The sequence below is a fragment of the Pseudescherichia sp. genome, from assembly GCF_031998825.1.
GTDB lineage: Bacteria > Pseudomonadota > Gammaproteobacteria > Enterobacterales > Enterobacteriaceae > Pseudescherichia.
Genome location: NZ_DAMACX010000001.1, coordinates 38,361 through 96,031, shown reverse-complemented (window position 1 = coordinate 96,031; position 57,671 = coordinate 38,361). Strand labels below are relative to the sequence as shown.

The 57,671-nt window shown below is 53.1% G+C and carries 48 protein-coding genes and 4 pseudogenes (1 of these 52 only partly in view); 17 read left to right on the top strand and 35 right to left on the bottom strand.

Annotated elements, in window-relative coordinates; genetic code table 11:
* Both RTP97_RS00490 and RTP97_RS00480 read right to left on the bottom strand, forming a co-directional pair.
* On the bottom strand, window positions 1-163 hold the 5' end (the start) of the coding sequence (locus RTP97_RS00490; protein WP_312409860.1) for an alpha/beta hydrolase. It extends 749 nt beyond the left edge of the window; the window shows 163 of its 912 coding nt (coding positions 1-163); its start codon is at window positions 161-163; its stop codon lies beyond the left edge, outside the window.
* A 479-nt stretch (window positions 164-642) separates the two neighbouring features.
* Entirely contained in the window at window positions 643-1,464 is an 822-nt protein-coding gene (locus RTP97_RS00480) for a helix-turn-helix domain-containing protein (RefSeq protein WP_312409858.1), read from the bottom strand.
* 210 nt (window positions 1,465-1,674) lie between these two features.
* Between RTP97_RS00480 and RTP97_RS00475 the strand changes: the two genes are divergently transcribed.
* Window positions 1,675-3,021: a glycoside-pentoside-hexuronide (GPH):cation symporter gene (locus RTP97_RS00475; protein WP_312409857.1), complete on the top strand. Its 1,347-nt coding sequence runs from the start codon at window positions 1,675-1,677 to the stop codon at window positions 3,019-3,021.
* Window positions 3,018-5,663, top strand: a complete 2,646-nt coding sequence (locus RTP97_RS00470; protein WP_312409856.1) for a family 78 glycoside hydrolase catalytic domain — start codon at window positions 3,018-3,020, stop codon at window positions 5,661-5,663. Before RTP97_RS00475 ends, RTP97_RS00470 begins: the two co-directional genes overlap by 4 nt.
* Window positions 5,664-6,134: 471 nt before the next feature.
* On the opposite strand, the gene RTP97_RS00465 is transcribed toward RTP97_RS00470, so the two are convergent.
* Both RTP97_RS00465 and mdlC read right to left on the bottom strand, forming a co-directional pair.
* Window positions 6,135-6,914, bottom strand: coding sequence for a cyclase family protein (locus RTP97_RS00465; RefSeq protein WP_312409854.1), 780 nt, complete (start codon window positions 6,912-6,914; stop codon window positions 6,135-6,137).
* 89 nt (window positions 6,915-7,003) lie between these two features.
* Window positions 7,004-8,602, bottom strand: coding sequence for a benzoylformate decarboxylase (gene mdlC, locus RTP97_RS00460; RefSeq protein WP_312409852.1), 1,599 nt, complete (start codon window positions 8,600-8,602; stop codon window positions 7,004-7,006).
* A 95-nt stretch (window positions 8,603-8,697) separates the two neighbouring features.
* Here mdlC and RTP97_RS00455 point away from each other — a divergent pair, with 95 nt between their 5' ends.
* On the top strand, window positions 8,698-9,594 hold the full coding sequence (locus RTP97_RS00455) for a LysR family transcriptional regulator (RefSeq protein ID WP_312409851.1): 897 nt from the start codon (window positions 8,698-8,700) through the stop codon (window positions 9,592-9,594).
* A gap of 215 nt (window positions 9,595-9,809) precedes the next feature.
* Here RTP97_RS00455 and RTP97_RS00450 read toward each other — a convergent pair whose 3' ends face one another.
* The 4 genes from RTP97_RS00450 to RTP97_RS00435 all read right to left on the bottom strand — a co-directional run bounded on the left by RTP97_RS00450 (window position 9,810) and on the right by RTP97_RS00435 (window position 14,398).
* Window positions 9,810-11,252: a family 1 glycosylhydrolase gene (locus tag RTP97_RS00450; protein WP_312409850.1), complete on the bottom strand. Its 1,443-nt coding sequence runs from the start codon at window positions 11,250-11,252 to the stop codon at window positions 9,810-9,812.
* Window positions 11,253-11,266: 14 nt separating this feature from the next.
* A complete protein-coding gene (locus RTP97_RS00445) occupies window positions 11,267-12,604 on the bottom strand; it encodes a PTS transporter subunit EIIC (protein ID WP_312409849.1) in 1,338 nt (445 codons plus the stop codon).
* A gap of 101 nt (window positions 12,605-12,705) precedes the next feature.
* Window positions 12,706-13,452, bottom strand: coding sequence for a transcriptional regulator, RpiR family protein (locus RTP97_RS00440; protein ID WP_312409848.1), 747 nt, complete (start codon window positions 13,450-13,452; stop codon window positions 12,706-12,708).
* The gene (locus RTP97_RS00435) at window positions 13,436-14,398 is read right to left on the bottom strand and encodes a C4-dicarboxylate transporter (protein WP_312409847.1); all 963 of its coding nucleotides are present in this window, start codon (window positions 14,396-14,398) and stop codon (window positions 13,436-13,438) included. Before RTP97_RS00435 ends, RTP97_RS00440 begins: the two co-directional genes overlap by 17 nt.
* A gap of 139 nt (window positions 14,399-14,537) precedes the next feature.
* Between RTP97_RS00435 and RTP97_RS00430 the strand changes: the two genes are divergently transcribed.
* Window positions 14,538-15,935 carry a PLP-dependent aminotransferase family protein gene (locus RTP97_RS00430; protein WP_312409846.1) on the top strand — a complete coding sequence of 466 codons (1,398 nt, stop codon included), beginning with the start codon at window positions 14,538-14,540 and terminating at the stop codon, window positions 15,933-15,935.
* 21 nt (window positions 15,936-15,956) lie between these two features.
* Here RTP97_RS00430 and RTP97_RS00425 read toward each other — a convergent pair whose 3' ends face one another.
* The 3 genes from RTP97_RS00425 to RTP97_RS00415 form a co-directional block, all read right to left on the bottom strand.
* Window positions 15,957-16,418 carry a GNAT family N-acetyltransferase gene (locus RTP97_RS00425; protein ID WP_312409844.1) on the bottom strand — a complete coding sequence of 154 codons (462 nt, stop codon included), beginning with the start codon at window positions 16,416-16,418 and terminating at the stop codon, window positions 15,957-15,959.
* Between the two features lie 153 nt (window positions 16,419-16,571).
* A complete protein-coding gene (locus RTP97_RS00420) occupies window positions 16,572-17,816 on the bottom strand; it encodes an MFS transporter (RefSeq protein WP_312409841.1) in 1,245 nt (414 codons plus the stop codon).
* 5 nt (window positions 17,817-17,821) lie between these two features.
* Window positions 17,822-18,715: a dihydrodipicolinate synthase family protein gene (locus RTP97_RS00415; RefSeq protein ID WP_312409839.1), complete on the bottom strand. Its 894-nt coding sequence runs from the start codon at window positions 18,713-18,715 to the stop codon at window positions 17,822-17,824.
* A gap of 26 nt (window positions 18,716-18,741) precedes the next feature.
* On the opposite strand from RTP97_RS00415, the pseudogene RTP97_RS21395 reads away from it, so the two are divergent.
* The 4 genes and pseudogenes from RTP97_RS21395 to RTP97_RS00400 all read left to right on the top strand — a co-directional run.
* A pseudogene (locus RTP97_RS21395) lies at window positions 18,742-19,116 on the top strand (GntR family transcriptional regulator); the annotation flags it as partial.
* A gap of 99 nt (window positions 19,117-19,215) precedes the next feature.
* On the top strand, window positions 19,216-20,241 hold the full coding sequence (locus RTP97_RS00410) for an aminotransferase class I/II-fold pyridoxal phosphate-dependent enzyme (protein WP_312409837.1): 1,026 nt from the start codon (window positions 19,216-19,218) through the stop codon (window positions 20,239-20,241).
* Window positions 20,242-20,303: 62 nt separating this feature from the next.
* Window positions 20,304-20,942: a leucine efflux protein LeuE gene (leuE, locus tag RTP97_RS00405; RefSeq protein ID WP_312409835.1), complete on the top strand. Its 639-nt coding sequence runs from the start codon at window positions 20,304-20,306 to the stop codon at window positions 20,940-20,942.
* Between the two features lie 96 nt (window positions 20,943-21,038).
* The gene (locus RTP97_RS00400; protein WP_312409833.1) at window positions 21,039-21,353 is read left to right on the top strand and encodes a multidrug efflux SMR transporter; all 315 of its coding nucleotides are present in this window, start codon (window positions 21,039-21,041) and stop codon (window positions 21,351-21,353) included.
* A gap of 188 nt (window positions 21,354-21,541) precedes the next feature.
* Here the strand turns inward: RTP97_RS00400 and RTP97_RS00395 are convergent.
* Together RTP97_RS00395 and RTP97_RS00390 are read right to left on the bottom strand one after the other, a co-directional pair.
* A pseudogene (locus RTP97_RS00395) lies at window positions 21,542-21,661 on the bottom strand (transposase); the annotation flags it as partial.
* Between the two features lie 603 nt (window positions 21,662-22,264).
* Window positions 22,265-22,714, bottom strand: a complete 450-nt coding sequence (locus tag RTP97_RS00390) for a hypothetical protein (protein ID WP_312409831.1) — start codon at window positions 22,712-22,714, stop codon at window positions 22,265-22,267.
* A gap of 416 nt (window positions 22,715-23,130) precedes the next feature.
* Between RTP97_RS00390 and RTP97_RS21390 the strand changes: the two are divergent.
* From RTP97_RS21390 to RTP97_RS00370, 5 genes and pseudogenes are all read left to right on the top strand, one after another.
* A pseudogene (locus tag RTP97_RS21390) lies at window positions 23,131-23,332 on the top strand (VapC toxin family PIN domain ribonuclease); the annotation flags it as partial.
* A 554-nt stretch (window positions 23,333-23,886) separates the two neighbouring features.
* A complete protein-coding gene (locus RTP97_RS00385; protein WP_312409829.1) occupies window positions 23,887-24,876 on the top strand; it encodes a lysozyme inhibitor LprI family protein in 990 nt (329 codons plus the stop codon).
* A gap of 704 nt (window positions 24,877-25,580) precedes the next feature.
* Window positions 25,581-26,978, top strand: coding sequence for a TauD/TfdA family dioxygenase (locus tag RTP97_RS00380; RefSeq protein WP_312409827.1), 1,398 nt, complete (start codon window positions 25,581-25,583; stop codon window positions 26,976-26,978).
* Window positions 26,975-27,577, top strand: a complete 603-nt coding sequence (locus RTP97_RS00375; RefSeq protein WP_312409825.1) for a TauD/TfdA family dioxygenase — start codon at window positions 26,975-26,977, stop codon at window positions 27,575-27,577. The genes RTP97_RS00380 and RTP97_RS00375 overlap by 4 nt, the downstream gene beginning before the upstream one ends.
* Complete coding sequence (locus tag RTP97_RS00370) at window positions 27,570-28,871, top strand: glycosyltransferase family A protein (protein WP_312409822.1); 1,302 nt, start codon at window positions 27,570-27,572, stop codon at window positions 28,869-28,871. The genes RTP97_RS00375 and RTP97_RS00370 overlap by 8 nt, the downstream gene beginning before the upstream one ends.
* A gap of 166 nt (window positions 28,872-29,037) precedes the next feature.
* On the opposite strand, the pseudogene RTP97_RS00365 reads toward RTP97_RS00370, so the two are convergent.
* Window positions 29,038-30,377, bottom strand: a pseudogene (locus RTP97_RS00365) (ISNCY family transposase).
* Between the two features lie 494 nt (window positions 30,378-30,871).
* Here RTP97_RS00365 and RTP97_RS00360 point away from each other — a divergent pair.
* Window positions 30,872-31,948, top strand: coding sequence for a mechanosensitive ion channel domain-containing protein (locus RTP97_RS00360; RefSeq protein WP_312409817.1), 1,077 nt, complete (start codon window positions 30,872-30,874; stop codon window positions 31,946-31,948).
* A gap of 234 nt (window positions 31,949-32,182) precedes the next feature.
* Here the strand turns inward: RTP97_RS00360 and RTP97_RS00355 are convergent, their stop codons facing one another.
* The 15 genes from RTP97_RS00355 to yceD form a co-directional block, all read right to left on the bottom strand.
* Window positions 32,183-33,286 carry an NADH:flavin oxidoreductase/NADH oxidase gene (locus tag RTP97_RS00355; protein ID WP_312409814.1) on the bottom strand — a complete coding sequence of 368 codons (1,104 nt, stop codon included), beginning with the start codon at window positions 33,284-33,286 and terminating at the stop codon, window positions 32,183-32,185.
* Between the two features lie 156 nt (window positions 33,287-33,442).
* Entirely contained in the window at window positions 33,443-34,876 is a 1,434-nt protein-coding gene (ptsG, locus tag RTP97_RS00350) for a PTS glucose transporter subunit IIBC (protein ID WP_312210807.1), read from the bottom strand.
* A 295-nt stretch (window positions 34,877-35,171) separates the two neighbouring features.
* Window positions 35,172-35,969, bottom strand: coding sequence for a metal-dependent hydrolase (locus RTP97_RS00345; protein ID WP_312409812.1), 798 nt, complete (start codon window positions 35,967-35,969; stop codon window positions 35,172-35,174).
* Window positions 35,970-35,979: 10 nt separating this feature from the next.
* A complete protein-coding gene (holB, locus tag RTP97_RS00340) occupies window positions 35,980-36,984 on the bottom strand; it encodes a DNA polymerase III subunit delta' (RefSeq protein WP_312409810.1) in 1,005 nt (334 codons plus the stop codon).
* The gene (gene tmk, locus RTP97_RS00335) at window positions 36,981-37,622 is read right to left on the bottom strand and encodes a dTMP kinase (RefSeq protein WP_312409808.1); all 642 of its coding nucleotides are present in this window, start codon (window positions 37,620-37,622) and stop codon (window positions 36,981-36,983) included. Before tmk ends, holB begins: the two co-directional genes overlap by 4 nt.
* A complete protein-coding gene (gene yceG, locus RTP97_RS00330) occupies window positions 37,612-38,634 on the bottom strand; it encodes a cell division protein YceG (protein ID WP_312409806.1) in 1,023 nt (340 codons plus the stop codon). Before yceG ends, tmk begins: the two co-directional genes overlap by 11 nt.
* Window positions 38,631-39,446, bottom strand: coding sequence for an aminodeoxychorismate lyase (gene pabC, locus RTP97_RS00325; RefSeq protein WP_312409804.1), 816 nt, complete (start codon window positions 39,444-39,446; stop codon window positions 38,631-38,633). Before pabC ends, yceG begins: the two co-directional genes overlap by 4 nt.
* Window positions 39,447-39,576: 130 nt before the next feature.
* Window positions 39,577-40,818: a beta-ketoacyl-ACP synthase II gene (gene fabF / locus RTP97_RS00320; RefSeq protein ID WP_312409801.1), complete on the bottom strand. Its 1,242-nt coding sequence runs from the start codon at window positions 40,816-40,818 to the stop codon at window positions 39,577-39,579.
* Between the two features lie 88 nt (window positions 40,819-40,906).
* Complete coding sequence (gene acpP, locus RTP97_RS00315) at window positions 40,907-41,146, bottom strand: acyl carrier protein (RefSeq protein WP_042392766.1); 240 nt, start codon at window positions 41,144-41,146, stop codon at window positions 40,907-40,909.
* A 178-nt stretch (window positions 41,147-41,324) separates the two neighbouring features.
* Complete coding sequence (gene fabG / locus RTP97_RS00310; protein WP_312228555.1) at window positions 41,325-42,059, bottom strand: 3-oxoacyl-ACP reductase FabG; 735 nt, start codon at window positions 42,057-42,059, stop codon at window positions 41,325-41,327.
* 17 nt (window positions 42,060-42,076) lie between these two features.
* Complete coding sequence (gene fabD, locus RTP97_RS00305; RefSeq protein ID WP_312409798.1) at window positions 42,077-43,006, bottom strand: ACP S-malonyltransferase; 930 nt, start codon at window positions 43,004-43,006, stop codon at window positions 42,077-42,079.
* A 17-nt stretch (window positions 43,007-43,023) separates the two neighbouring features.
* Window positions 43,024-43,977 carry a beta-ketoacyl-ACP synthase III gene (locus tag RTP97_RS00300; RefSeq protein WP_312409795.1) on the bottom strand — a complete coding sequence of 318 codons (954 nt, stop codon included), beginning with the start codon at window positions 43,975-43,977 and terminating at the stop codon, window positions 43,024-43,026.
* A 6-nt stretch (window positions 43,978-43,983) separates the two neighbouring features.
* Window positions 43,984-45,018: a phosphate acyltransferase PlsX gene (gene plsX / locus RTP97_RS00295; RefSeq protein ID WP_312210790.1), complete on the bottom strand. Its 1,035-nt coding sequence runs from the start codon at window positions 45,016-45,018 to the stop codon at window positions 43,984-43,986.
* Window positions 45,019-45,093: 75 nt separating this feature from the next.
* Entirely contained in the window at window positions 45,094-45,267 is a 174-nt protein-coding gene (rpmF, locus tag RTP97_RS00290) for a 50S ribosomal protein L32 (RefSeq protein WP_042392755.1), read from the bottom strand.
* Window positions 45,268-45,315: 48 nt separating this feature from the next.
* Window positions 45,316-45,837: a 23S rRNA accumulation protein YceD gene (yceD, locus tag RTP97_RS00285; RefSeq protein WP_312210789.1), complete on the bottom strand. Its 522-nt coding sequence runs from the start codon at window positions 45,835-45,837 to the stop codon at window positions 45,316-45,318.
* A gap of 141 nt (window positions 45,838-45,978) precedes the next feature.
* Here yceD and RTP97_RS00280 point away from each other — a divergent pair, with 141 nt between their 5' ends.
* A complete protein-coding gene (locus tag RTP97_RS00280) occupies window positions 45,979-46,563 on the top strand; it encodes a nucleoside triphosphate pyrophosphatase (RefSeq protein WP_312409792.1) in 585 nt (194 codons plus the stop codon).
* A 79-nt stretch (window positions 46,564-46,642) separates the two neighbouring features.
* Here the strand turns inward: RTP97_RS00280 and rluC are convergent, their stop codons facing one another.
* Window positions 46,643-47,590, bottom strand: a complete 948-nt coding sequence (rluC, locus tag RTP97_RS00275) for a 23S rRNA pseudouridine(955/2504/2580) synthase RluC (RefSeq protein WP_312210785.1) — start codon at window positions 47,588-47,590, stop codon at window positions 46,643-46,645.
* A 567-nt stretch (window positions 47,591-48,157) separates the two neighbouring features.
* Here rluC and rne point away from each other — a divergent pair.
* Window positions 48,158-51,478 (top strand): ribonuclease E, encoded by a 3,321-nt coding sequence (rne, locus tag RTP97_RS00270; protein WP_312409790.1) that lies wholly within the window; start codon window positions 48,158-48,160, stop codon window positions 51,476-51,478.
* Between the two features lie 42 nt (window positions 51,479-51,520).
* On the opposite strand, the gene RTP97_RS00265 is transcribed toward rne, so the two are convergent.
* Window positions 51,521-52,456, bottom strand: a complete 936-nt coding sequence (locus RTP97_RS00265) for a LysR family transcriptional regulator (protein ID WP_312409789.1) — start codon at window positions 52,454-52,456, stop codon at window positions 51,521-51,523.
* A gap of 109 nt (window positions 52,457-52,565) precedes the next feature.
* Between RTP97_RS00265 and RTP97_RS00260 the strand changes: the two genes are divergently transcribed.
* The gene (locus RTP97_RS00260) at window positions 52,566-53,777 is read left to right on the top strand and encodes an MFS transporter (RefSeq protein ID WP_312409788.1); all 1,212 of its coding nucleotides are present in this window, start codon (window positions 52,566-52,568) and stop codon (window positions 53,775-53,777) included.
* 81 nt (window positions 53,778-53,858) lie between these two features.
* On the opposite strand, the gene flgL is transcribed toward RTP97_RS00260, so the two are convergent.
* From flgL to RTP97_RS00240, 4 genes are all read right to left on the bottom strand, one after another.
* Window positions 53,859-54,812 (bottom strand): flagellar hook-associated protein FlgL, encoded by a 954-nt coding sequence (gene flgL / locus RTP97_RS00255; protein ID WP_312409787.1) that lies wholly within the window; start codon window positions 54,810-54,812, stop codon window positions 53,859-53,861.
* A gap of 14 nt (window positions 54,813-54,826) precedes the next feature.
* Entirely contained in the window at window positions 54,827-56,479 is a 1,653-nt protein-coding gene (gene flgK / locus RTP97_RS00250) for a flagellar hook-associated protein FlgK (protein ID WP_312409786.1), read from the bottom strand.
* 75 nt (window positions 56,480-56,554) lie between these two features.
* A complete protein-coding gene (gene flgJ, locus RTP97_RS00245) occupies window positions 56,555-57,511 on the bottom strand; it encodes a flagellar assembly peptidoglycan hydrolase FlgJ (RefSeq protein ID WP_312409783.1) in 957 nt (318 codons plus the stop codon).
* Window positions 57,511-57,671, bottom strand: a 161-nt coding sequence (locus RTP97_RS00240; RefSeq protein WP_312410082.1) for a flagellar basal body P-ring protein FlgI, incomplete at its 5' end; no start/stop codon positions are given. The genes RTP97_RS00240 and flgJ, both read right to left, overlap by 1 nt.

Sequence of the window (57,671 nt, the reverse complement as noted above, 5' to 3'; positions counted from 1 at the left end):
TCAGTATGACATCCTTTCCTGAGCCCTGCGTCTGTACAGAGATACGCTGCGAGTCAGGATGTTCTGAAGGTTCGGACAGATGTTGATCTGCGGACGCCTGGACCAAGATTGACATCAGTAAAAAAGCCACTCCGATCGTTACACGGATATTTACAGTATGCATCAGTTCTTCCTTTTTGTGCTGAGCCGCTGAGGCTGGGGGGCACCGCACCTGGCCGCAAGTTGACCTGCTCTGCTCCCTGTTAATCCACCGCGAAATGAGTAACGCCATGCAGGCTTAGAGTGCTCGCTCATAACGTCCACTGAAGCCGCCTGATAAGTCGTCATCAGAATAACATTCCTGCCAGTGATTATGGTCTCTCAGGAAAACCGTCAGCACATCTTTCGCAGGAACATTTCCGCACTCTGAAATTAACCAGCCTACTGCTCCGCGATGGTTGATCCATGAAAACCATATGATCCACAATCTCTGTGGCTGTCATTCCTCCGTCACTACCTGTTACCAGCCTTACGCTTACCGTTGCGGCCTTGTACAGAACGATATCGTTTAATGCCCAGGAAAAGAGAAGCAGGTCCAGGCCTGATAATATGCGCGTTCGCTTAAGACAAAAATGCCGGAGTTACTAATACATCGGCGTCAACTTATGAGCGACTTCCCCTACGATAACGTTCTTCTGTGGGCGATATCCCATGAATACGTTTATAGCACTGAGAAAAATGAGAGGGGTTTATAAATCCACTCTCAAATGCAATATTTGTTATGGTTTCTTCTGTAAACAACAACATATGCCGTGCAGTTCTCAGGCGCAAGCGCAACAGGTAATTCTCTGGTGAATAGCTGGTCAGTTTACGGATGGAACGGTAAAGTGTTCTTTGAGAAACGCCATATTTCTCACAAAGATCCCCCCAGTCTATTGTGGCAGTGTGGCAACAGCGCAACTCATCAAGCAAGGATTCAATTCCACTACGATTTTTTGTGTGTGCCCCCCTGATACGATGAAAGCTAAGTAATGAAATCAACTGCAGAAGCAAACCTTCCCGGCGGACAGATAACACAGGACTTTCATCATCCAATACATCCCTGAATTGGGTTAAAAGACTGTTAAATTGTTTCCGGGACTCAAGTGGTAGATGAAAAATACTGGATGATGAAGATGTAAAAGTATTTTTGAGTATCTGTGGCAGCGTCGGTATATTATAAAACTTAACATTACTATGAATGAGGATATTTGTCAGGCAAAGCCCACCCATGTTTTCATAGTAATGATAATCCTCCTGCCGGATATAGAACACATCCCCGGTCTGAATGGAGATAGGTTCACCGTTCAGGATATGCGTTCCACTCCCCTGATCGACAATAACTAACTCTTCAAAGTCATGGTCATGTTCAATATTGTTGACCTCAGGATGAGTCTGATGGATGGCAACAGGCTGTCCCTGGCCTGAGAAATATTTTTCAAACATTATTCTGTACATCATCTTACCCAGTTATGTCGTCCACAATATCAGTACAGCACAAACACTGTTAGTGCTGGAGGTTCTTTTACTGAAATGTGAAGTGTATTGCATGGTTTTATCCCTACTGCCAGGGACGATGGAAGAACTGGCACTATGAATAATGCCATTCAGTGAGCAGTGTGTGATGCTGATACTAATTTCTCATAACAGGTGATGATGATGAAGCTCTCCCGATGGCAAAAAATGAGTTTTGGCAGCGGCGCATTCAGCAAAGACATTTTCAGCGTCGTTGTTACTTCCTATTTGATGATTTTTTACACTGATGTATTTGGTCTGACCGCATCACTGGCAGGTATTGTCTTGCTTGTGACGCGCCTTATCGATGCTTTCTCTAATCCATTCATAGGAACGGTGATGGACCGAACTCAGACGCGCTGGGGCCGGTTCCGCCCATGGTTATTTATTGTCCCCATCCCGTTTTGTATTTTCACAGGGCTTATGTTCTGGGTGCCGGACCTGTCACCGACGATGAAGTTTATCTACGCCCTGATTGTTTATAATATTGCGGGATTATGCTTCACCTGCATTGACGTTGCCATCTGGGGACTTGTGCCCAATCTGACACGCGATGCCACTGAGCGTAGTCAGCTCATTGCGTTGAGTCGTGCATTTTCTAATGTTGCAGGGATGATTGTCGCTCCTCTTGTTCTCCCACTCATTTACTTTTTTGGCGGAGAAAACAACGCAAGTGGATTTATGTGGATTGGCTTGCTGGTCGGTATTCTTAGTATTCTATTCTCATGGATGCTTTTTTTTACTACACGGGAACTACCTGTTGCGGCAACAGTAGAAAAGAAACCCTTTGTTGCAGCAATACGTCAGGCTATGTCAAGCATTCCGGTCAGATGTGTTGTACTGGCAATGATTACATTTGGTCTGAGTGTTGGTTTACAAAATAGCGTAGGGATCTATTACCTCAAATATTACATGGTTAAGCCTGATCTCATCCCCATTTATATCCTGGTGAGCTATACCTGTAAGGTCATAGGTTCATTATGCGCCCCCATAATTATTTCCAGAGCAGGAAACTCTCAGGGTGCAAAACTGACATACATGTGCATGGGAGCTATCTGTATGGTAATGATATTTGCTCCAGTAAATTTTCCTGTCATTTATTTTATCCTGGCCGGCATGTTTAGTGTAGGCATTGGGATTCTGCTGGTTGCCATCACGGGCATGATGGCAGAAACGTCAGACTCCCTTGAGAAATTCAATGGTCACCGCAGCGACGGCATGTTGTTTTCGTTGAACGCACTCTCGATGCAGATGGGGTTCGCTGTATCAGCTGCCGTGGCCGGGTTTATTTTAGATTATGCAGGTTACATGCCTAACGTAGCTGTTCAGTCAGATTCAGCGCTTCTCTGGATAAATCTTGTTCGCTGTGCTGGCCCGGCCTTTTTTTGTTGGGCGGTGGTAGTGATCTTTTACATTTACCAGCGTTCTATGACAGATAAAAAAAACCCTATTCCAACCGCTTATAATTTTAAACAGGAGAACCCATGACCGCTATCGAGCGTATTACCTGTAACGGTGAAAGCTCTCTCATTGGAGCTGATATAAACTTACTTTTATTCAGCTGGGTTATTAGCTCTGAAGTGCCTGATATTTTACAGCGCGGCTATCAACTTCAAATTTCTTCAGACCAAACCTTTACTGCTGTCGTTTATGACAGTGGTTGGGTTGAAAATAGTTGCTCGCTTCATGTTCAGGCTCCGGGTTTTTTACCGGTTGTCAGACAGCGTTACTTTTACCGCGTGCGCATAGAGGAAAGTAATAATCACGTAACCGAATGGAGCCAGCCCGGATTTTTTGAGGCAGCACCGTCGCCAACGAATGTCTGGCGGGGTTTGTGGATCACGCCTGATGACGCGACAACAGCAGAAGAGAGTGTTCATGTTTTACGACGTAATTTTCAACTACCCGCCTCAGTAACCAAAGCAACGCTTCATGCTTCTGCACTGGGTATCTACCAGATGAGCATTAACAACAAACCCGTGGGTGATGAGTTGTTCAGTCCCGGCTGGACGAGCTACCAGCATCACGTCCAGTTTCAAAGCTGGGACGTGAGTAGCCTCCTTCAGGAAGGCACTAACGAAATAAGTGCAGGTCTTGCAGAAGGCTGGTACAAGGGCGAGCTGAGCTGGCTTAAAAAACGCCATTTGTATGGCGATCGTAAAGCACTTTTTGTCCAGCTGCATATCACGATGAAGAATGGCGAGGAACGCCTGATACTGAGCGATGATGAATGGCAGCATCACCTCGCCCCGCAACAACAAAGCAGTTTTTATCATGGTGAAACGTGGGATGCGCAGGTTGAACATGCCATTACTGATGCCGGTGAATGGTCTCAAGTGAATATTCTTGATAAACCGGGACCCCACCTCATCGCACAAGTAGCAGAACCTGTACGAGTAACTCAGACGCTGAAACCTGAGAGGGTTATTTCCCGGAACGGGTCTCGCGCAATTCTGGATATCGGGCAGAACATGGTCGGTCGCATCCGGATTCGGGCAAAATTAGCCAAAGGAGAACGCATTGAGTTACGCCATGCCGAAGTGCTGGACAACCAAAATCAGTTTTATACCGGTAATTTACGCGGGGCTGCGCAACGGGTGTCACTTATCGGCAGCGGAGAAGATATTGACTATGCTGCTACTTTTTCCTTTCAGGGATTTCGTTATCTGGAGATAAACGGGCTCAGCACCTTCAGCGACCAACAGTTGTTAGATGCGATCCGCGGAGAAGTCCTGCATACAGATATGGCCAGAACGGGCTCTTTCAGTTGTTCGAATAACGATATTAATCAGCTGTACCAGAATATTTTATGGGGGCAGAGAGGGAATTTCGTTGATATTCCGACGGATTGCCCACAGCGTGATGAGCGGCTGGGATGGACCGGGGATGCGCATATCTTTATCCGTACAGCTGCCTACAATTATAATGTTCATCGGTTTTTCAAAAAATGGCTTAAGAGCCTGGCTGCGGACCAAAAACCCAACGGCACGGTCCCCATGGTGATCCCCGACATTCTGCGGGACTATATCTCTAAAATGTGGGGGGACAAAACGTATACTTCATCCGGCTGGGGGGATGCAGCAGTTATTTGTCCGTGGGTTATTTACGAAATGTATGGTGATAAACAACTGCTGGCGGAGCAGTGGCCATCAATGAAAGCCTGGGTGCATTATATCCAGAGTACAGGTGATAACCCCTGGCTCTGGGAAACTGGTTTTCACTTCGGCGACTGGCTGGCCCTTGATGCCGAACCAGACAGTTATTTTGGCGCAACGCCGGTCTATCTGGTAGCCAGCGCTTTTTATGCCCATTCAACAAACCTCCTTGCCCGTGCTGCTGCGGTTCTTGGACTTGAGAATGAAAAACGTCTCTATCAGCAATGGTTTGACAATATCAGGTCCAGTTTTAAGAGCAGATTTCTCTCTCCTGAAGGGGGCATGTGTGCTGATACCCAGACTGCACATATACTGCCGTTGGCGTTTCAGCTTCTTGATGAAAGTGATGCGAAGAAAGTTGCATCCCGCCTCAACGAACTGGTTGTGGAAAACGACTATCACCTGACGACAGGTTTCCTCGGTACGCCGTGGCTGTGTGCTGCACTCTCGGATTATGGTTACCATGACACCGCTGTCCGGCTGGTATGTCAGACCACGTTCCCGTCCTGGCTGTTTTCCGTAAACCAGGGCGCAACTACCATCTGGGAGCACTGGGACGGTATCAGGCAGGATGGGAGTTTCTGGAGCGATAACATGAACTCCTTCAACCACTATGCATATGGCGCAATTGGAGAGTGGCTGTACCGTTATCTGGCAGGGCTGGATATGGAAAAAGGCGCCGTTGCGTTCAACCGTATACTTTTCCGCCCTGATATGAACAACGCTTTCATCAACTGGGCTGAGGCAAGTCACGAATCGCCATACGGGCAGGTAAGCATTCACTGGGCGCGGGATGAGCAGACCGGCGAAATCCGGTTAACCGTCCCCTGCAACACGCAGGCCTGTTTACAGCTACCCAAAGGATGGAAACTTGCCCGAGAGGGAAATGTCACTCCGCCAGAACAGGACATTCAGGCAGGACTTCTGCGCTTTGGTTCAGGCAACCATCTTCTTAAAGTATTGAGAGACAGTTAGTGGGCGCTGTAATTCGAGCCCGTATGGAATTTAATGAATCGGCTATATCATAAAAAGGCCATAATAAATTTAAGCCCATCAGGAATGATCCTGCGGGCTTAGCTAATTTTTTCAAAGTAATTAACAGGGGGTATTGAGAGAGTGGCACCCGCGTGTAAAGTGTTATCTCGTAAGCGTAACCTACGCAGACTACTTCGCACAGAGTTCACAGGACCTGAACTAAAATACTTCCGTCCCATAAGGTTGCTGTTACGGCCGGGCATTGCACTGATGATGACTGCGGAGATAATCCCACATCCATTATATTGTTCTGGATTCAGGCAGGATATGCTTTTGCGCTGGGTGTTAAGTCCGGAGCTATTGTGATCCTTGGTTTTAACAGGGAATACAAACCCATTATTGCCCCCTTACTGACCTGTCTGATACTCATTTTTCTGCTGAATTAAAAAAACCGCCATCTGGCGGTTTTTTTCAGTAGATAGCGAGGACACGTAGCGGGCTGCCGGAGCCGTCTTCTATTTTCAGTGGGGCTGCGACGATCAGAATGTCTCTGGCAGGCAGGTCTGCCAGATTATTCAGACACTGGAGGCCAAAGCGACCAGACCCCAGCATCAGATTGTGGCAGGGATAGGCAACTGGCCAGTCATAGGACAGACCCGCATCAATATTGATCGTTTCAACACCAAATCCACGGACGTTTCTTTCTTCAATCATCCACTGCACACATGCCTGATCCGGCCCTGGAGTATGAGGCTTCCCGTCAATCAGATTTGCGAATTTTTCAGGGTCGTTGATACGCTCGGACCAGCCACTGCGAAACAGGACCCAGGCATTATCAGGGATCTGGCCATGCTCTGCCTCCCAGCTCTGAAGATACTCTTTTGTCAGCACCCAGTTGCTGTCCAGACGTACTTCCTCCACAGCATCAATAACCACGGCCTCGCCGATAAAATTGCTCACCTCGATGGTGTCTACCGTATTGTTTTCCCGATCGCGACCGCTGATCCAGTGCGCCGGTGCATCAAAATGAGTACCGGTGTGTTCACCGCAGGAAAAGTTATTCCAGTACCAGGCTGGTCCCTTTTCGTCATAGCTGGAGATGTTCTCTTTTGTGAATGCCCATGTCTGACCATATTCGGCCGGTAAGGTGAGTGTGGGGAAGGACGTGTTTAACTGATGGGTTAAATCCACTATATGGATGTCGGTTGATTTCAGGTTTTTAATGATGGACTGAATTGCGGAAAGGGACATATTCACACCTTAGATTACATTAGAGCACAGGCTCCGATACAGCAGAATTCACGAGGGAAGATTATTCTCCCCTCTGTTTGTTGCGCAGATTACTTCGCCTGCATGTCCTGCAGGGCACCCCAGGTTTCGACCTCAATCAGTGCTGGTTTACCGGACTGACGGGCGCTGGCAATGGCACGCTCCAGCTCTTCTGGTTTACCGGCAGTGTAAGCCTGCAGGCCATAACCTTCAGCGATTTTGGTAAAATCGATCGAGGGCACATCGAAGGCAGGGATGTCACCAATCTCCAGAACAGAGGCGAACCAGCGCAGGGCACCGTAGGTTCCGTTTTTCATCACGATAAAGATAACCGGAACATTATACTGCGCCGCTGTCCACAGCGCCTGAATGCTGTAGTTCGATGAGCCATCACCGATGACCACAAAGACCTGACGATCCGGGCGGGCCATCTGAATGCCCACACCTGCAGGCATTGCGAAGCCCAGGCCACCTGCGGCAGCATAATAGTAACTACCCTGACTTTCAAAGTTCAGGCGTTCCCACATGGCAGCCGTCGTGGAAGTGGACTCGTTGACGAAAATGGCATTGTCCGGTGCCGCCCAGTTCAGGGTGTCAAAGACGGTTTCAGGACGCATGGGTGACGTCAGACTGACCTGCAGCGGTGATTTTCTGAAGTCCGGCAACTCGATCGCTTTTTCTTCCACCGATCCCAGTAACTGCAGCATGGCCGGTTTGATGTCAGCAACCCAGGCATCCCCTGCCGGGGCACGGGCGGCTTCGTTGATATCGCAGGTGATATGAATGAGTTTAGCGTCAGCAGGCAGGTATTCCCCGGCCTCATACTGATGGTAGCGGAAGACCGGTGCCCCGATGACCAGAATCAAATCGTGAGCTGACAGCTGCTCTGAGATGGAGTTAATACCTGATGTCAGCAGGCCTCTGAAGCAGCGATGCCTGTTCGGGAACGGGCTGCGTGGTGTGGACGGTGCCGCCCAGACCGGGCATTTCAGTTTTTCAGCAAGCTGAACGGCAATGTCATTGGCATCGTCAGCATCCACGTCAGAACCCAGAACCATAACCGGATTTTTAGCCAGACGGATCTCTTCTGTAATACTTACCAGTGAGGTGGCATCCAGAGCACGACGGCTCGTGACTTTACGGCTGAGCAGGGACCGGCTCTGTGCTTCCGCATCCTGAGCCCAGTCATTATACGGAACGGACACATACACCGGGCCTTTTGCTTCTGACATGGCGGTGTGGATGGCACGGCTGATGGAATACGGCACCTCCTGGGCGGTGGAAGGTTCATAGCTCCATTTGACCAGCGGACGCGGAAGCTGTGTGGCATCGATGTTGGTCAGGTAAGGTTCCACAGAGACCATTGCACGGTGCTGCTGACCCGCAGTGACGATGAGCGGGGAGTGGGAATTCCAGGCGTTGGCCAGGGCCCCCATTGCGTTGCCGGTACCGGCAGCAGAGTGCAGGTTAACCAGTGCCGGTTTGCCGGATGCCTGAGCGTAACCATCGGCAATGCCGAGTACGACAGCCTCCTGCAGGCCCAGCACGTAAGTGAAGTCTTCCGGGAAGTTTTTCAGAAACGGCAGTTCATTCGAGCCCGGGTTTCCGAAGATGATATTCATATCATTACTACGAAGAATGTCGTAGGTCGCTTGCTGTACGGTTTTCATGTTAACTCCTCTTCTGATGTTGAAGCAGAGTCTAAACCTTGCTAGCCTCATAGAACCAATCAATAGTTTTTAATATCAATATAGAGAATTTCTATATGGACATGAATCTGGTTAAAGTCTTCGTGGCGATCTATGAACAGGAGAGCGTTTCCGGAGCAGCTGATCTTCTGAATATTACTCAGCCATCAGTAAGTTATGCCCTGAAAAAAATGCGTGATGAGCTGAACGATGAGTTATTTATCCGTCAGAATACCGGCATGAAACCAACACGGCAAGCTGTCGAGATATACCGCACGTTCAGTAAAGCGGTGGGCGAAATAGATGCGGTTGTCTCCTCCCGAAAGTCCTTCGATCACCGCACCTCGCGACACAAGTTCGTGATCGCGATGTCCGACCTGGGTGAGCATTATTATTTGCCGCTGATTTTCCGGGAAATCACCAGAGTCGCACCTGGAGTGGAGATAGAAATCCTGCCGCTTGAAATAGCGAAACTGCAGGAATGGCTTGATAAAGGATTTGTTGATGCTGCTATCTGTAACAGGACGTATGCCGTGCATGATGTCCACTGCGATATCCTGCTCAGGGACAGGTATGTCTGCCTGAAAGGCAACGCTCATACACGTGTGAGTGACGTCATCACGCTGACGCAGTTCCTGGAAGAGAAGCACATCGTGGCATCATCTCAGGCAGGGCATAATTTCTATCAGGAATGGTATGCCGGCACAGACAGGAAATTAATCACGGCGCTCACCGTCCCGGATCTGAATATTGTGGCGCCTCTGGTTGAGTCATCGGACTGTATCAGCGTCGTTCCGGAGACCTACAGCATGCAACGGGGCCGATATTTTGCCGTCACTGCGCTCCCGCTTCCGATAGATTTCCCCAGAATAGAAGTGTGCCTGTACAGTCAAAACACACTGCGCAGCGGCAAGGAAAAGCTCTGGTTCCTGAAAATGCTCAAAGATATCTGCCTTCATAATTGTGCCGGTTGATAATGCGACAGACATTAACAGGTTGCACACCGTTACATCTTTCTGGCTGCCATTAGACTACAGTGCAGGTAATTGCAGTTCTGACCGCTGGGATGATCAGCATACACCGGGGCACAATCTGTACTTTTCTTGCCCACGGAGTAGAAAGTTTTCTCAGCCAGAAACCGGGCCACATACCAGCGATCCATGCCACCAGAACGTAACCCGGTCGAAGTTTACTCCTCGAGAGACTGTCCGTTCGTGGCAATCAGTTTCTGATACCAGTAATAGCTTTTTTTACAAAGACGTCTGCCGTCCCCCTGGCCCAGGTCATCAAGATTGACATAAACCAGCCCATAGCGCTTTGACATTTGGTTCGATGAACAGCTGACGATATCTATCGGTGACCACATATAATATCCCAGCACTTCAACACCATCCGCAATGGCCTCGCCAACGGAACGAATATGATCGCGGAAAAATGCAATGCGGTAATCATCCTCAACGGTATCATTAACCAGTTCGTCAAAGCAGCCAACACCATTTTCAGTGATCATGATGGGCTTTTGCCAGCGGTCCCAGAAGAAGTTAAGCACATAGCGCAGACCGACCGGATCAATAGCCCAGCCCCAGGGGGTCTGGGGTAGAAGTGGGTTGCGCTTGTTGTTACCCCGGAAGTTATGTGCAATTTCAGCATTACTGACATAGGTCGTGTAATACGAAAAAGTCATGAAATCAGCCGTGTTTTTCAGGATATTAATATCTTCCGGCGTGATATCCAGAACGATATTTTTTTCGCTGAAAAATCGCTTGATGTAACCCGGATACTCACCCCGCAACAGAACATCTGCAAAGTAAACCTCATACTGATTTTTCTGCCAGGTGGCAAAATTGTCCTCGGGGCTCGTCGTTTCTGGATACGCAAAATCGGTATACAGCATCATGCCAATTCGGATGTCATCACCTAACTGCGAGGCATAATGTTTCACCATTGCTGACGCAACGAGCTCATGATGGACCCCCTGATATTTGTCCTGTTCAAGGTACATCGCTTCATCCTCAAAAATACCCAGATGATTGAAGGACTCGTAGCGGATCAGGTTTATCTGGTTGAAGGGGATCCAGTATTTGACGCGGTCATGGTAGCGATCGAGACAAACCTGCGCGAACCTGAAATAAAAATCAATTAACTGTCTGTTTTTCCATCCGTTATACTTGATAGCAAGGTTCAGTGGCATTTCATAATGCGCGAGAGTGATCATCGGAACCATACCATTTTGTATAATTTCATCGATCAGCTCATCATAAAACTTCAGCCCGGCTTCATTAGGTGTTGAATCATCACCGTCAGGAAAGATGCGCGCCCAGCTGATAGATGTACGAAAGGTTTTTAGTCCTGCTGCTTTGAGCAGAGCCAGGTCTTCCCGGAACGTATGGTAGAAATCAATACCACTGCGCTTGGGGAAAACGCCTTCAGCATCATCCTGCGCCCGGATGGCGTAATCACGGGTGAGTTCGATGTTATACATCTTGCGCATATCTTCGTTGAAGACATACTCATTGATGTCAGCAACGCTGATGCCTTTTCCATCCACGTTCCAGGAACCTTCTGCCTGGTTAGCAGCAATAGCGCCGCCCCACAAAAATCCTTCCGGAAATTTCAGTGATTCTGTGCTCATAACTTCTCCCATTTTTAAGTCCGGGTTTTATAACCAAAAACAACGGGTAACAATGCGCCCGTAATCAGCGTGGCAAATAAAGCAGTACTGTAAACAGCCATATTGCTTGCCGTCGGAATAGACAGCAGGCTGGCAAAGACTAAATTATTAATAGTCAGATTGTAGCCACCCACAATACCCCCACCAACCGCGCCAGCAATAATAATGTAATAGATCGTACGACGATTAGGAATGATAAGGCCATATAGAATAGGCTCGGTCACGCCACTAATCAAAGACGGGAAAAAGGCACTTCCCGCAATCTGACGTGTTTTAGCGTCACGGGTGCGAATCAGTATTCCCAGAGCCACTCCCATTTGTGCAATGGCTGACATTCCGCCAATTGCGTAGATCGGATCTCCGCCGTGTGCAATATTTGAAAACACAACGGGAATAATTGCCCAGTGAAGGCCAAACAGGACAATGAACGAATATGCTGCCCCGATAATCATGCCAGCCACAAGACTATTAACATTAATAATATAAACGATGCCCGTTGCCAGATAATCGCCAAGGTATTTCCCAAAAGGACCAAGCAAAAACATAGTGATGGGAACCACAATCACAATGCATAGTAACGGAACCATGAACAGCTGTATTGAATCAAAGAGTCTGGCTTTGAAGAAACGTTCCAGAAGAGCAGCAACAGGAACGGCAAAAAACACCGGGAAAATACTGTAGCCATAATCCATCACAATCATAGGCAGGCCCAGCACGTCTAACGTCTGTCCAGCCTGTCGGGTAAATTCCGGATAAAGCAGTGAAGCGCCGATGATAGATCCAATCAGTTCATTCGATTTCAGTTTGCGGGCAATCGTAAAGCCGAGCAGCACTGGCATAAAGTAAAAAGGCACATTCGCAATAAAGGAAAACAGAGTCAGGGTACTGTTTCCGGTCATGGAGGGGAGGCTTAACAGCAGCGTGGTGAAAGCCCTGAGTAAGCCTGCAGCTGCCAGGATGCCAATCAGGGGCAGGAAGCTGCCGGAGATAAAAGCAAACACTTTGCTGGTTACAGACTCTTTGCCTGCTCCTGAAGCCGGTGCATTCGGGGCGACAATCGGGCCTTCGTTCTCAAGCATGCCATGCAGGGCGCTGTAGACCGCACCTACATTATTACCGATGATAAGCTGACATTGTCCGCTGGCCTGAACCACGGAAAGGATCAGAGAATTAGCTTTGAGGGCCTCTTTATTTATTTTTTCATAATCGTACAAATTAAAGCGTAAGCGTGTGGCACAATGAAAATAGTCTTTAATATTCTCACGTCCGCCTAAATGGGTAATAATTGACGCTATCTGCTGCTGCTCAGACATATCAGTGACTCTCTTGTCATAGGGTATAAGAACAAAATATAAGGAGTGTGCCAGCAAAGCAAAGTTTATCATTTTCTTTTTTTGGAAAATGACATTGTGAACTAGATCACATTTTGAACCATATTAAAAACTATGCTTTCAAGATACTTATGAGAAAAATAGTTTGCATAGAGCATTTGAGGATAATGATTAAGCTCAATGGCATTGATTTCTCGTTTTTCAAAAACAGCCGGCACACGTCCGGAAATAAGGCATATGCGGGTATCGGGTGAGATGGAGTTAATATACTGACAAGAGTTAATCCATTGCCCGGTAAGGGTCATAATAAATACACAGTCTATCTTTTTAAACAGGTGACGGATAAGCTCATCATTAGATCGCTCAACCAGATAAACTCTCCGGTTGCTGCCACTGATGCTTTCCCGCATGACATTTGCAATATTAAACAGGAAGGAGTTTGTCAGAATGATTACGGAACCACTGGCATTGATAACCTTTGCCATCTTCAGGCATTCATCATAAGGAATATAGTTATAGATTTCCTGTAGAATATCTTTTTCAGAAAGTCCCTTGATCCCCTGATGCGTCAGTCTGTAGGGCATAGTATCATTTTTCAATTCCTGGAATGAGCCATAGCCTATTTCTCTGACAAATTTTGTAATACTCGATGGCGTTGTATTACAGTGTGACGCCAGTTCTTCAATGTTCACATGAGGAAATTCTTCAATTTTATCGATGACAGCCTGGGCTATTGCCGTGAATACCGTGCGTTTCCCGGCATGAAAAAGGTATTCCGAAACCCTGACATAGAGCGGGCTGTAGAAGACGCTGTCAGACCGGTTTGGCATATTTTTTCCACCTGTTAGCTCTGATCCACTGTTTAAGGGTAAGGCCGATCACTAAAAGTACTATGCAGGTGGCGAATGTCAACGCTGCCAGAGCAAGGCTATGGTTCAGAGGAGTGGTTGCGGCTCCGTCGATACGGATCAGTGCTGAAGCCAGGGCTGTTGACGGAAACGTAAATCCCCACCATGCCCGGCTGAAAGCTTCTGGCAACATTCTTCGCCAGAGGCTTAAAAGGATGAGAGCAAAAAACAGCGCAGTCCAGGCCATAAATTCAACCGCCTCATTCACCCCGCTATAGATACAGTACAGACCAACGGCAATCACCGCAGGTGCAGACACCATAATGGCCAGCCCCGGCATGGCTTTTTGTGGAGTTGCAGGCCGGACGAACACAATGCGCCAGAGTATTAACGGCATAAATAATGCCCAGCAAAGGATGGCAGAAAATAACAACATTTTACTTAAGCCAGGATAACCCAGTTCAACACCGGCAAAGGCAGGTGAAGCGTTGCCAACCATCGGGATAAGCCAGGCCGGGTTAATCTCATGCGCCTCCAGCGGATCAATAACCCACCGGCGAAAGGTTGATAAAAGAAAGAGGAGCTGGGCGCATACTGCTGTCACCCAAAGCAGTCTTGCCAGTGTAATACTGTAAGGGAGCAACCCCGTTGCCAGTAAAAAGCCGGAGATGGTTGCGGCACAAAAGAAATTTTTACCGGCGCGTGAACGCCATTCCGCCAGGACCGCCTCCCGGCAAATAAGCAGGCGCACAATTTGCGTGATCGTCAGCACCATAAACACAGCCATCGCCAGCGCAAGAGACGTTTCACCCGGCCATGCCGGTAGCGCATAGGTTCCGGCAGCAGCCCGCCATATAAGCCCCAGGCCCGTCATGCCCATAACAGCTGAATACAAATCAAAAGTGAAGGAAGGAAGATGTTTAAACACTGACAGTTTCGCCTGAATGATACGGGGCCATATTGCTGTGCCCGCAGAAAGATGAGTGGTACCCTGCAATGTATATTGGTCCTGTCCCCTTCTCTTTAAAAGGTCCAATTTTGTTAAATAATTGGACCACAGGTATTTTATGATCGAACTGCATCTGAGCCGTGGTGCTTCGGCCCTGCCCATTTACCATCAAATCGAGCAGCAGATCAGCGGGCAAATTATCCGGGGTCAGCTGCGTTACGGAGAACATCTGCCGCCTTCCAGGGAACTGGCACGCCAGCTGGGCGTGTCCAGGGGAAGCGTTGTCCGCGCATATGAATTGTTATGTTCTGCAGGGTACTGTCACAGCCGTACCGGGAAAGGGACGATGGTTGCCTTTCGCACCGGATCAGAGCATGTGCTCCAGGAGCGCAGTGAGAAACTGCCCACGCCTGTCGGCGCTGTGACAGAAACATTTTTGCCAGGCAGTCTTTCATTACTTCCCAGCCATGCCAGCACAGCGCATTTGCCTGTCAGTGAATTTCGACAGGCCTTCAGTCGTGTGCTGCGTTACCCTGCCAGGCTGAATCAGTTTAGTGAGAGCGCGGGTCACCGGGAACTGCGCCAGCTTATCTGCGATAAAATACTCCCTTCACGCGGAATATCTGCCTCTCCCACAGAAGTGCTGGTCGTTCCCGGCTCACAATACGGAAGCCTGCTGCTTGCGATGGTAAAACAGCAGGAACGCTCCTGCTTCCATTTTGGCGAACCTGGCTATATGGAGTTTGCACGTACCTTTTCGCGTTTTGGCTATAGCCTGAAATCGCATCTGATGGATGACGAAGGGATTGATATATCCGATTTTCAGGGATCTTCCCGGGATATCCTTTATCTGATGCCGGAGCACCATTTCCCTCAGTGCATCACTCTCTCTGACAACAGACGAAGTGACATTATCCGGCTGGCGTGCAGCAGGAATGTATTACTTCTGGAAGATGATTATGACAGTGAATTTTATTTTGACCGGGCCCCCCGTCCGGCTTTACGTTCCTCAGCTGCCGGGCAGCATGTTGTCTATATGGGCACATTTTCAAAAGTGCTGTTTAATACGGTCAGACTTGGATACCTGGTCGCTGATGAGCCGCTTATAAAACAGATGGCCACCCTTCACTGGGAGCTGTCACGTGGAACAAGCGGCTTATTACAGCAATGGGTCACTGAGCTTATCAAAAACGGGACTTACGAGCGCCATAGCCGGCGTATGCGCACGGTGTATCGCCATAAACGGGACTGCGTCATCAGGTTAGTGACCAAATACCTGCCTGACGCCTGTTTTACCGTGCCATCCGGGGGTCTGCAGCTTCATCTTCGTTTTCCTGATCCAGCAAAAGCAGCACGAATAGCAGACTGGTTGCGTACGAATAACATCCAGGCTGCAGACCCCCGGCATTATCTTTTCCGCACAGAGATTCGGCCGGATTATCTTATTCTGGGATTTGCTCACGGTGATATTCAGGAGCTGGAAGCCGTTCTTGTCAGGCTGCAAAGCGTTTTATAGCGCCCGGCCTGTAAGGAGCTGTTAGTGAGGATCCTTTTTGAGATACATATCCGGGCGATTAATCTGCCAGACAAAATCAGGCCGGTTCACCGGCGAATAGCCCAGTTTCTGATATAACCAGGGCGCGCTGTCTGTAACCAGCATTATCCGGCGTAAACGTGCCATCAGCGGGTGGGCATGGCAGCACTCCATCAACCAGCGCCCCAGCCCTGTTTTCTGATATTCGTCAAGAACATACACATCACAGAGATAGCCAAACGTGGCATAGTCGGTCACCAGACGGGCAAATCCGATTTGCTCTGAATCGTTCAGCAGCGCAAAGCACAGACTGTTCTGGACTGATAACCGCACCGTTTCTTCATCAATTCCGGGTGCCCATGATGACTGCGAAAGAAAATCATGTATGGCGCCAGTCTGGAAAAGTGAAGGGTCCGTAGTTACGGTGAAGCCGTCTTTCCGGAAAGTCAGATGTTGATCGTTCACGGGCATCTCTCCTGAAGAGTTTTAAGAGTATATTTCATGTATTACGGGAAACGTTCAGCTCCTCGTCAGCCATGGTCATGCAGCGATGTCGCGCAAAGCACTCATGTGATAACGACGCTGGAAAAGCGGACATTATGCATCTCAGCCATATTGCTAACCGTCCCGTTTGTCCCGGTTCCCCGGTTGAGGGGATGCCAGAGTAAGCTCTGTCACCGCAAGTCCTGTAAAAATAGCAAGCACAATACTGCCGACCGCCAGAGGCAGGGTGATGTCCATCAGCATCAGCCTGCCCGCCGCAGCCGTACCCAGTGACCCTGCCGTAATTTTCAGCGCCCCAACCCAGACAAACACCTGCCCCCGGCAGTCAGGGGGGGAATATTCGCTCCGTGCGGCCAGGGTAGCGGCAAAGAATCCGGCGTTAAGCATGCCGATGATAAAAAACAGCAGTAGCAGGACGGCGAAGTGCATGCTGAACACGATAAGAAAGACACCGGCAGCAATAAAGCAGGCAAAGCGGACCATCAGTGCATCCGGCTCCCCGCCGAGCGGGCGGACCATCAGGCATGCCGAGCCTGCAAGATTACCACCGCCGTAGGCAATGGTCAGGCTGGCGGCAGTAGTGGCTGCCACGCCGAGCGAAGGTGCCAGACCGACAGCCGTGATCGGGAGCACCGCCACGCAAAAAGCTGTGGCAAGCGTCAGGTACAGCGTTCTTCTCAGACGCACATTCCGGACCAACAGCATCATCGTCGCAACCGATCCCGGTACCTGCCGGTTTTCACTTCCAGCGTCGCCAGAAGCGTACGGGATGCGCATGATAAAAAAAACGGCCATCAATGTTGCTCCTGCCAACGCATACAGCGCTGCAGGAGGAGAAAACCAGGCGGCAAGTGCCGCAACGAGCGAAGGCCCGACCGTGCCGCCCGTCCCGTAGGTTGCCACGTCCCAGCCGTGCGCCCGGCGCTGGCTCTGGCGCGATCGACCGGCAATAGCCGGAAGGAGGCTGCTGATGCCGCCCGTAAGCAGCGGGCCGCAGAGGCCTGCGCCGGCCAGCAGGACACCTGTCACGGGAAGCGGCACACGGGAAAAGGTCAGCGTAGCCGTCACGATAAGTCCTGTGTGGATCAGACAGGCTGCAGCAATGACGCGCCGGCCGTCATGCGACGTGTCAAGACGACGGGCAATGAAGGGGCCGGCCAGGTGCGGCAGCGTGATGCAGGCGGCCAGCGTGCCGGCCCAGGCGGCAGAGTGACTGCCCGCAACGCACAGGAGGATCACCGCCAGAACCCCCCCTCCGTCAGCCAGCCGGGCAAGCGTGGCGGCCAGCACATACCGGGCCAGGCCTGACCTGTCCATGCCTTCAGTCCGGGCGTAACCAGGCAGCGTCTTCTCCGGCATGCCACTTACCTCAGCTCAAGACGGTGGATGACGGCAGCAACATCTGCAATGTCATCAGCGGACAGGGGGCGCAGAGGACGCGGCAGACAATCCGGGTCCGTCAGCCCGAGCACGCCCGCCGCGGCCGCCATGACGCGGATGCTACCGCCGTGCCTGCGGAACAGGTTCCAGAGCGGCTGCAGACGATCACTGAGCTGCACAACGCATTCGCGCTCTCCCCGGGCCGCCGCGTCGGTAATTTCCTTTGCCACATGCGGAAACAGGCCCCCACAGACGGAGTACCACACTTCGCAGCCGGCGTTAAGGCCGGTGGCGGCGCTGGCATCACCGCTGATGCCGACCGTCACCCCTTCAGGCAGCTTCGACTTCAGGCGCTGCACGCGCGCCAGGGCGTCTTCCGGCGAAGGCGGAACGCCGGGGATTTTTACGGATCTGATACCCGGCAGCCCGGCGATGCGACCGTGCAGATCGTCAGAGAATTCAAAGCGCGTCGTGCCCGGGTTATCATAGATGCAGACAGGCACCGAGGCGTGCTGCGTAAGCGTCTCAAACAGGCCGAAAACCTCATCGTCCCTGAGCGTCTGATACGAAACCGGCGGCAGCAGCAGCGCGTCAGCCCCGGCCTTCTGTGCGTCATCGGCCAGTCGCAGCACCTCATCAGTGCTGACCGATCCCACGCAGACCATTACCGGAATTTTACCCGCATGCGATTTTGCGATGCCGGCTATCCGGCTGCGCTGGCTGCGCGTCAGGTAGGCGTAACTTCCCGTTGAGCCGAGAACGCCGATGGAATCGGCACCGGCTGACGTAATACGCTCAAGAATATCGATGTAGCCGCGCTCATCAAAGCCGGCGGGCGTGACGGGAGTCAGTGGAAAGGCGCTCAGGCCAGTAAACATAGAGTGCTCCTGCAGGGTTGGTATGAATGAATACCGGCGATAATAGCAGCAGCAAAAAACATTGTCACATGACAATGTTGAGAGAAAAAAGTATAATGCCATCAGGCATTATCATTATAACCGGTATAGGGTTTCAGCGGGCCACGCAGCTGAATGACAGTAAGTCTGTACCGGAACATACGCATACCTTAAGGCCCGCTGAGACCGGGAAAAAGAAAATGACTGCATCCGAAATTTTTGAATCCGTCAGAAAGAAGGTTCGTACAGGCAGACTCAGGCCCGGCGACGCGCTGCCTTCCGTCAGGGAGCTGGCCGTCCGGCTTGGAGTACATCGCAACACCGTTGCCTCAGCGTATAAAAAGCTGGCTGCAGCCGGCATCGCGGTCACGAACGGGCGCTACGGCACAACCATCACACAGGCTGAAGAGGCAACAGAACAGGAAGGCCCTGCCTGTCAGACTGTCCTGACTGACGTGTCCGGTGGCAATCCGGAGCCGTCAGTGCTGCCTGATCTGGCGCCGCTGCTGCAGGCCGTGAGCCTGACGCCGCGCAGCTATGGTGCGGGTGTTATCAATCCGGGCCTTGAGAGGGCGGGCCGTGAGTGGTTCAGCCGCGACGTTCCCGGCACGTTTGGCCTCAGCCTGACGCACGGGGCGATCGACGCAGTCGAGCGGCTGGTCACCGGCTATCTGACAGCAGGTGAGAAAATTGCGGTCGAGGAGCCCTGCTTTCTGAGCAGCATCAATGCTATCCGCAGCCTTGGATACGTGCCGGCCGGCGTACCGGTTGACCGGTACGGCCTGCTTCCCGGCCCACTGCATGACATCCTGGTGGAGGGGGCGCAGGTGGTGATTATCACTCCCCGGGCGCATAACCCAACCGGCTGTAGCCTGAGTCCGGAGCGGGCGGCGGAAATCAGGGCGGTGCTGGCCGGGTTCCCGCACGTGATGGTTATCGTGGACGACCATTTTTCGCTGCTCTCAGGGCACGATTATTACAACGTGATCTCCAGTGAAACGCGAAACTGGGCCGTTGTGCGTTCGGTTTCTAAATTTTACGGGCCCGATCTGAGGCTGGCGCTGGTCGCCTGTAATCCTGATACGTCTGAAAGGCTGAGCCGCCGCATGGCCTCCGGTACTCACTGGGTGAGCCATATACTTCAGGACATGACGGAAGAGGCTCTGTCATCCGCTGCCGTGGCGCGAAAAGTCAGCGAAGCGGCTCTGCTCTATCAGAACCGGCGAAATGTACTGCTCGGGGCGCTTTACGCACGCGGCGTGGATGCAGCCCGTGAGTATGACGGGCTTAATGTCTGGCTCCCGCTGCGCAATGAACCTGCTGAGCTCGTCAGACTGATGGAAGCGCGCGGCTGGCTCGTCCGCGCAGGTGCAGGTTTTTATCTTACGGAGCCGCATCACGCCATCCGTCTGACGCCAGGCTCACTCAGTGACGAACAGTCAGAAGTTCTGGCACAGGACCTGGCCGACGCGCTGCGCGAGTCAGGTAATGCAGTCACTCCGGCCTGACGGGCACGGTACACGGTTCGGGCGCTATTCCTGTTTCACATATGCAGTAAGAGAGGTAACAAATGTTTCATGACTATGGCGTGGTCAATTTCTGGACATTTCTCGCCGGCGCGCTGGTTATCGTAATGGTCCCGGGTCCCAACAGCCTGTACGTACTGCGCACGGGAATAAGCCGCGGAATACGCGCCGCGTACCGGGGCGTCGCCGGCGTTGTGCTCGGGGACGTGTTCCTTATTTTTCTGGCATGGGCCGGTATAGCCACTCTGATCCAGGCGAGCCCGCATGTTTTCACCGCCATCAAGTACCTGGGCGCTCTCTTTCTGAGCTGGCTTGGCATAAAAATCATCTGGTCCGCCCTGCATCAGCCCCGGGAAGCCGGTAACGTACCGGCGATCAGGAAAGAAAACTACTTTCTTAAGGCGTTTATGCTGAGCATAACGAACCCGAAGTCAATTCTGTTCTATGTCTCTTTTTTTATTCAGTTTATAGATCCATCATCGGCACACAGCGCCGCCGCGTTCAGCCTGCTGGGCGCAGTGCTGCAGTTGATCAGTCTGTCATGGATGACGTTTTTACTGCTGGCCGGCGCAGCTGTTGCCCGCTGGCTGGGCACGCGCAGACGCCTGGTCAGGCTGGGCAACTCGCTCACAGGGCTGCTGTTTATCGGTTTTGCAGCCCGGCTTGCCGCTGCACAGGGATGAGAAAACCTGTCTGCCAAATTCCGGCCGTGTCGGGACGACCCGTGCACAATGATGGCCTCTGACGGGACGACCCGGTGATTAAGAGGAGAAGTAACTATGGCGTGGTTATTACTGGTTGCCGCAGGTGTACTTGAGGTGGTATGGGCGTATTCAATGAAGCTGTCTGAAGGCTTTACGCGGCCGCTGTACACGACTGTAACCGTAGCCGGCATGATAGCCAGCTTTGTACTGCTGGCGACCGCGATGCGCTCGCTGCCGCTGGGGACGGCCTATACCATCTGGACCGGGATCGGTGCAGTCGGCTCGTTTATCGCAGGGCTGTATTTTCTGGGAGAGGCGGCCTCGCTGATGCGTATACTGGCGGCGGCAGTAATCGTAGCCGGTCTCATCATGATGAAACTGGCGTCCTGACGCTTTACGGGATGGCGGTATAGTCCGCCATTCCTTTTCTTATCGCGCCCTTTCGCTCACCGTCATGGTAAAAATCAGTGCGTCATCTCCCGCGCAGGCATAGCTGTGCGGCTCATCAGTCCGGGCTATTGCCGAACAGCCTTCTCTTACAACCATGCTTTCCTCTCCCACCGTCAGGTGCAGGGAAACCACTTACGAACGGCACTGTGATCGATACCAAAACGTTTTGCAGTCGCTTTCTGCCCTTCCGGTCCGGAAAGATAGTGCTGCACAACCTCAAGCTTAAAGCTGAGAGAATATTTGCTCATAAAAAACTGCACCTTATTTCGTTGGGTATCCAACTGTTTGGGTGCAGTTCACGTAGGCGGCTTCAAAGTTGATGAGCTACAGAGAAGGAAGTCGTTTCTTTAAAAGCTCATTCGCCAAAACGCATTTTTCCTCAATCAGCTTGAGGCGGGCTGGCACCTCACTCGTGGGGCAACTAGTGACTAGGCAATATCCTTCAACCCACGTCTTCTCGTTTTCCTGAGTGAACAGGCTTTCAAATATCTCAACCCAGTCACTATTTGGAACGCGCTCAAGCTCAAAAAACTTCAACACTCCACTCCCACGAAGTGTTCTTTGCTCATCTAACCCTAAAATTTTCAAGACCAGATCTCCACTTTTTTTGTGGTTATTTAATATCACCAGCCTGAGATTATTCCTATACCTCAAAAATGATAGGGCCTCGTAATTTTCATAATCAAGTGCCCCGGGGATGCCTCTGTGTAATGCCTGCTATTTACGATCGGTCTGCTTGTTCCACCTTCGCGGAGCTTGCCCGGGTTATAGCTGCCTTCTACTGACATAGCGCCTCTCGTTTTGCTACCAATAAAAAACCGCCCGTAGGCGGTTTACGTTCAGCAGTTCCGTCAAAATTTCGGGGCCATTCCGTACTTCGGCGACTTGATATTGGCCGCCCAGACTTTGATGTCTCCCTGAATCACTGCCGTAAAGTCTGATTCCAGATGCCCTACAAGGGCGTTGACCTTATCAGCGTCATCGACAATGTAATGCTCAATTTTATTCTTCCCCACCGGTACACACTTATAAGCAGCAGGCACAATGGTGTTATTAATTCTTAGCGACTGGGTATGGTCTGAACATCCTCCATTAGACATATACGAAACAGCAAGATTAGCTGTTTTATAGTCAGCCTGAGCGATGCTTATCATTACAGGATTGTCATCGACAGTTTGCGTGATGTCGTATAAAACTTTGTCTTTCTCATACCAGGTGTTGAGCTCGCGCTCTTGCCAGGCTGCGTTGCTGTGTGCAGATAACAGCAGTAATAAGCTGCTAATCCCTTTTAAGGTTTTCATGGTTATGTGCTTGTTATTTAAGGCGCAACAATCATTACAAGATGTAACACAGCAAAGCAACAACCTAAGGAAAATCCTACTAATTTTGGTGATACAGATGAGAACGCTTAGGCTACTCAATGTAAAAGGAAGCAAAAACCGCCCGGAGGCGGTCAGTCTTCTTTTACAATCGCAGGCCGAATTTTGCAGCTCTGTAGCTGGTAATCGCCATGCTCGGCGCGTAGCTCAATGCCTATCTCATCACGGAACCAGTCATATAGCTGGTGAGCTGTCTGCGCCTTGCAGCGGGTTTCGTACAGAGGTAAACCAGTGAGATAAATAAGTCAGCAAGGTTCCTGAATCCGGGCAGGAGCTTAACAACCATCAGAAGCTGATATTTTTAGCAGATAAGTCTGAGTCTTATCTGCTCATTCATCATGCCCGCGTATCACGACGCCGTGATCAAACGCCCGGAACTGCCGATGCGCTTAGTGGTGATCGGCAAGTAGGCCTCGCCTCGCCTCGCCTCGCCACGCACACCTGGTTAACGCCTTATGCGCCCGCTTCGATTCCATCCTGCCGCAGGATTGCGCCGCGGTGGATGCCACCAAAATCAAAGCAGCACTATCTAAAACAGGAAGGATGGATTAAGTAGCTACAGTCAGATTTAAAGCAATGAATGTCCACTTAGTGCCAAAAACGGAAGCTTCTAAGCTCGGTCTGCATTGCTTTGAAGGGAGCAGGTCATATGAGCCAAGAACAACTTTCAATGAAATTCTTATCGTGTTCCGCGGAGGTGGAGTAATCCCCCCTTTTTAATAAAGGTGATAAGTAGGATTAGGTCAAATGAGACTCGCCATAACAAATACACCAGCGAAGAAACCACCGATCTGAACGGCTGTGTGGATTAGCACAGATGAAAGGTCATAAACGGTGCGCCTGCGCTGGCTTTACCCTGACCTTTATTAAGTTCAGCAGCGAGAACCTGCCTTGCAGTTTTCCGGCTTCGGGATCATTGTTACAGTACCCTGCGCATACCTTTCTCATCAGCTGAATTAAAGATTTCACAGCTTTTGCCGATATCACCTTGGTCCTTGCTTGTGATGCGTTCAGTGTCAGTGCTGTTTACTTTAGCCCTCCGGACTGATTACAGGCCGCCTCTCAAAAGCCAATCCTTACTCTAAAGGGAACTCATGAGATTAAAATACTCAGCACTCTTACTCGCCGTTGCCATTACAGGCTGTGATAACAAAAAAGACGTGATCGGTTGTTCCTCTGAAATGACCCAGTCAGCTCTCATGGATTTATTAAAAAAATCTGCTTATGAAGGACTCTCTGAACAGGTCGACAAATACCCTGACGTCACTAATCAGACCAAACGAAGCGCTTTAGACAAGATCAAACTGGTCATCTCTGAAATTTCCACAACCTCAAGTGACACGGGCAGCACAATGAAAACCTGTGAAGGGACCGTGACGATGACCTTACCTGCCAACGACTACACCCAGCTTTCTGATGCTTACAGAAAGAACTTTAACCGTAATCTCGACAAGCAAATGGAAAGCCTGTCATTGGATAACAACGCAAACGCCTTTTCAAAACGCATCTCCTACACCGCGCAGGCGACCGACGATCAAAAAATCGTTTTTGTAAAAGCCTCTTCTGATAATCCGATATCAGTGGGTGCCGCTGCACTGACATCGCTTTCCATCATCAACCCGATCGTTGAGCAGCAGAAAATCCAGCAGGCTAAGGATGCCCAGCAGATTCAAATTGAAGCGGAACAACAGGCACAACTCAGGGCGCAGCAACAGGCGAAGTATGAGCGTGATCAGCAAATTGAGAGGCAGACACAGCTTCAGGCGCAAGAAAAGGCAGAGCAGCAGGTTCAGCAAACCATTCCACAACAATCCTACCAGCAGCCTCAGCAACAAAAAGCTGGCAGCCTTGATCAGTCCCGAATGGCATTTGCGAATGCCGACTCTGATTTGAATACCACCTGGAGCACGTTAACGCCGGCGAAGAAAAAAGAGTTACTACCTTCTCAGCGCCAGTGGATCAAAACTAAGGATGCCATGTGCGGCAAAGTTTCAATGCAGGGAACAGATGCTGAAGTCAAGAAAATGGTCGACTGCCAGACGCAAATGACCCTTTCAAGGACCGCTTTCTTCAGAAACCAATAGCTGAAGCTCCCTTCAAGCTGGTCGCCAGCCCTAAGCTGGTGCCAGCGTAATGCGGGATAATTTCAGCCGTTTCCGCTGACCTGTTCCCCGATGGCCCATGCCAGATATGCTGCTCGCGGTTAGAACGGAATTTTGGAGCAAAGATATTTCATTAAAGGCGATGACCTGCGTAGTCATCAAGTGCATACGTTTGCTGTTAGAGATATGCAAGTATTAAGACTTCTTGCTTTCCGTGATTACCAAAGATGTTCATCATTGCATGCGCTTTTTTGATGGCACTTTTACTGACCCGAACTGATGTCCATTACCGCCTATGTTGTGCAGGAAGCGTATCGTACAGCTCCCCAAATCGACTTTCAGCTCACCATCTCGTTCAAGACCGGTCTTCCAGAAAACCGTAAATTCGCCATTAGTTTGCTGGTTGAATCTGAGAACAAAATATTATAATCTAACAAAAGGGTATATATTTAAAATCAGCCCGTCTTTGAATCTGAGGGAGCGCTTTATGTCTATACGGGAATGTAGGCTTAATCGAAGATTCTCTTAGGTACTAAGTGAAAGAATGCTGTATAGATTCTTTCCGTCACTATATGAATAAAATTTAAGGTACTAAAAGATGGAAAACACAGTTGAAGAAATCAAGCAAGCTCATAACATTGACTTGGATTCAGTTGCTAGTGCAATGATTGAAAATACGGAGAGCAGTGAATGCAATCAGTGTCACAGCAACTGCAATGATTGCGGCTGGGATCGATAACTCACTCAAGCGACCTACTCCAGGCAATAATCAGGGATATGCCATGATTTTGAAACAATTAAGCTTCGCAGTCTATCAATCAAAGGGAAATCTTCCAAAAAAACTATCGGATTACCTGCCTGGTTATCTGCCTGAACAATACAGCGATCTCACCAAAGAAATACATCCATTCATTAAAGCGGACAATTTCTTTCTAAAGTATGCTGATAAACCTGAACACTACGTTAAGTCTTATCGGATTCGGGAGGTGTGTGAACGTACGTTAAAAGTCCTTCGAAAGACGACTCACCCTACGATTCTGAAACTTATAGAGGATAATCCATACTACCTATTTGAAGAATTTGAACGTTGGGTTGAAACTGGCCATGGTGCTATGATGTCGGGCATCATCGATGAATTCTGGCACCAGTTTTTAACTTTTAGTTATGAGTATCAAAGCTGGTGCTATGATAACTATGGACGTTATATTCACCATGTCCCAACGCCATCTTACGAACGGAATCAAGTTACAAGTAAAGCTCTGTTAGAGAATAGCCAAGCTTTTTTTAACTCCTACTCTAAGCGATTTGAAATTACAGAAACGATTTTATTGTATTCGCTACCTGCTCGCTTGGTGTTCAGTGAAGGAAAATCAAAAGAGCAAGTTATCGAGATAATAAAAATGCTAGCTGTAAATGAGCCGAAACCACAATCTATAAAGATGAAGAGTGTGGATCAACTCGCTACTTATGTTGAAGGCGAGTTGCAACAACATGGTTATTGCCACATTAAGCAGGAGTTAAGCTTTGAGCAATATGTAGATATTAACGAGCATCTTGGTAGTGTAAAAACCATATCTGATATTAAATTAAATAATGAGTCGAAACTGAAGTTTAACAAGCCAGAATCCTTGTCCCCTCATACAGATTCACCACTGGTTAACACCGTAGCTTGGTATTGCATTAGACAAGATCCGCATGTAGGTAGCAGTGTTCTGATTGATTGTAAGCCACTAATTGAATCCCTTCCCGAAAGTACCCGCGAGATACTCCGTAAAACGCACATTGGCTTTCCACTTTATAAGCGTTTTAAAACAGATATTTATCCTATTTTAAGACCAGGTGCAACGTCAGATGAGATCTACTATACACGTTGGTTGTTACTTGATAATTATAGTGAAACACAAATAGTTGCACTTCAGGCACTTGAATCGTCAATTTCTCATGCTGAACAGGTTATATTAAGACTAAAGCCTGGCGAGGCGCTATTCGTTGATAACAAACGAATGTTGCATGGGCGAGATAATATTCCTGAAGATAGCCCAAGATATTTATATCGCATTCATACAACTAAGGCTTCTAAGTGAATATATCGGAACGGTTAGCCGTAGAGGGCTGGGTGCATTTGAAAGATGTGGGCAATATTTCGACACTTAGGTCGTACTTACCTCACCATAAGATTTTTTCTACCAAAACTATAAAGTTTCAGGGAGCAGGGACAGTAGAGCATTCAAACATCCTGGTACCACCTCATACTGATATTTTCTGGAGCCCTGTACCTCCACGCTATCTCTTATTATTTTGTGAGAGTCCGGCCCCTGTTGGAGGAGAGTCTTTACTGATTGGCAATGTGAGTAGATGTGTGTCACCACATATCCTCGAGGTTTTAAATAAGGAAAGCGTAGCCCATGAAAAAGTTGGTAATCGATGTACCTATCAAATTTACTCTAACGATATTATTCGTGTCCCTCACAATTACCGCAGTATTGAGAAGGTGCGTTCTCAATATTTTCTAGATGCTTGGTTAGCATTTGTAGCTGAACTCAAGAAAAATGTACTCAAAATCAAGCTTGAGGCTGGTGATGGATTAATAGTGGATAATCACTCTTCTCTGCATGGTCGCTTGGCGTTCCACAATACACTCAATCAAACCAGAGTCCTACACAAGGTGCTGATTGATGAATGAAGTGCCTGTTGTGATTTTGTCTTATAATCGCCCACAATATCTACAAACAGTATTAGATAGCCTAAGTCAGCAAGATCTTGTTGAACATCACCAATTTACATATCATTTGTTTCAGGACGGGCCGAGACTAGAGCAAGATGAAATTGCATTAACTGATCAGTGCGTCCAACTCTTTCAATCGTATTTTCCTTTGGGAGTGGTACACTCTAATCGGGAAAATATTGGTATCGCTCTAAATTATGACCGTGCTGAGCGATTTGTATTTGAAGAACTCCAGGCAGAATACGCCTTTTTCTTTGAGGATGATTTAGTCGTCCAGCCTCATTATTTTCAACTTCTCAATGCTCTGGTTCGAACTTATCTGAGTAACAATCAAGTCGGCATGGTGACCTGCTGTGGTCCTGAGTACCACACTTCACTTGAATACCAAAAAAATAACGAACAGAGGCTTATACATGCGGGTTTCAATTGGGGTTTTGCTCTAAAAAGAAATAACTGGCTCGACCGTAAAATGGTATTAGAGCCTTATCTATCTATTGTTAAACGAAATGACTACCGATTTCGCGACAAAAAAGCCATCTGGAGGTTCTATAGTTCACTAGGCTTTGGTCCACTCCCCACTTCGCAAGATCGAGCTAAGAATTTAGCATCACTTTATTTGGGAGTTGCCCGGTTGAATACTATGACGGTGAATGCTCGTTATATTGGGTCAATTGGTGAGCACTTCGATACTTTACAATACAATCAACGGGGCTTTGATCGGCAAACTCTCTACCCTAAGGCACCTAGCATAAATAAGTTCAGTTATGATCAACACACATTAGCGACATATAAGTTGGGAATTTTAAAGGAAAGCGTTGATTTGGCTATGAGTCAGCTACTAACTCCAGAGAGGAGAGCCGAGCAAATTTTAACGGTCAGGCACTTAAGCTCCTCTTCGCGTGCCCGCATTCTATTCCATGAGGTAGATGTAGGGAATTATGTCGTTGGAGATGTCGTCCTCAAAGGTCACTTATCCCTCAGTGATGGGGTGATTCGTCCGAACTTCCCATCACCTTATCTACTCAATTTTGCAGCAAAATTTCAGGTGCTGAAAATTGCATTTACCCCAGTTATTGGTCAATCTATACTTGGCTTGTATATTGTTGAGCTCGATACAGGTAAAAAGATGTACCACTACTACGATATGATGGAACAGCAGTTAAGACTCGGTAGTCTGAAATATCGTCAGGTGATTGTCTTCACAACATCACCTAACGATGCATTCCGAATTCATCACATCTCAGTTCAGTGATACGCTTCTACCCTGCCTTGCGAGAAACCTACTGCTATAACCAGCTGAGTGCTCTTCTGACGCGCTACCGTTAAAATAGTGGCTACCACCCAAACAAAAACGTCAGAAACACAGCACAGTTATCTACGCTTTGACCTTGTATGCATTCAACCCTGTGCGTTTAGTTTCAGTCCGGTTTATCCATATCCGATTTCCTTGCAGGTAATCGTGGCGGCTTTGCCTGTTCATGACTTTGCGTTCTGCGGGTATGCCAGGGATGATCTGCTTTAGGTTTGACATAGTATTTTGAGCGCAGATTTACCCGGGCCCTGTCCACCCGCTCGTGGACGCTTTTTTCGTCGTCAAGAGGTATGGGTTCAGGTCCGTCGACATATTTTTCCCAGCCCAGTGCCCTGCCCTCATACAGAACAGCAATCTCTCCTTCAAAACTCTCACACACGGTAACAACTGAATTACGGAGCCGGTAACCGCGCCCTTCACTGCGTATCTGGAACGCACTGGTTTTGTACTGAAAGGTGAGGTTTTTTGAGAGAACTCGTTTCGCCTGATAGCTGAAGATATGGTTCAGCTCTTCTTCCGAATGGTGTACATCGAGATGGGCATTAGCAGAGTCACGGGGTGCGGTGGCAAAGCGGTTATTATACGCTTCAATAAACTCCGGCAACCATGCGTTTGCCGTTTCGATATCGCTGATCCCCTGAAGGCGCAGTTCTTTTACCAGCCGGTCCTGGAGCGTCTGGTTTGCCCGCTCAACGCGACCTTTTGCCTGAGGCGTGTTGGCATGAATGGGCTCTATACGCAGGATCTTAATCGCCCGGGTAAACTGGGTCAGCTCCCCTTCGCGCTCCGGGTTATTTACGCGAAATATACTGTGCCGATCCGAATAGAGAGCCAGGGGTACCCCATGATCTGTGAGGTATCCCCGGAGCGTCTCCATATAAGCACGGGTCGTTTCCGCGGGGCGAAGCGCAGCGCCATCAGGGCACTGGTGGCATCATCAATAAAGACAATTAGGGTACATCGCGGACCTCGTGCCTCAAACCAGTCATGAGGAGACCCATCAATCTGGATCAGTTCGCCGTACGAAGGACGACGCATGCGGCGCTGGTAGATTCGGGCAATTTTACGCCGACGTTCCCGCCACAACCCTTCCTCCACCATCCACTTTCTGAGTGTTTCAGTTGATAGAGATAAGCCGTGAACCTCGCGCAGTTTCTCACCGGCAAGAGTGGGACCGAAATCTGAGTAACGTTCTTTCAGGAGAGATATAACAGCCGCTTTGAATTCAGGAGTAAATGCATTATTGGGTCGCTTCCCGCGACGGCGAGAAACCAGACCGGCAGGTCCTTCATTTCGGTACCGGTTCACCAGTCTTTTAACCTGACGAACAGATATACCCATACGCAATGCTGCCTGCTCCTGAGTAATATGTCTGTTCACAGAGCCCTGAATAATCTGAAGCCTGTCGAGTTCCTTATAGCTCATTGTAACTGTCTCTTTGCGCATGAAAAATATCCCCGAAAAATCGACGGGGACATTTTAGGATGGTTTAAAGGGGATATTACAGCCTGGCGTTAACAATAGCCTTCTTCTCCGCCTTGCGGCGGGTAAACGGCTACTCTGATGTTGTCCAGGCATAGAGTAGGCCTCGTTGGTTAATTGAAAAATGACCTTCGGGGCTTTCTTCTTTCTGCCTCACCACATCTTTACCACCTCAACGTTATGAGGCAAAAAGCCTCAAGCGCCACGGCCATTCTACTGCGTCCATTCTCTCTATGTTGCGGCGCGCCACGCATAACGCCTCGCTGTCGCAAAATAAAGGCTCCTTTACTACTCAGCACGTTACACATCCTCGTTAAGTTTTACAGGCAAGATTTTCATCCTTTTCTTCTAAAAATGCGCGTAAAGCAGGCTAATATAGTGATTAGCTTCAAGAGTAAGATGAAAGATTTTTACCGAACAAATAATATAGGGTTGTTGGCAGGATATAAGGGGAAACAATGTCTTTTTTATTTGGTGAGTTATCTGTCGCGCCGACATGGGTGCCTGCGGTATTGGTCGTGACTCTCTCGCTCGCGGTAGGTTTTCTCGCGAGATTTATACTTCTACGATTCATCCGCTACTGGCAGAGTCGCGACAGAAAGCTATTCAAATCACTGGAGAAACACCTTCGTGGATCAATGTTTCTTTTCATTCCTCTGCTGTTAATACGCATAGGGGTTAATTATGTCCACATTCAACCTGAATCCTTTCTATTTATTATAACTGCAATCAATATATTTATTATATTGTCATTTTGCTCTGTGCTGATTCGATTGATTAATGTTGCACAGGATATGCTTTTCATACGTTATGATATTAATATATCGAATAATCTTCGTGCCCGCAAAATTCGCACTCAGATAATGTATGTTAAGAAAGTCGCTATTGTTGTGCTTGTGACGTTCTGTCTTTCACTGATTCTACTTAGCTTCCCTGGCGTTAGAAAATTTGGCACGACCATCCTGGCCGGTGCAGGGGTTGCCGGAATAATAATTGGTTTTGCCCTACAGAAATCGCTTGTCAATTTGTTTGCCGGAATTCAGATAGCGTTTACGCAACCCATAAAAATCGATGATGCTGTGGTGGTTGAAAAAGAGTGGGGTTGGATTGAAGAGATAAACCTGACGTATGTTGTAGTGCGTCTCTGGGATCTGCGCCGACTGGTCTTACCGATTACCTACTTTACAGAAAATCCATTTCAAAACTGGACGCGTAACAATGCACAAATTTTAGGCTCTGTTTTTCTTTATCTGGATTATTCGATGCCCTTAGAGCCTCTTCGAAAACACTTTGAAAAGGTGCTCAGTGAAACAAAACTCTGGGATCAACAAACGCAGGTCCTCCAGGTTACCGATACGACTGAAAAGAGCATGACAATCAGATTGTTAATGACGGCGCAAAATTCACCTATGGCCTTCGATTTACGCTGTCACGTGCGGGAAAAAATGATTGAGTTTATTCAACAAAATTATCCGCAGAGTCTTCCTCAGGTAAGGGCTACATTGATTGGTCCTGGTGTCCCTGGGAATGAGTAGTTATCTTACGGGCAGAACGTAATAAGGCGGATACCCCGCAGGAGCGCATTCTGGCTATGTTCACGCTGACCCAGCAACTGGAAATAGATCAGCCGCTGACGATGCTCGACAGGTCGCGCAACTGTTACTCAAGCAGGCCCCGCAATAAGGGCCTGAGTGATGTACACGTAATTCCAGGTTATCTCATCTCAACCACACCCGCTCTGAAAAGGCGGGTTGCCCCCACCTGCTGTGTCAGGACTTAAACAGGTTTTTAAGCGTATGCGGCTGGCAACGAAGGTACTGGCTGGCGGCCCGCACCTGTGCACCCAGTGTCGCCGCAGCGTGCCAGGGCCAACGCGGATCGTACAGCGCCGTGCGTGCAATCCCGATAATATCTGCATCGCCGCTCGAGACGATTGCCTCGGCGTGTTGCGGCTCGGTGATCAGTCCAACGGCCACAACCGGAATGCTCACCGCAGATTTCACCGCTCTTGCTAGCGGAACCTGATAGCCCGGATAGACATCGATCTGTTGGTCGGGATGGAGACCACCGCTGGAAACATGGATAGCATCAACCCCACGCGCCTCAAGCATTTTGGCAAACGCCACGGCCTCTGCAATATCGAATCCGCCCTCAACCCAGTCGGTCGCGGAGATGCGCACGCTGATCGCTTTTTCTGCCGGGAAGGCTTCCCGAACTACGTCAAAAATTTCCAGTGGGAATCTGGCACGGTTCTCCAGCGAGCCGCCGTACTCATCGGTACGCTGGTTCGATAGCGGCGACAGAAACTGATGCAGCAGATAGCCATGCGCGGCGTGAATTTGAATCAGATCGATATCCAGTTTGGCAGCGCGTTTCGCGGCATTGGCAAACTGGGTGCGGATCTCGTCTAGCCCGGCACTGTCCAGCGCTGTAGGAGGCGTATAGCCCGAGCTGTAGGGAACGGCGGAAGGCGCTAACGTTTGCCAGCCGCCCTGCTGGTCAGGCGCGATTTGGCCCTGTTTATCCCACGGCTTGTAGGTCGATGCTTTCCGTCCTGCGTGAGCCAGCTGGATCGCAATCGGCATATCCGACCATTTACGGACCGCATCAAGCACCCGGGCCATGGCTGCCTCAGACTTATCATCATAGAGACCGACATCAGCATAGGTGATGCGCCCTTCAGGGGAGACGGCGGTGGCTTCAATCGTCAGTAAACCCGCACCGGATTGCGCCAGCTGTCCCAGATGCATCACGTGCCAGTCAGTCATGCATCCCTCTTCAGCAGAGTACTGACACATTGGTGCGATCACGATCCGGTTTTCAATCTCCAGATTCCTGATGCGTAGCGGGGTAAATAGTGTTGGTTGAGACATACAAATTACTCTCTGTTTCAGCATTAGACAGGTATGAAAAGCTTAGCCTCCATTTATTACTTATCATAGTGATTACGCCTTAAGGGCATGAATTACCAAAAGGTAAGCAATAAAAAAGGGAGCCTTGCGGCTCCCTCAGTCTCCCCAGACTGCAAATTAGCTGTTGCGGATGTACTCATCCATTTCGGTTTTCAGGTTATCGGATTTAGTACCGAAAATTGCCTGAACGCCCGAACCTGCAACCACCACACCCGCTGCACCCAGTTTCTTCAGGCCAGCCTGGTCAACCTTCGCCACGTCGGCCACGCTCACGCGCAGACGCGTAATACAGGCGTCGAGGTTAGTGATGTTCTCTTTACCACCGAAGGCGGAGACCAGCGCCGGAGCCATCTCGCTGGTTGCGCCAGCTTTAGAATCTTCGGTTGCGTCTTCACGGCCCGGCGTTTTCAGATCAAGCGCTTTGATCAGCACGCGGAACACGGTGTAGTAGATTGCCGCGTAGCACAGGCCGACAATCGGGAACAGCCACAGTTTGCTGCCGTTACCGCTCAGCACGATGAAGTCGATCAGACCGTGCGAGAAGGAGGTCCCGTCACGCATACCCAGCAGGATACAGATCGGGAAGGCCAGACCTGCCAGCACCGCATGGATTGCGTAGAGGATCGGCGCAACGAACATGAAGGAGAACTCGATCGGCTCGGTGATACCGGTCAGGAACGAGGTCAGCGCGGCGGAGATCATGATCCCGCCCACTTTGGCACGGTTTTCCGGTTTTGCAGAGTGCCAGATGGCAATCGCAGCAGCCGGCAGGCCGTACATTTTGAACAGGAAGCCACCGGAGAGTTTACCTGCGGTCGGGTCGCCTGCCATATAGCGCGGGATATCGCCGTGGAAGACCTGGCCTGCCGCGTTGGTGTATTCACCAATCTGCATCTGGAAAGGAACGTTCCAGATGTGGTGCAGACCAAACGGTACCAGGCAGCGCTCAATGAAGCCGTAGATACCAAACGCCACAACCGGGTTCTGGTAAGCAGCCCACTGGGAGAAGGTCTGGATAGCCGTACCGATCGGTGGCCAAATGAAGGAGAGGATCACGCCCATGAAGATCGCAGCCAGACCAGAGATGATCGGCACGAAACGCTTACCGGCGAAGAAGCCCAGATACTCAGGGAGCTTGATACGGTAGAAGCGGTTAAACATGTAGGCAGCAATCGCACCCGCGATGATCCCGCCGAGAACACCGGTATCCGCCAGGTGTTTCGCCGCGATCTCTTCCGCAGGCAGATGCAGCACCAGCGGCGCAACCACGGCCATGGTTTTCACCATAATGCCATAGGCAACCACTGCCGCCAGCGCAGACACGCCATCGTTATTGGTGAAGCCAAGCGCAACACCGATAGCGAAAATCAGAGGCATGTTAGCAAAAACGGAACCGCCCGCTTCTGCCATAACATGGGAAACCACTTCTGGAAGCCAGGTAAAGTTTGCCGAACCGACGCCAAGCAGGATCCCTGCGATGGGCAGTACGGAAACGGGCAGCATCAGTGATTTACCGACCTTTTGCAGGTTAGCAAATGCATTCTTAAACATAATTGAGAGTGCTCCTGAGTATTTGTGCTTTTTTGTACGTTTTCACGCATTGGCACGGGGGGAGAACCGCGCCCTGGACAGAGCATCTAAGTGCCCTTTATTTATTACACAGAGTAAAATAAATCGCCCTAAGTTTGTTTGACGGTTATCACGTTTCAAAACGTGGTCACCTGAAAACTTTCACTTATTTACAAAAACGGTGTCTGAAAGTATCAAAAACTCGATTCACCGCCAAGTTTATGGCGGTGCACTCTACTCGCATTGACAATTAATTACGAGCCTTAAAAAAACAGACTTATGGGCGGGATAACAGGCGCGCGGGGTCAATGTGGAACAGCGTGGCGAAGTTTTGCGTGGTCTGCTGCGCCAGCTCGTCCAGCGATACGCCTTTCAGCACCGCCATATACTCCGCCACGTCGCGGGTCATTGCGGGCTGGTTCTCTTTGCCCCGGTGCGGTACCGGTGCCAGATAGGGTGAATCCGTCTCTACCAGCATTCTGTCCAGCGGCACATAGCGTGCAGCGTCGCGCAGCTGTTCAGCGTTACGGAACGTAACAATGCCAGAGAACGAAATATAGAAGCCCATATCCAGCAGCTTACCTGCCGTTTCTCTGTCTTCTGTGAAACAGTGTAGTACGCCACCGCAATCCGTCACCTTTTCCTCGGTCAGAATCGCCAGCGTATCTTCGCGGGCATCGCGGGTATGGACAATCACCGGCTTGTTCAGCTCGCGGCCAATGCGGATATGGTTGCGAAACGACTCCTGCTGGATGGGTTTGGTTTCCGGGGTATAGAAGTAGTCCAGCCCCGTCTCGCCCATAGCGACGACGCCCTCTTCTGCCGCCAGGATACGTAGCTCCTCGACGTCATACACCTCGTCCTGATTGAGCGGATGTACGCCGCAGGAGAACGCGACGTTGTCACGATTGCCCACCAGCTCACGCATGGCGCGGTAGCCCGGCAATGTGGTGGCCACGGCGAGGCAGAACTTAACGTCGCGGGCAGCGGCTTTCGCCAGCACGTCGTCCACGTCCCGGTGCAGAGATTGATAATCAAGGCCATCGAGATGGCAGTGGGAGTCGACTAAAAACATAATGTCTCTCTTAAAGATGGGATACAGGCAGCACGGCGTCGGGTTGCAGCCAGTGCTCCTGGCTCAGGAGTAAATCGGTTAACAGCAGTTCGCGATTGACGCTGGTCACGGCCAACAGCTGCTCCCGGCAGGTAAAGATCGCCGCTAAGATAACGCGCAACCGGGCAGGCGCGATAATTTTAGCCAGTCGGATCACCAGCGGATGGGCATCGGCGTTGCTAAGCAGCGTCGCTCCTTGCTGGATTTTCATGGCGTCGAGATAGAGCGAAGCCAGCCAGTGCAGGCGATCGGCGACGCTGTCATGGTTCAGCGCAGGCAGCAGAGAGAGCCAGTCGCTGCTGGTCAGCGCCGCATCTACTGCGGCACACAGCGCCTGACGCTGCGCCCAGGCATCGGTAGCGAGCATAATTTGCGCCGTGCCCGGCGCACCGCCGCAGAGGCGCAAAGCCGTCAGGATCGCCTCGGACGACGTCTGAACCTCACGCGCCAGCCAGGCACAGGCGTAACGCTCGTCCGGTGGCGCAAGGTGATGCAGACGGCAGCGGCTGCGCAGAGTCGCCAGCAGACGGGCAGGTTCGCGACAGGCGAGGAAGAACCAGGTATTAGCTGGCGGCTCCTCCAGGGTTTTCAGCAGCGCGTTGGCGGCGGCCTCGGTCAGCCGGGCCGCGTCGCTAACCCAAACCACCTTCGCCCCGCCCAGGCGCGCATGTTCGTAGAGCTTTTCGCTGACCTCGCGCACCGCGTCGATGCCCAGCGTGCTTTTGCCCTTCTCTGGCTCCAGCAGGTAGTAATCCGGATGGGTTCCCGCCTGCATCAGCTGACAGCCGCGGCAGCGACCGCAGCTTTTATGTCCGTCAGGCTGCTGGCAGAGCAGATAACGCGTCAGGGCGTAGATTAATGCCTCATCGCCCATTCCGGGCAGAGCGTGGATCAGTAGCGCATGGTGTCCGCGTCCGGCCTGATAGCTGGCAACCAGACGTTCAAAATCGGGGCGTAACCATGGATACCATTTCATGCGCCCTGCTCCCGCACCCAGGCGGTGACCGTCTGGCGAATGTCGCTCATCACCTCCTCGAGGGAACGAGTGGCGTCGATGGTTTTGATCCGCGGATCGGCCGCGGCAAGCGCCAGATAACGGGCGCGGGCGCGATGGAAGAAGTCATAGGACTCCTGCTCGATGCGGTCCAGCTCGCCCCGGGCGCGGGCGCGTTTCAGGCCTACTTCCGGCTCCACGTCGAGGTAAAGCGTCAGATCCGGACGGAAATCGCCTAATACGGTATCGCGCAGCGTAGCCAGCATACATGCATCAATGCCGCGTCCGCCGCCCTGGTAAGCCTGAGTTGAGAGATCGTGGCGATCGCCAATCACCCAGCAGCCTCGGGCCAGCGCGGGCTTGATGACCGTCTCCACCAGCTGGACACGGGCAGCATAGAACATCAGCACTTCGGCTTTGTCAGTGATGACCTCATCGCCTACGGATTTGATATCCAGAACCAGGCTGCGCAGCTTCTCAGCGAGCTGCGTGCCGCCGGGCTCGCGAGTGAAGATCATCTCGCCTACGCCGAGCTGGGTCAGCGTCTCCACGACGGTATCGCGGGCGGTGGTCTTTCCGGCCCCTTCCAGCCCTTCGATAACGATGTATTTACTGGCCATTTTTTTCCTTAAGCACTTTCAGATAGTCCTGCACCGCGCGATTGTGGCTGACGAGGTTGGTGGTAAAGTTATGCCCCCCTTTGCCGTCAGCGACAAAATAGAGATACGGCGTTTTCGCCGGATGTGCGGCAGCGCGCAGCGACGCATCGCTCGGGATGGCAATCGGTCCCGGCGGCAGGCCGCTGATGGTGTAGGTATTATACGCCGTTGGCGTCTCCAGATCGCTACGGCTGATTTTACCGTTGTAGCTCTCCCCCATCCCGTAGATCACGGTGGGATCGGTTTGCAGGCGCATACCGGTACGCAGGCGGTTAATAAAGACCGAGGCAACCTGGTCCCGCTCGCTGGCAACCGCCGTCTCTTTTTCAATGATTGAGGCCATGGTGACCAGCTGGTTCTGATCCTTGTACGGCAGGCCCTCGGTTCGCCCTTCCCAGGCGTTATTGACCGCAGCGACCATCTTGTCGTGGGCGCGCTTGAGCATTGTCACATCGGTAGTGTTCGCTGTGTAGAGCCAGGTATCGGGCCAGAACCAGCCTTCGATCCATTCAGGATGGTCAAACTTGAGCACCTCGGCCACCGTGGCGTAGCTGTCATCCTTCAGCGTATGCTGAATATAGGGTGCGTCCCGGAGCTGCTTCAGGTAGTCGCTAAGACGCATCCCCTCTACCAGACGCAGCGGGAACTGCGCCTCTTTGCCGCTCTCCAGCAGCCGCAGCATGTCACGCACCGTCATATCCGGGGTAAAGCGATAGGTCCCGGCCTTGAAGTGGGAGAGATCCGGCTCCACGCGCAGCAGCCACTGGAAGACGCGGGGGCGATTGATAATCTTCTCACTGTAGAGCTGGGTTCCCAGCGCCTGTCGGCCAGTGCCTGCCTTCAGGGTAAAGATCGTCTCTGCCTTGATCAGCAGCTTGCTCTCCGCCAGCTGGCGAACCTTCCAGTAACCTGCACCCGCGGTAATGCCCAGCACCACCAGCAGGAGTAAAACAAAACGAAGCATTTTCTTCATGACGACATCGCACGCTCACAAAGGGGGGATAAAAAGGTATACAACTCGCGGGAGGTCCAACCCCACTCGTCACAGGCGTTAACCGGCACAACCGGCATCAGCGCATTGCAGATCAGCACCTCATCGGCATCTGCCAGCGCCTTTGGCCGCGCAGCCACTTCGGCGAAGCTAAACTCAGATGCAGCCAGCCGATCGATAATAAACCTGCGCATAATGCCCTTCACGCCTGCATGGTCAAGACGCGGCGTAAATACCGTCGCGCCTTTCCGCCAGAATAAATTCGCGGCACAGCATTCCGTAAGCAACCCATCGCTGTCAAGAACCAGCGCTTCGTCCCCTGCCGTCTGCTCAAGATGAGTACGGATCAGCACCTGTTCCAGGCGATTGAGATGCTTAATTCCTGCAAGATGAGGATTACGTCCGAGCCGGACCGGGCTGAGCGTAAGGGTAATCCCCTCCTGCCGCCAGCGATCGTAGTGCGCAGGCTGCGCCGAAAGGCTTAGAATACGCGTCGGCGTCTCGCAGCCCGTAGCGCTGTAGCCGCGCCCGCCTGCGCCCCGGCTGATAATCACCTTTAGCACGCCGGTCTGCTGTTGACTCGCCAGAGTGACCATCTCCTGCTCGAGGAGGGTCCAGTCGTGAAAGGGCAGCAGCAGACGCTCACAGGCCTCACGCAGCCGCGCAAGATGTGCCGGGAGCAGCTGAACCTGGCCGGTCTGGATCCGGGCGGTGGTAAAGCAGCCGTCACCAAACTGTACTGCCCTGTCGTTTGCCGCCAGCGTCTGCTGTTGGCAGCCATTTATCAAGAACATAGCGGCTCCTGTGTCAGTGACCGGGTAGTCTGGCAGGATGCGTAGCGCAGGACAAGCGGAGAAAGCTGAATTGAAAGGGAAAACGTGCGGAGCAGACCGGGCAGCGCAAAGGCCACCCGGTCATACGGCGTTAGATCCGTTTGAAGATCAGCGAGCCGTTGGTACCACCGAAGCCAAAGGAGTTACACAGAGTGTACTCCAGATTGCTTACCTGGCGTGCGACATGCGGAACGTAGTCCAGATCGCAACCCTCATCCGGGTTATCCAGGTTGATGGTTGGCGGGATCGCCTGATCGCGCAGGGCCAGGATCGAGTAGATAGACTCTACCGCGCCCGCCGCGCCCAGCAGGTGACCGGTCATGGATTTGGTGGAGCTGACCATCACACGGCTTGCCGCTTCGCCAAACACGGATTTAACCGCCTGGGATTCGGCCTTATCGCCAGCTGGCGTCGAGGTGCCGTGGGCGTTAACGTAGCCAATCTTCGCCGGATCCAGCTGGGCATCACGCAGCGCGTTGACCATAGCCAGCGCCGCGCCCGCGCCGTTTTCCGGCGGTGAGGTCATGTGGTAGGCATCGCTGCTCATACCAAAGCCAACCAGTTCGGCATAGATTTTCGCGCCGCGTTTTTTCGCATGCTCATACTCTTCCAGCATGACCATACCCGCGCCGTCGCCCAGCACAAAGCCGTCACGATCTTTATCCCACGGACGGCTTGCCGCCTGCGGATTGTCGTTACGGGTTGAGAGCGCACGCGCTGCGCCAAAGCCGCCCACGCCAAGCGGGGTACTGGCTTTTTCAGCGCCGCCTGCCAGCATGGCGTCAGCATCGCCGTAGGCGATAATACGCGCCGCATGGCCGATATTGTGCACGCCAGAGGTACAGGCCGTGGCGATAGAGATGCTCGGGCCCTGCAGGCCAAGCATAATCGTCAGGTGACCGGCTACCATGTTGACGATGGTGGAGGGCACAAAGAACGGGCTGATTTTACGCGGACCGCCGTTGACCAGCGAGGCGTGGTTCTCTTCGATCAGGCCAAGACCGCCGATACCTGAACCGATAGCGGCCCCGATACGGTGAGCGTTCTCTGGAGTAACCTCAAGGCCAGAATCCTGCATGGCCTGCCAGCCCGCAACAACTCCATATTGAATGAAGGCATCCATCTTGCGCTGCTCTTTGCGCGAGATAATGTCATCACAGTTAAAATCCTTTACTAAGCCAGCAAATTTTGTTGCATAGGCGCTAGTATCGAAATGGTCGATCAGGCTGATGCCACTCTGACCGGCAAGGAGAGCACTCCAGGTAGACTCTACGGTATTGCCGACAGGAGACAACATGCCAAGTCCGGTCACAACTACACGACGCTTAGACACGTTTGTCCTCCAGGGAGGGATAAAAAAGAGATTCGTGGGAGAAAAAGATAAAACTCAGGCGGTCGAATGACCGCCTGGAGATGTTCACTTACGCCTGGTGACCGTTGATGTAATCAATGGCAGCCTGAACGGTAGTGATTTTCTCAGCTTCTTCGTCCGGAATCTCAGTATCAAACTCTTCTTCCAGAGCCATTACCAGCTCAACGGTGTCAAGAGAATCCGCGCCCAGATCGTCAACGAAAGAAGCATTGTTAGTTACTTCTTCCTGCTTAACGCCCAGCTGCTCGCCAATAATTTTCTTAACGCGTTCTTCGATAGTGGTGCTCATACTCTTAAATTTCCTATCAAAACTCGCTTTCGCGATGGTTTTCGTAGTGTATAAAATGTTGAAAAATTTGCAACTAAATCCCGGCAGGTCCTACCACGATTTTGCGCTATTCTGAGGCCTTTTGCCCTAATAACGCAAATAAAATTATTCCCATATAGTGCTTTAGGAAATAACGTGGTTAAACCATATACATTCCGCCGTTGACGTGCAGGGTCTCACCAGTGATGTAACCCGCCTCGTCAGAGGCTAAGAATGCAACCGCACTGGCGATCTCCTTTGGTTCGCCTAAGCGACCCGCCGGAACTGCCGCCAGCGTACCCGCACGCTGATCTTCAGTCAGCGCACGCGTCATGTCCGTTTCAATAAAGCCCGGAGCAACAACGTTTACAGTAATGCCACGGGACGCGACTTCACGCGCCAGCGACTTACTGAAACCGATCAGGCCTGCTTTCGCCGCAGCGTAGTTAGCCTGACCAGCATTTCCCATGGTACCCACCACAGAACCGATAGTGATAATGCGACCATGACGCTTCTTCATCATAGCCCGCATTACCGCTTTTGACAGGCGGAAAACAGAAGAGAGGTTGGTTTCGATGATATCGTTCCACTCGTCGTCTTTCATCCGCATTAACAGGTTGTCACGGGTAATCCCGGCATTATTTACCAGAATGTCCACTTCGCCAAACTCTGCACGGATATTTTCCAGCACGGATTCAATAGATGCAGGATCGGTCACGTTTAACTGTAAACCTTTGCCGTTTGCACCTAAATAGTCGCTGATGGCCTGTGCGCCGCTTTCGCTGGTCGCGGTACCGATCACCTTCGCGCCACGGGCAACGAGGGTTTCAGCGATTGCGCGGCCAATGCCACGGCTTGCACCGGTAACCAGTGCGATCTTTCCTTCAAAACTCATGGTTTTGGGTTCCTTGTTTATTGCTCAAGCGCCGCTGACAGTGCCGCAGGCTCGTTAATGGCCGAGGCGGTCAGGGTGTCAACAATACGTTTGGTCAGGCCAGTCAGCACTTTGCCCGGACCGGCTTCATACAGGTGCTCTACGCCCTGGGAAGCCATAAATTCTACGCTCTTCGTCCACTGTACCGGACTGTAGAGCTGGCGAACCAGCGCATCGCGGATCGCTTCCGGCGAGGTTTCGCACTTCACATCAACGTTGTTCACCACCGGAATAGCCGGGGCGTTGAAGGTGATTTTTTCCAGCTCGGCGGCCAGCTTCTCGGCTGCCGGCTTCATCAGCGCGCAGTGGGAAGGCACGCTCACCGGCAGCGGCAGCGCGCGCTTGGCACCCGCCGCTTTACAGGCCGCACCAGCACGCTCAACCGCCTCTTTATGCCCGGCGATCACCACCTGGCCCGGCGAGTTGAAGTTCACCGGCGAGACAATCTGGCCTTCAGCAGCCTCTTCACAGGCTTTGGCAATGGCCGCATCGTCAAGGCCGATAATGGCCGACATGCCGCCAGTGCCTTCCGGTACCGCTTCCTGCATAAATTTGCCGCGCAGCTCAACCAGGCGCACGGCATCGGCGAAATCGATCACGCCAGCGCAAACCAGCGCGGAGTATTCGCCCAGGCTATGGCCTGCCATCAGCGCCGGGGTTTTGCCGCCCTGCTGCTGCCAGACGCGCCACAGCGCAACGGAGGCCGTCAGCAGCGCTGGCTGGGTCTGCCAGGTTTTGTTCAGCTCTTCTGCTGGACCCTGCTGGGCCAGCGCCCACAGGTCATAGCCCAGCGCCGCAGAAGCTTCACGGAACGTCTCTTCCACCAGCGGAAACTGTGCTGCCACATCGGCGAGCATACCCACGGTCTGAGAACCCTGTCCCGGGAAGACAAAAGCAAATTGCGTCATCTTATTTATCCTTAATACTAGAAACGAACTAGCGCAGAGCCCCAGGTGAAACCGCCGCCGAAGGCCTCAAGCAGCACCAGCTGACCCGGCTTGATACGTCCGTCGCGCACCGCTTCATCCAGCGCACAAGGCACCGATGCCGCAGAGGTATTGCCGTGACGATCAAGGGTTACCACCACTTTATCCATGTCCATGCCCAGCTTTCTCGCCGTCGCGCTGATAATGCGCAGGTTCGCCTGGTGCGGCACCAGCCAGTCCAGCTCGGAACGGTCGATGTTATTGGCGGTCAGCGTCTCTTCAACGATGTGCGCCAGCTCGGTCACCGCCACTTTAAAGACTTCATTACCGGTCATGGTCAGGTAGGTTGGGTTGTCCGCCTTGACGCGATCGAGGTTCGGCAGGGTCAGCAGCTCACCGTAGCTACCGTCTGCATGCAGGTGGGTAGAGATGATCCCCTGCTCTTCGGATGCGCTCAGCACCGCCGCGCCCGCGCCGTCACCGAAGATAATGATCGTTCCACGATCGGCAGGATCGCAGGTGCGGGCCAGCACGTCAGAACCAATTACCAGCGCATGCTTCACCGCACCGCTTTTAACATACTGATCGGCAATGCTCAGGGCATAGGTAAAGCCTGCGCAGGCGGCAGCAACGTCAAACGCCGGGCAGCCTTTGATCTCCAGCAGGTTCTGCACCTGGCAGGCCGCACTTGGAAACGCATGGGTCGCCGAGGTGGTGGCAACGATGATCAGGCCGATATCGTTTTTATCGATGCCCGCCATCTCGATGGCGCGCTTAGCGGCTTCAAAACCCATGGTTGCCACGGTTTCATCCGTGGCAGCAATGCGACGCTCACGGATACCTGTGCGGGTAACAATCCACTCGTCAGAGGTATCGACCATTTTTTCTAAATCGGCGTTGGTTCGCACTTGCTCGGGCAGGTAGCTGCCGGTACCACTAATCTTCGTATACATATACGCTCAGTCTTTTTCCGGTAACACAGATTCCAGGCGAGCGGCAATCCGTTCGGGGACATGCCGCTGCACCGCCTGCACTGCCTGTTCAATCGCGACAGCAAACGCGCGCTGATTGGCGGCACCATGACTCTTAATCACCGTGCCGCGCAATCCTAACAGACAGGCACCATTATACTGGTCGGGGTTGAGGTGACTGAATCGCCTTGTCAGGCTTTTTTGTAACCAACGCTTTAATAAAAGCAGCCACCACGACCGTTTTTTGCCCTCGCCCTGTGATTTCAGCAACGACAGGAACATTCTGACCATGCCTTCCATTGTCTTCAACGTCACGTTGCCGGTGAAGCCATCACAGACCAGCACGTCCGTTTTGCCGGTGAGCAGCTCATTAGCTTCAAGATAGCCAATATAGTTGATCGATGGGATCGATTTTAGCAGCGCCGACGCGTCGCGGATGCTGTCGAGGCCCTTAACCTCTTCTTCACCGATATTGAGTAGCGCCACGCGCGGATGTTCAATACCAATGACCTCTTCAGCCATTACCGATCCCATAATGGCAAACTGCACCAGCATGGTACTGTCACAGTCAACGTTAGCGCCGAGATCCAGCACCACGGTTCTGCCCTTCTGCTGATGCGGCAACACCGTCATCAGCGCCGGACGTTCAATACCTTCAATGGGCTTAAGCAGCAGCTTAGCCAGCCCCATCAGCGCCCCGGTATTGCCTGCGCTGACGCAGGCCTCGGCGCGCCCCTCTTTGACCAGCTCCAGCGCCATGCGCATAGAGCTACCGCGGCTGTTGCGCACGGCCTGGGCGGGACGGACATCACTGGCAATAACCGACTCAGCAGGAATAACCTGCAGGCGCGAGCGCTGATCAAAATCGGCTTTGGCAAGTAATGGCGTGATAGCGTCGGGATGACCGACTAACAGAAGTGTGAGCTGAGGGTTAGAATGCAGTGCCTGCAATGCTGCAGGCACCGTCACGGAAGGGCCAAAATCGCCCCCCATGACATCTAACGCCAGGGTTAGACGTGTCAAGGTATCGTCGAGCCTGGTTCGGTTAACCCCCGCTTACGCGGGGATTTCCTCACTAAGCCTCACGCTTGCGCGTGATTACTTAGTGATAACCTTACGACCGCGGTAGAAACCGTCAGCGGTCATGTGGTGACGCAGGTGAGACTCACCAGAGGTTTTGTCTACAGACAGGCTGGTGACTGCGGTCAGCGCGTCATGGGAACGACGCATGCCACGTTTGGAACGGGTTGGTTTATTTTGTTGTACGGCCATGGACCTTACTCCTCAATTACGGTAACTCCATTACTACGGAGAGACCTGTTACTTACGCTTTAAGCTGGCTAATACGGCAAATGGGTTTGGCTTCTGTGCCTCTTCAGGCAGTTCACCAAAGACCATGTCCGCGTCGGACACTTCACAGTGTTCAGAATCATGCACCGGCACTACCGGCAGGGAGAGGATAATTTCATCCTCGACCAATGCCAGCAGGTCGATTTCACCGAATTCGTTAACCTGAATCGGTTCATACGCTTCCGGGAGTGCTTCGGCCTGCTCGTCTTTGACGATCGGGCTGAAACAATATTGTGTGTAGACCTGATGTGCAAACGGCTTGCCGCAGCGCTGACACTCGAGCGTTACCGAAACCTTCGCATCGCCGGTTAAAACCGCCAGGCGCTGGTTATCGATAGCGAACGACATGGAGCATTCCACATCACTGTCTACACTGACTACGGATTCAGCGACGCGCTCGGCCTGCTCACGAGTGTATACACCCTCGTAATCAAGGCGTTTTTGAGCGGTACGAACCGGATCAAGAGTCAGGGGTAATTTTACCTTTTGCATAGGGCGCGCATATTAACTTTGTAACGTTCTGGAGTCAAAGAAAAAGGCAGCTTGCGATTGCCTTTTGCCAATTATTCGCACACATTGCGGCCTGTAGTTTAAAATGCCTGACCTCGTTATGCCATATAGGGTGGAAAAAATATGTCGAATATTATTCTTGCGTCCACGTCACCATACCGCCGCGCGCTGCTGGAAAAGCTCGGCCTGGCCTTCGAGTGTGCCGCACCGGGCGTGGATGAGACTCCCAACCCTGGGGAAGCCCCCCGCCACCTGGTGCTGCGCCTGGCGCAGGCCAAGGCCCAGTCGCTGGCGGATCGCTACCCTAACCATCTGATTATTGGATCCGATCAGGTGTGCGTGCTGGACGGTGAAATAACCGGCAAGCCGTTAACGGAGGAGAAAGCCTTTCAGCAGTTAATGAAGGCGCGGGGTAATATCATCACCTTCTATACCGGGCTGGCGCTCTATAACTCCGCCACCGGCCACCTGCAAACCGAGTGCGAACCGTTTGACGTTCACTTTCGCCACCTGAGCGAGCAGGAGATTACTGACTATCTGCGTAAAGAGCGGCCGCTGAACTGCGCCGGTAGCTTTAAAAGCGAGGGGTTGGGGATTGCACTGTTTGACCGCCTTGAAGGTCGGGATCCAAACACGCTGGTGGGGCTGCCGCTGATCGCGCTCTGCCAGATGCTGCGCCGGGAGCACTGCAATCCTCTTTTAGCCTAAACCAACGCCGGGTGGCGGCTTCGCCTGACCCGGCCTACAGGATCGTAGGCCCGGCAAGCTTGCGCCGCCGGGCGTTACGTTACCCGCGCAACACCTTCAGGCAGCGCTTCAGCTGCTCATCCAGCGGTGCTTCAATGCGCAGGGTTTCGCCAGTACCCGGATGGGTAAACTTCAACGCCGCCGCGTGCAGGAAGAGACGGTTTAACCCGGTGCCTGCCAGCTGCTTATCAAACTCGCGGTCGCCGTAGCGATCGTCAAAGGCGATAGGATGCCCGGCGTGCTGGGTATGAACGCGGATCTGGTGGGTACGGCCGGTAATCGGGCTACAGCGCACCAGCGTCGCGAACGCATAGCGCTCTTCAACCTTAAAGCGCGTCTCTGAGGGTTTACCTTCGCTATTAACCCGCACAATTCGCTCCCCGCTCTGCAGAATATTCTTCAGCAGCGGAGCCTGAACCGTTTTGACGTGCGACTGCCACTGGCCGCGCACCAGCGCCAGATAGTCCTTCTGCATGCCTTTATCGCGCAGCTGCTCATGCAGGGAGCGCAGCGCCGAGCGCTTCTTGGCCACCAGCAGCACGCCGGAGGTATCCCGGTCCAGACGGTGTACCAGCTCCAGGAAGCGCGCCTCCGGGCGCAGGGCGCGCAGGCCTTCAATGACGCCGAAGCTCAGCCCGCTGCCGCCGTGCACCGCGGTACCGGAGGGCTTGTTCAGCACCAGAATATGATCGTCTTCATAAAGGATAACATCCGACAGCGCGGCCACCTTATTCAGATGTGGTGACACCGCCTCCTCTTCGCGCTCGGCGACACGTACCGGCGGGATACGCACCTCATCCCCGCCTTCCAGCTTATACTCGGGCTTCACGCGCTTCTTGTTAACCCGCACTTCGCCTTTACGCAGGATGCGGTAGATCATACTTTTCGGCACGCCTTTGAGCTGGGTGCGCAAAAAGTTATCGATACGTTGCCCGGCGTCGTCGGCCGCAATAGCAACAATTCTTACGGATGGGGTCTCTGTTTTCATGGGGGGCGATTCTAAAAGCCCAGGCCGATTCGCGCCACTCATTTTTATATGCTTATATTTATGTCTGGCGGTCTCTTGTTGACTGTCATCACGCTTTTCGCTGGGTTTTAGAACAATCCCTGGGCAAACGTGAAAAAACTGTTAGTAACCGGGTGATAAATGGCAAAAGTCATCTTGCTATAACAGATTTAGCAAGGAATAATGAAGCTGTTTCCGCTTGAATCTTGTTAAACAAGGAAATTTGCGGAATGACCAATTTTGCTTGTCCGATCATCCACGCAGCAATGGCGTAAGACGTATTGATCCTTCAGGCACTTAGCGGGCTGCGGGTTGCAGTCCTTACCGGTAAAGGGATCGACTCTGGAGAGTAATACCCAGGCAGTTCCCCTGATAATTGCGCTGTTTTTCCGTATGAAATACAGGCAGCCGACACTCTGCGCCTCTTAAGCGTGCGACAACCGTGAGGTTGGCGACGTGAACAGACACGAGGCCATCGGTTCACCCCCGGAAAGGCGTTAACTATGCCCGCAGCTTAGTCGTCAATGTAAGAATAATGAGTAAGTTACGATGAAAAGAATGTTAATTAACGCAACTCAGCAGGAAGAGTTGCGCGTCGCCCTTGTTGATGGGCAGCGCCTGTACGACCTGGATATCGAAAGCCCGGGACACGAACAGAAAAAAGCGAACATCTACAAAGGCAAAATTACCCGTATCGAACCGAGCCTTGAAGCCGCATTTGTTGACTACGGTGCTGAGCGTCACGGCTTCCTCCCTCTCAAAGAGATCGCCCGCGAATACTTCCCTGCTAACTACAGTGCTCATGGCCGCCCGAACATCAAAGATGTGCTGCGCGAAGGCCAGGAAGTCATTGTCCAGATCGACAAAGAAGAGCGCGGTAACAAAGGCGCAGCCTTAACCACCTTTATCAGCCTTGCCGGTAGCTACCTGGTTCTGATGCCAAACAACCCGCGTGCGGGCGGCATCTCTCGCCGTATCGAAGGCGACGACCGTACCGAGCTGAAAGAGGCGCTGGCGAGCCTGGACATGCCGGACGGCATGGGACTGATCGTTCGTACCGCAGGCGTTGGCAAATCGGCCGAAGCGCTGCAGTGGGACCTCAGCTTCCGCCTGAAGCACTGGGAAGCGATCAAGAAAGCCGCTGAAAACCGCCCTGCTCCGTTCCTGATCCACCAGGAGAGCAACGTTATTGTTCGCGCCTTCCGCGACTATCTGCGCCAGGATATCGGTGAGATCCTCATCGACAACCCGAAAGTGATGGAGATGGCACGCCAGCATATCGCGGCGTTGGGCCGTCCGGACTTTAGCAGCAAAATCAAGCTCTACACCGGTGAGATCCCGCTGTTCAGCCACTACCAGATCGAGTCGCAGATCGAGTCTGCCTTCCAGCGTGAAGTGCGTCTGCCTTCCGGCGGCTCCATCGTTATCGACTCCACCGAAGCGCTGACCGCGATTGATATCAACTCCGCCCGCGCGACCCGCGGCGGCGATATCGAAGAGACGGCGTTTAACACCAACCTGGAAGCGGCCGACGAAATTGCCCGCCAGCTGCGCCTGCGCGACCTCGGTGGCCTGATCGTTATCGACTTTATCGATATGACCCCGGTTCGCCACCAGCGTGCGGTAGAAAACCGCCTGCGCGAAGCGGTGCGCCAGGACCGTGCCCGTATTCAGATCAGCCATATTTCTCGCTTTGGCCTGCTGGAGATGTCCCGCCAGCGTCTGAGCCCGTCCCTCGGCGAGTCCAGCCACCACGTCTGCCCACGCTGTAGCGGTACCGGCACCATCCGTGACAACGAGTCCCTGTCGCTCTCTATTCTGCGTCTGATTGAAGAGGAAGCGCTGAAGGAGAACACTCAGGAAGTTCACGCGATTGTTCCTGTACCGATTGCCTCCTACCTGCTCAACGAAAAACGTGCGGCGGTAAGCGCGATCGAAGCGCGTCAGGGCGGTATTAAGTGCGTGATCGTGCCAAACGACCAGATGGAAACCCCCCACTACTCCGTGCTGCGCGTGCGTAAGGGCGAAGAGACGTCGACCCTGAGCTACAAGCTGCCGAAGCTGCATGAAGAGGCGATGGCGCTGCCGTCCGAAGAGGAGTACGCCGAGCGCAAACAGCCTGAACAGCCTGCGCTGGCGACCTTCGTGATGCCTGACATTCCACCAGCCCCTGCGCCGCAGCCGGCGCCGGCCGCGGAAGAGAAAGCGCAGCCGACCGCTGCACAGCCTGCCGCCGCAGAAACTGGCCTGCTGGGCCGCCTCTTTGGTGCACTGAAGAAGGTGTTCGCCAGCGAGCCTGCCAGCCAGCCGGTGGAAGTAAAAGCGGAAGAGGAAGTTAAGGAAGAGAAACCGGCCCGTTCTCAGGAGCGTCGCAAGCCGCGCCAGAATAACCGTCGTGACCGCAACGAACGCGGTGACCGTGGCGATCGTAATGAGCGTCGCGACAGCCGTAGCGAAGGTGCGGAAGTGCGCGAAGGTCGTGACAGCCGCGATAATCGTGATAACCGTGAGCGTGACGAAAACCGCCGCAGCCGCCGTGAAAAACAGCAGCCGACCGGTGAAGTTCGCGAAGTTCGCCAGCCGCAGCAGGTCGTTGCTGACGACGCGGATAAATCCAAATCCCGTGACGAGCAGCAGCAGTCGCGCCGCGAACGCAACCGCCGCCGCAACGACGAGAAGCGTCAGGCCCAGCAGGAAGTGAAAGCCCTGAACCGCGACGAGCAGCCTGCTCCGGAAGCGGAACAGGAAGATCGTGTTCAGGTGATGCCGCGCCGTAAACAGCGCCAGCTGAACCAGAAAGTGCGTTTTGAGTCAGCTCCGTCCTCTGAAGCCATCGTGGAAGAGACCGCTACCGCTACCCCGGTGACGGATGCCCAGGCGTCCCATACCGAGCTGGCGAAGGTCGATCTGCCTGCGGTCGTTGAGCAGCCCGTTCAGGAGCAGGACGACTCTGCCGAGAACCGTGATAACGCCGGTATGCCGCGCCGCTCACGCCGTTCTCCGCGTCACCTGCGCGTCAGTGGCCAGCGCCGCCGTCGCTACCGTGACGAACGCTACCCGACCCAGTCGCCGATGCCGCTGACCGTAGCCTGTGCATCGCCGGAGATGGCGTCAGGTAAAGTGTGGATCCGCTACCCGGTTGCCCAGAACGTTGAGCCGGTACAGGATGAAACTGCCGTTGAGACCGCACCGGAAGCCATCCAGCAGCCGATCGTTGAGCCAGTGGCCGAGCCGATTGCTGCAGCCGTCAGCGCTGAACCAGCCGCTGTGGAACCAGCAATTGTTGAACCAGCAACTGTTGAACCAGTCGCAGCTGAGCCTACTGTTGTCGAGCCGGAAACCGTCGTGAGCGAGTCACAGCCTGCCGCGGTGGAAACCACGCACCCTGAAGCGATTGAGACGCCGGTTGATGAGCAGCCGCAGCTGATTGATCAGGAAGATGTTCCGGTTGCTGAGCACATCGCTGAGATTGCCGAGCCTGCTGAAGCCCCTGTTGAAAAGGTTGAAGAGGTAAAAGCCGCTGAGCCTGTCGCTGAGACGAAGCCAGCTGTTGAAGCGCAGCCTGTCGCTGAGACGAAACCTGTTGTTGAAGCGCAGCCAGAGCCAGAAGCGAAACCAGTGGTTGAGCCGAAACCGGCAGTAGCGGTGAAGCCAGCCGTTGCCGCTGAACCTGTTGCTGCGAAACCGCTGCATAGCCTGGCGACTGCACCGATGACCCGTGCGCCAGCCCCGGAATACGTTCCTGAGCCGCCGCGCCACAGTGACTGGGTTCGCCCGGCGTTTGAGTTCTCGGGTAAAGGTTCTGCGGGCGGCCATAGCGCCACCCATCAGGCCACTGCCCCGGCAACGCGCCCGCAGCAGCCTGAGTAACACGCTCAGCTAGCAATAAGCCGACCTCCGGGTCGGCTTTTTTTATGCCTCGCTGGCAGGCAGGCGCATACCGGTGATGCCGGGGACCGCCTCGCGCATCATTTGCAAAAAGGCCCGCAGCCGGGCCGGATAGTAGCGCGCCCACGGGTAGACCAGATGTACCGGCAGCGGGGCTGCCTCCCAATCGGGCAGCAGCCTGACCAGCCTGCCTTCACGTAAATCCTCAGCCACCGCCCAGCTTGAGATTATTACCGCGCCTAATCCCTGCAGGGCCGTACTGCGTGCAACATAGAGGCTGTCGGTATAGAGCCTGGGGGCAATGGTTACCTGCTCAACCGCCCCGGCGGTATGGGTCAGGCTGATACTGTGCTGATAGAAGGTACTGAGCGCCACCCACGGCAGCGCCGCCAGCTGCTGCGGTTCGGTCATGGCTGGGGTGTGAGCAAGCAGCGCAGGCGCAATCACGACGCTGCGCGGCACCTCCGCCAATAGTACCGACACCGTGCTCGGATCGATCTCCGCGCCGACGCGGATAGCGCAGTCGATGTTAGCGCTCAGGAAATCTACGTTTTTATCGTTCAGCATCCACTCAACCGAGAGCTGCGGATGCTGGCTCAGAAAGCGGGTCAGCGGTGCGAGCAGCTGCTCCTGACCGAAGGCGTGGGGGGCGCGCACCCGCAGCGTGCCGACGGGTTCATCCCCGGCGTGACTCACCTCATCCTCAAGCGTGGACCAGGCCGACAGCAGCCGCCTGGCATGCTGGTAGCAGCGCTCGCCATCATCAGTCAGCTTCATGGCGTGGGTCGTGCGCAGGATCAGCTTTACCCCCAGTAGGGTCTCAAGCGACTGCAGACGACGACTTACCGTCGCCTGAGTGGTCTCCAGCAGCCTGGCAGCTGCCGACAGGGAGCCGCTTTCAACGATACGCACAAAGGTATGCATGAGATCGACCCTATCTATACGTTCACTTCGCTTCATTTTATTTTTGCCTATACGTTTCGCGTATAGCTTTTTTACCATTAGACCGGCTACCGCGCCACGCCCTCTTCAGCAAAAATGTCCTCACACCATCTTTGAGGACTCGATTATGAACCGCCAGGCATCACCCTTTGACGTACCGCGTTGGATTATCTTTATCCTGGCGATAGGAGCCGGATTCAGCGTTGCCGCTATCTATTATGCGCAGCCTCTGCTGCCGCTGATGGGTCGCGATCTCCATCTAACCGTTAACGGCATGGGACTCGTGCCGACGCTGACTCAGGCGGGCTACGCGCTGGGCATTCTGTTTCTGCTGCCGCTGGGAGACCGCTACGATCGCCGGATGCTGATCCTGGTGAAATGTGCCGCGCTGGCCCTCTTCCTGCTGGCCTGCAGCCTGACCAGCCACCTTAGTACCCTGCTGGCGATAAGCCTGCTGTTGGGGATGGCAGCGACCATGGCGCAGGATATCGTGCCCGCTGCAGCGATCCTTGCCCCTGAAGGGAAACAGGGGAAAACCGTCGGCACCGTGATGACCGGCCTGCTGCTGGGGATCCTGCTCTCCCGGACGGTAAGCGGCTTCATGGGTGCCGCCTTTGGCTGGCGGGTGATGTACCAGCTGGCGGCGGCGAGCATCGCTTTTATTGGCGTGGTGATGTGGGCGGTACTGCCCCGCTTTGCTGTCCACTCTACCCTCAGCTACCCGGCGCTAATGCGCTCTGTAGCTCAGCTGTGGGGGCGCTACCCTGCCCTGCGCCGCGCCGCGCTGGCGCAAGGTTTTCTCTCGGTGGCCTTTAGCGCCTTCTGGTCTACCCTGGCGGTGATGCTGTTAGATCGTTTTCACCTTGGCAGCGCGGTAGCAGGGACTTTTGGGATTGCTGGCGCGGCAGGTGCGCTGGCTGCACCGCTGGCCGGTGGTCTGGCTGACCGGGTCGGGGCGGCGAAAGTTACCCAGCTAGGTGCAGCGTTGGTCACCGTCTCCTTTGCCCTGATGTTTGCCCTGCCGCTGCTCTCTACCCAGATGCAGCTGGTGCTGATTGCCATTGCGGCGGTGGGCTTTGATCTCGGATTGCAGTCGAGCCTCGTTGCTCACCAGAACCTGGTTTATAGCCTGGAGCCGCAGGCGCGGGGTCGTCTCAACGCCCTGCTGTTTACCGTGGTGTTTATTGGCATGGCGGCTGGCTCGGCCCTCGGCAGCAAAATCTATACCCTGGCGGGCTGGCCTGGCGTTGTGGCTCTGGCGACGCTCTCAGGCATCATTGCTCTGGTAATCCGCCTGACAACCGGTACAGGTCGCTCAGCGGTAGCAAACATCGGATAAAAAAAAGCCGCCCCGGTCAATGAGGGCGGCCTGCAAAGAGAACGTATACCTGTCCCTTTAACCGGACAGGTTTTCTTTTTTTTAAGAGTTAATCTGGAACAGCGACATACCCTGCATATCGGAAAACGCTTTATAGGATGCCTGTAACGCCGCCTGCTGCATGGTGTAGGAGGAGATAGCCGCATTCCAGTCAACGTCAACCAGATCGCTCATCTGCTGGGTTTGGCCCAGCGCGCGATCGGTACCCAGCGCGTCAAGGTTATCCAGCTCATTAAGCTGGGTCCCCACTTCGGCACGCACGGTCAGGACGTTGTTAAGGGCATTGCGCAGGCCGCGGTTGGTTTTATCCATCACGTCCTGGGCCGTGGCCTGGGCGGTTTCATCTCCGCTTACCGGCGTTTTCAGCGATGCGATCGCCGAGTCCAGCATCGCAAACAGGTTCGTTTCCGGGGCTGAACCATCCGGCTCTGGTACCGCATTGCTGGTGACGCTGTCAAAGACCTGGGTGCCGGTGTGGGCAATCACCATGGTCCGCGCGGCGTCTACCTGCTGGGTAATCGGCTGCGCGCCGCCGCCGTACTGACCGGTAGCCTGATCGAACGGTGCGCTTTCGGTTTTGTAGCCAGCAAAGATATAGCGACCGTTGCCGTCGGTGCTGTTGGCCAGGTTCATGATCTGGTCACGAATACCCTGCAGATCGGTTGCCAGCGAGGCGCGGTCATCGTCGCTCAGGGAGCCGTTGCCGCTGTTGATCACTTTGGACTGCGCCGACTGGATCGCGGTAGAGACCTGATCCAGAATGCTGTCTTCCAGCGACACTTTCTGGGTCGCGAAGGTGCGGGCCAGCTGATACTGGCTGTTCTGCGCCTGGGCCTGGGAGAGCACCACCGCCTGCGAGGCAGCGATAGGGTCGTCGGAAGCACGGTTTACGCGCTTGCCGGTAGACATCTGCTCACCGTAGCTTAGCCATTTGCTCTGCGAACTGGTGACACCCCGCATGTTTTGTTCATACATCATCTGAGTGCTAACGCGCATCATTAACCTCTTGCTTAGCGGATGTTCAGTAACGCATCAAACAGCGAGCTTGCCGTCTGTAAGACCTGTGCGTTAGCGAGATAATATTGCTGGTAACGCTGCAGGTTACCGTACTCTTCGTCGAGGTTAACGCCGGAGATAGACTGCTGCTGGTTGCTCAGCTGGGTCACGACGTTATCCTGGGTGGTGCTGCTGCTCTTCAGCGTGGCCGTGGTGCTTCCCACGGTGCTGACCAGTGCGGCATAGGCATCGTTGAAGCTCTTGTTGCCGCCGACGCTCTTGCTCTTCTGCAGATCCAGCAGCGCCTGGCCGTTGACGTTATCGCTGTCGCCGCTGGTGGCCGACGCCGCCATAGCAATTTTCGACTCGTCCTGGAATGCCAGATCCATATTGACGATGGCGTTGGCCGTCGGCTTGATAATAAAGCTGTCGTTATTGCCCGCACCGTTGGTAGCGCTGATGCTCACCTTCAGGCCATCAAAGTTCAGGCTGCCGTCGTTAGCATCCGGCGTAGCGGTAAACGAGGTGTTATCTGACAGGCGAGTCACCTGCCACTTTGATCCGTCGTAGACCACCTTATAGTCGGTCGCCTGCACTTTGCTGCTGTCGCTGACCGTGGTGGCCAGTGACGCATCGCCGGTGTTTTTGGCGTTGCTCAGCGTGGAGGGTGAGCCAATAGTAAAGAAGTCACCGCCCTTGTCGCCGTTGGCGTCATAGCCGTTGGCATGCTGGGCGTTGAAGGCGTCAGCAAAGGAGAGCGCCAGCTGGCCCAGCGAGTTGCGGGTCTGGTCGAGGTTCTGGCTGCGGAAGGTCAGCAGTCCGCCGAGGGAGCCGCTGTTGAGCAACTTCTCTGGGATCTCCACGTTGCCTGCGGTGGCATCAACGTAGGCAACGGTGGTACGGGACGGATCGGCGCTGGACGGCACGGCAGCCAGCTGGCGTGAGGCGCTGCCCTGAACCAGAGTGTAACCATTAGCCATGCTGATGTTATAGGTGCCGCCGTCCTGGACGCTCACTTCCACGCCAACAATCTTGTTGAGCTCGCTCACCAGCTGATCGCGCTGATCCAGCAGGTTGTTTGGCGAGGAGCCTGCGCCCACGCCGGTCAGGCGCGAGATCTGATCGTTAAGGTTAGCGATCTGGGTGGTGTAGTTATTGATCTGATCCACGCTGGAGGAGATAGACAGGTTAACCTGCTTATCCTGATCGCGCAGATACTGATCGGTCACCTTGAACTGGTTTACCAGCCCGTCGGCCTTGCCCAGCAGCGTCTGGCGGGAGGCCGGATCTTCGGCGTTGCTCACCAGGGTTTGCAGGCTGGTGAAGAAGTCCTGCATGGTGGTGGCCAGGGTATTGGTCGAGCCAGAGAGCATGTCATCAATTTTGGACATCTGCTCGTAGCGCGTGGTCAGGCCGCTGCTCTGGGTCTGCGCTGCGCGCAGCTGATTGGTGATGAAGGCGTCATATTCGCGCTGGACGCCGGTGACGTTCACCCCGTTGCCAACCCAACCGCCTGCACCCAGCGTACTGTTTGCCTGTGCCAGCACCGTCGTCTGACGGGTATAGCCCGCGACGTTATAACTGGAGATGTTATTACTGACGGTATTCAGCGCGGCCTGGGCTGCACTCAGCCCGCTCATGGCGCTGTTAATCAAGCTACTGGACATGGAGATTCCTTATACACTTTTAGACATAAGTCCTGCTAACGATTATCGGCAGCGCCTTGCTGAACTTGAGAGCTGTCAGAACAGATTTTCAATATCGTTGCTGTAGGCCTTGCTCACCTTATCGCTGAGGGATTTCAGCTGCTGGATCATGCTGGTAAGCTTACGGGCATAGTTCGGATCGGTGGCGTAGCCCGCACTCTGCAACGCCTGTGCCCCCTGCTCGGCGGTCGCCGCGGTGGTGACGGCGGCATAGCGCGGGTTGCGCGACAGCAGGCCGACGTAGTCCGACAGCGCCTCCAGATAGGAGCCGTAGACACGGAACTTGGCCTTCACCTTCTTCGCCTCACCGTTCTCATACTCGGTGGTGGTGATCTCGGTGGTAGGCCCCTTCCAGCTGCCGCTGGCCTTAACGCCAAACAGGTTAAAGCTCGGCTCGCCGTTTTCCCGTTTGATCTGCCGCTGGCCCCAGCCCGACTCCAGCGCCGCCTGGGCGAGGATCAGGTGGTGCGGCACCCCGCTCTGCTCACTGGCCAGCCGCGCCGGCAGCGACAGCTGGGCAAGGAACTCTTTGCTATCCCCAGAGAGCGCAGCATCGTTGCCTCCGCCGTCGGGCGTTTTCGGCATCGCCTTGCGCACCATCTGGGTCAGGGCCTGGTTTTGATAACTGGTCACCGTTTCCAGCGGGAACTTCATCGGCACCTGCGAAAGTGCCTCTGTGGGTTCACTCTGGCCGCCGGACATCTGCTTCACCATCATCTCCGCCAGCCCCAGCCCCTTGCCCGCGGTCATCTGCTGGGCAATCTGCTGGTCATACATGCTGGTATACATGCGGCTGGAGTCGCTGCTGAACAGGCCGTCTTTTGGCAGGGCTTCACGCATGCTCTTCAGCATCATCTGCACGAACATCCCTTCCACCTGGCGGGCCACCGGACGCAGGTTAGCCTGCGGATCCTGCCCTGCCTGGGTTTTCAGTTCATTCAGCGATTGCGCATCCCATGCCGCGCTCGCCATCATTCGGCTGTCGGTTAGCATTAGATAATTTCCAGTTTGGCGCGCAGGCAGCCTGCACTCTGCATTGACTGAAGAATCGACATCAGATCGATCGGCGTCGCACCCAGCGCGTTTAGCGCCCGGACAACGTTGTTCAGGTTGGCGCTGGAGCGGACTCTCTGCAACGAACCGCCACTCTGGC

Coding starts and splice junctions, on each gene's coding strand:
- RTP97_RS00480 (WP_312409858.1), bottom strand. CDS start 1,464: ATGTTTGAAAAATATTTCTCAGGCCAGGGACAGCCTGTTGCCATCCAT.
- RTP97_RS00475 (WP_312409857.1), top strand. CDS start 1,675: ATGATGAAGCTCTCCCGATGGCAAAAAATGAGTTTTGGCAGCGGCGCA.
- RTP97_RS00470 (WP_312409856.1), top strand. CDS start 3,018: ATGACCGCTATCGAGCGTATTACCTGTAACGGTGAAAGCTCTCTCATT.
- RTP97_RS00465 (WP_312409854.1), bottom strand. CDS start 6,914: ATGTCCCTTTCCGCAATTCAGTCCATCATTAAAAACCTGAAATCAACC.
- mdlC (WP_312409852.1), bottom strand. CDS start 8,602: ATGAAAACCGTACAGCAAGCGACCTACGACATTCTTCGTAGTAATGAT.
- RTP97_RS00455 (WP_312409851.1), top strand. CDS start 8,698: ATGGACATGAATCTGGTTAAAGTCTTCGTGGCGATCTATGAACAGGAG.
- RTP97_RS00450 (WP_312409850.1), bottom strand. CDS start 11,252: ATGAGCACAGAATCACTGAAATTTCCGGAAGGATTTTTGTGGGGCGGC.
- RTP97_RS00445 (WP_312409849.1), bottom strand. CDS start 12,604: ATGTCTGAGCAGCAGCAGATAGCGTCAATTATTACCCATTTAGGCGGA.
- RTP97_RS00440 (WP_312409848.1), bottom strand. CDS start 13,452: ATGCCAAACCGGTCTGACAGCGTCTTCTACAGCCCGCTCTATGTCAGG.
- RTP97_RS00430 (WP_312409846.1), top strand. CDS start 14,538: ATGATCGAACTGCATCTGAGCCGTGGTGCTTCGGCCCTGCCCATTTAC.
- RTP97_RS00420 (WP_312409841.1), bottom strand. CDS start 17,816: ATGCCGGAGAAGACGCTGCCTGGTTACGCCCGGACTGAAGGCATGGAC.
- RTP97_RS00415 (WP_312409839.1), bottom strand. CDS start 18,715: ATGTTTACTGGCCTGAGCGCCTTTCCACTGACTCCCGTCACGCCCGCC.
- leuE (WP_312409835.1), top strand. CDS start 20,304: ATGTTTCATGACTATGGCGTGGTCAATTTCTGGACATTTCTCGCCGGC.
- RTP97_RS00400 (WP_312409833.1), top strand. CDS start 21,039: ATGGCGTGGTTATTACTGGTTGCCGCAGGTGTACTTGAGGTGGTATGG.
- RTP97_RS00390 (WP_312409831.1), bottom strand. CDS start 22,714: ATGAAAACCTTAAAAGGGATTAGCAGCTTATTACTGCTGTTATCTGCA.
- RTP97_RS00385 (WP_312409829.1), top strand. CDS start 23,887: ATGAGATTAAAATACTCAGCACTCTTACTCGCCGTTGCCATTACAGGC.
- RTP97_RS00370 (WP_312409822.1), top strand. CDS start 27,570: ATGAATGAAGTGCCTGTTGTGATTTTGTCTTATAATCGCCCACAATAT.
- RTP97_RS00360 (WP_312409817.1), top strand. CDS start 30,872: ATGTCTTTTTTATTTGGTGAGTTATCTGTCGCGCCGACATGGGTGCCT.
- RTP97_RS00355 (WP_312409814.1), bottom strand. CDS start 33,286: ATGTCTCAACCAACACTATTTACCCCGCTACGCATCAGGAATCTGGAG.
- ptsG (WP_312210807.1), bottom strand. CDS start 34,876: ATGTTTAAGAATGCATTTGCTAACCTGCAAAAGGTCGGTAAATCACTG.
- RTP97_RS00345 (WP_312409812.1), bottom strand. CDS start 35,969: ATGTTTTTAGTCGACTCCCACTGCCATCTCGATGGCCTTGATTATCAA.
- holB (WP_312409810.1), bottom strand. CDS start 36,984: ATGAAATGGTATCCATGGTTACGCCCCGATTTTGAACGTCTGGTTGCC.
- tmk (WP_312409808.1), bottom strand. CDS start 37,622: ATGGCCAGTAAATACATCGTTATCGAAGGGCTGGAAGGGGCCGGAAAG.
- yceG (WP_312409806.1), bottom strand. CDS start 38,634: ATGAAGAAAATGCTTCGTTTTGTTTTACTCCTGCTGGTGGTGCTGGGC.
- pabC (WP_312409804.1), bottom strand. CDS start 39,446: ATGTTCTTGATAAATGGCTGCCAACAGCAGACGCTGGCGGCAAACGAC.
- acpP (WP_042392766.1), bottom strand. CDS start 41,146: ATGAGCACCACTATCGAAGAACGCGTTAAGAAAATTATTGGCGAGCAG.
- fabG (WP_312228555.1), bottom strand. CDS start 42,059: ATGAGTTTTGAAGGAAAGATCGCACTGGTTACCGGTGCAAGCCGTGGC.
- fabD (WP_312409798.1), bottom strand. CDS start 43,006: ATGACGCAATTTGCTTTTGTCTTCCCGGGACAGGGTTCTCAGACCGTG.
- RTP97_RS00300 (WP_312409795.1), bottom strand. CDS start 43,977: ATGTATACGAAGATTAGTGGTACCGGCAGCTACCTGCCCGAGCAAGTG.
- rpmF (WP_042392755.1), bottom strand. CDS start 45,267: ATGGCCGTACAACAAAATAAACCAACCCGTTCCAAACGTGGCATGCGT.
- yceD (WP_312210789.1), bottom strand. CDS start 45,837: ATGCAAAAGGTAAAATTACCCCTGACTCTTGATCCGGTTCGTACCGCT.
- RTP97_RS00280 (WP_312409792.1), top strand. CDS start 45,979: ATGTCGAATATTATTCTTGCGTCCACGTCACCATACCGCCGCGCGCTG.
- rluC (WP_312210785.1), bottom strand. CDS start 47,590: ATGAAAACAGAGACCCCATCCGTAAGAATTGTTGCTATTGCGGCCGAC.
- rne (WP_312409790.1), top strand. CDS start 48,158: ATGAAAAGAATGTTAATTAACGCAACTCAGCAGGAAGAGTTGCGCGTC.
- RTP97_RS00265 (WP_312409789.1), bottom strand. CDS start 52,456: ATGAAGCGAAGTGAACGTATAGATAGGGTCGATCTCATGCATACCTTT.
- RTP97_RS00260 (WP_312409788.1), top strand. CDS start 52,566: ATGAACCGCCAGGCATCACCCTTTGACGTACCGCGTTGGATTATCTTT.
- flgL (WP_312409787.1), bottom strand. CDS start 54,812: ATGCGCGTTAGCACTCAGATGATGTATGAACAAAACATGCGGGGTGTC.
- flgK (WP_312409786.1), bottom strand. CDS start 56,479: ATGTCCAGTAGCTTGATTAACAGCGCCATGAGCGGGCTGAGTGCAGCC.
- flgJ (WP_312409783.1), bottom strand. CDS start 57,511: ATGCTAACCGACAGCCGAATGATGGCGAGCGCGGCATGGGATGCGCAA.